The organism is Frigoribacterium faeni (assembly GCF_007988805.1).
GTDB classification, from domain to species: domain Bacteria; phylum Actinomycetota; class Actinomycetes; order Actinomycetales; family Microbacteriaceae; genus Frigoribacterium; species Frigoribacterium faeni.
This window is the reverse complement of record NZ_BJUV01000010.1, coordinates 56,504-103,789: the sequence shown is the minus strand read 5'-3', so window position 1 is coordinate 103,789 and position 47,286 is coordinate 56,504. Positions and strand designations below refer to the sequence as shown.

At 71.2% G+C, this 47,286-nt stretch carries 43 protein-coding genes and 4 tRNA genes (1 of these 47 running past the window's edge); 29 read left to right on the top strand and 18 right to left on the bottom strand.

From position 1 onward, the window contains the following. Window positions 1-639 (top strand): GntR family transcriptional regulator (locus tag FFA01_RS16105; RefSeq protein WP_208720857.1); only part of this gene is annotated, 639 nt, incomplete at its 5' end. On the opposite strand, the gene FFA01_RS06730 is transcribed toward FFA01_RS16105, so the two are convergent. After that, entirely contained in the window at window positions 633-1,328 is a 696-nt protein-coding gene (locus FFA01_RS06730) for a sugar transferase (protein WP_146854278.1), read from the bottom strand. The genes FFA01_RS16105 and FFA01_RS06730 overlap by 7 nt on opposite strands. Beyond that, window positions 1,325-2,011 (bottom strand): GntR family transcriptional regulator, encoded by a 687-nt coding sequence (locus FFA01_RS06725; RefSeq protein ID WP_167627305.1) that lies wholly within the window; start codon window positions 2,009-2,011, stop codon window positions 1,325-1,327. The genes FFA01_RS06730 and FFA01_RS06725 overlap by 4 nt, the downstream gene beginning before the upstream one ends. A 131-nt stretch (window positions 2,012-2,142) precedes the next feature. On the opposite strand from FFA01_RS06725, the gene FFA01_RS06720 reads away from it, so the two are divergent. Then, complete coding sequence (locus FFA01_RS06720; RefSeq protein ID WP_146854274.1) at window positions 2,143-3,090, top strand: DNA-3-methyladenine glycosylase family protein; 948 nt, start codon at window positions 2,143-2,145, stop codon at window positions 3,088-3,090. Window positions 3,091-3,124: 34 nt separating this feature from the next. Here FFA01_RS06720 and FFA01_RS06715 read toward each other — a convergent pair whose 3' ends face one another. After that, window positions 3,125-3,628: a MarR family winged helix-turn-helix transcriptional regulator gene (locus FFA01_RS06715; RefSeq protein WP_167627304.1), complete on the bottom strand. Its 504-nt coding sequence runs from the start codon at window positions 3,626-3,628 to the stop codon at window positions 3,125-3,127. A 41-nt stretch (window positions 3,629-3,669) separates the two neighbouring features. Between FFA01_RS06715 and FFA01_RS06710 the strand changes: the two genes are divergently transcribed. Beyond that, window positions 3,670-7,197 carry a proline dehydrogenase family protein gene (locus FFA01_RS06710; protein ID WP_146854270.1) on the top strand — a complete coding sequence of 1,176 codons (3,528 nt, stop codon included), beginning with the start codon at window positions 3,670-3,672 and terminating at the stop codon, window positions 7,195-7,197. A gap of 12 nt (window positions 7,198-7,209) precedes the next feature. Here FFA01_RS06710 and FFA01_RS06705 read toward each other — a convergent pair whose 3' ends face one another. Beyond that, a complete protein-coding gene (locus tag FFA01_RS06705) occupies window positions 7,210-7,647 on the bottom strand; it encodes an Lrp/AsnC family transcriptional regulator (RefSeq protein WP_146854268.1) in 438 nt (145 codons plus the stop codon). Between the two features lie 103 nt (window positions 7,648-7,750). Between FFA01_RS06705 and ddaH the strand changes: the two genes are divergently transcribed. Beyond that, window positions 7,751-8,626 (top strand): dimethylargininase, encoded by an 876-nt coding sequence (gene ddaH, locus FFA01_RS06700; protein WP_371859183.1) that lies wholly within the window; start codon window positions 7,751-7,753, stop codon window positions 8,624-8,626. Between the two features lie 37 nt (window positions 8,627-8,663). Here the strand turns inward: ddaH and FFA01_RS06695 are convergent, their stop codons facing one another. From FFA01_RS06695 to FFA01_RS06680, 4 genes are all read right to left on the bottom strand, one after another. Then, window positions 8,664-10,187 (bottom strand): glycosyltransferase family 39 protein, encoded by a 1,524-nt coding sequence (locus FFA01_RS06695; RefSeq protein ID WP_146854264.1) that lies wholly within the window; start codon window positions 10,185-10,187, stop codon window positions 8,664-8,666. 82 nt (window positions 10,188-10,269) lie between these two features. After that, a tRNA-Phe gene (locus FFA01_RS06690) sits at window positions 10,270-10,342 on the bottom strand. Between the two features lie 83 nt (window positions 10,343-10,425). Beyond that, window positions 10,426-10,499: transfer RNA gene (locus tag FFA01_RS06685), tRNA-Asp, on the bottom strand. A 50-nt stretch (window positions 10,500-10,549) separates the two neighbouring features. Then, window positions 10,550-10,622, bottom strand: a tRNA-Glu gene (locus tag FFA01_RS06680). Between the two features lie 259 nt (window positions 10,623-10,881). Here FFA01_RS06680 and FFA01_RS06675 point away from each other — a divergent pair. Beyond that, window positions 10,882-12,192 (top strand): M23 family metallopeptidase, encoded by a 1,311-nt coding sequence (locus FFA01_RS06675; RefSeq protein WP_146854262.1) that lies wholly within the window; start codon window positions 10,882-10,884, stop codon window positions 12,190-12,192. 117 nt (window positions 12,193-12,309) lie between these two features. Here FFA01_RS06675 and FFA01_RS06670 read toward each other — a convergent pair whose 3' ends face one another. Further along, entirely contained in the window at window positions 12,310-12,540 is a 231-nt protein-coding gene (locus FFA01_RS06670) for a hypothetical protein (protein ID WP_146854260.1), read from the bottom strand. Window positions 12,541-12,798: 258 nt separating this feature from the next. Next, window positions 12,799-13,290, bottom strand: a complete 492-nt coding sequence (gene ppa / locus FFA01_RS06665; RefSeq protein ID WP_146854258.1) for an inorganic diphosphatase — start codon at window positions 13,288-13,290, stop codon at window positions 12,799-12,801. Window positions 13,291-13,358: 68 nt separating this feature from the next. On the opposite strand from ppa, the gene tilS reads away from it, so the two are divergent. The 14 genes from tilS to FFA01_RS06595 all read left to right on the top strand — a co-directional run bounded on the left by tilS (window position 13,359) and on the right by FFA01_RS06595 (window position 28,383). Next, on the top strand, window positions 13,359-14,366 hold the full coding sequence (tilS, locus tag FFA01_RS06660; protein ID WP_146854257.1) for a tRNA lysidine(34) synthetase TilS: 1,008 nt from the start codon (window positions 13,359-13,361) through the stop codon (window positions 14,364-14,366). Window positions 14,367-14,414: 48 nt separating this feature from the next. Beyond that, a complete protein-coding gene (gene hpt / locus FFA01_RS06655; RefSeq protein ID WP_146854256.1) occupies window positions 14,415-14,966 on the top strand; it encodes a hypoxanthine phosphoribosyltransferase in 552 nt (183 codons plus the stop codon). Between the two features lie 200 nt (window positions 14,967-15,166). Further along, window positions 15,167-17,158: an ATP-dependent zinc metalloprotease FtsH gene (gene ftsH / locus FFA01_RS06650; protein ID WP_146854255.1), complete on the top strand. Its 1,992-nt coding sequence runs from the start codon at window positions 15,167-15,169 to the stop codon at window positions 17,156-17,158. Window positions 17,159-18,000: 842 nt separating this feature from the next. Beyond that, window positions 18,001-18,810, top strand: coding sequence for a dihydropteroate synthase (gene folP / locus FFA01_RS06645; RefSeq protein ID WP_146854288.1), 810 nt, complete (start codon window positions 18,001-18,003; stop codon window positions 18,808-18,810). Then, the gene (gene folB / locus FFA01_RS06640; protein ID WP_146854253.1) at window positions 18,807-19,211 is read left to right on the top strand and encodes a dihydroneopterin aldolase; all 405 of its coding nucleotides are present in this window, start codon (window positions 18,807-18,809) and stop codon (window positions 19,209-19,211) included. Before folP ends, folB begins: the two co-directional genes overlap by 4 nt. Then, entirely contained in the window at window positions 19,208-19,834 is a 627-nt protein-coding gene (gene folK / locus FFA01_RS06635; RefSeq protein WP_146854251.1) for a 2-amino-4-hydroxy-6-hydroxymethyldihydropteridine diphosphokinase, read from the top strand. The genes folB and folK overlap by 4 nt, the downstream gene beginning before the upstream one ends. Further along, window positions 19,831-20,304, top strand: coding sequence for a DUF3180 domain-containing protein (locus FFA01_RS06630; RefSeq protein ID WP_146854249.1), 474 nt, complete (start codon window positions 19,831-19,833; stop codon window positions 20,302-20,304). The genes folK and FFA01_RS06630 overlap by 4 nt, the downstream gene beginning before the upstream one ends. A gap of 44 nt (window positions 20,305-20,348) precedes the next feature. Further along, window positions 20,349-20,828: a PH domain-containing protein gene (locus FFA01_RS06625; protein ID WP_146854247.1), complete on the top strand. Its 480-nt coding sequence runs from the start codon at window positions 20,349-20,351 to the stop codon at window positions 20,826-20,828. Continuing rightward, complete coding sequence (locus tag FFA01_RS06620; RefSeq protein ID WP_146854245.1) at window positions 20,825-22,750, top strand: PH domain-containing protein; 1,926 nt, start codon at window positions 20,825-20,827, stop codon at window positions 22,748-22,750. Before FFA01_RS06625 ends, FFA01_RS06620 begins: the two co-directional genes overlap by 4 nt. Next, the gene (locus tag FFA01_RS06615; RefSeq protein ID WP_146854243.1) at window positions 22,747-23,508 is read left to right on the top strand and encodes a Rossmann-like and DUF2520 domain-containing protein; all 762 of its coding nucleotides are present in this window, start codon (window positions 22,747-22,749) and stop codon (window positions 23,506-23,508) included. The genes FFA01_RS06620 and FFA01_RS06615 overlap by 4 nt, the downstream gene beginning before the upstream one ends. A gap of 48 nt (window positions 23,509-23,556) precedes the next feature. Next, window positions 23,557-25,089: a lysine--tRNA ligase gene (gene lysS, locus FFA01_RS06610; protein WP_146854241.1), complete on the top strand. Its 1,533-nt coding sequence runs from the start codon at window positions 23,557-23,559 to the stop codon at window positions 25,087-25,089. A 144-nt stretch (window positions 25,090-25,233) separates the two neighbouring features. Further along, a complete protein-coding gene (locus tag FFA01_RS06605; protein WP_146854239.1) occupies window positions 25,234-25,479 on the top strand; it encodes a hypothetical protein in 246 nt (81 codons plus the stop codon). A 480-nt stretch (window positions 25,480-25,959) separates the two neighbouring features. Further along, window positions 25,960-26,997, top strand: coding sequence for a sigma-70 family RNA polymerase sigma factor (locus tag FFA01_RS06600; protein ID WP_146854237.1), 1,038 nt, complete (start codon window positions 25,960-25,962; stop codon window positions 26,995-26,997). A gap of 282 nt (window positions 26,998-27,279) precedes the next feature. Next, window positions 27,280-28,383 carry a hypothetical protein gene (locus FFA01_RS06595; RefSeq protein WP_146854235.1) on the top strand — a complete coding sequence of 368 codons (1,104 nt, stop codon included), beginning with the start codon at window positions 27,280-27,282 and terminating at the stop codon, window positions 28,381-28,383. Window positions 28,384-28,933: 550 nt separating this feature from the next. Here FFA01_RS06595 and FFA01_RS06590 read toward each other — a convergent pair. Beyond that, window positions 28,934-29,932 carry an NAD(+)/NADH kinase gene (locus FFA01_RS06590; protein ID WP_146854233.1) on the bottom strand — a complete coding sequence of 333 codons (999 nt, stop codon included), beginning with the start codon at window positions 29,930-29,932 and terminating at the stop codon, window positions 28,934-28,936. A 183-nt stretch (window positions 29,933-30,115) separates the two neighbouring features. On the opposite strand from FFA01_RS06590, the gene FFA01_RS06585 reads away from it, so the two are divergent. The 4 genes from FFA01_RS06585 to FFA01_RS06570 all read left to right on the top strand — a co-directional run bounded on the left by FFA01_RS06585 (window position 30,116) and on the right by FFA01_RS06570 (window position 34,512). Further along, a complete protein-coding gene (locus FFA01_RS06585) occupies window positions 30,116-32,605 on the top strand; it encodes an ATP-dependent Clp protease ATP-binding subunit (RefSeq protein ID WP_146854231.1) in 2,490 nt (829 codons plus the stop codon). Window positions 32,606-32,766: 161 nt separating this feature from the next. After that, window positions 32,767-33,306, top strand: a complete 540-nt coding sequence (locus FFA01_RS06580; RefSeq protein WP_146854229.1) for an amino-acid N-acetyltransferase — start codon at window positions 32,767-32,769, stop codon at window positions 33,304-33,306. A 63-nt stretch (window positions 33,307-33,369) separates the two neighbouring features. After that, window positions 33,370-34,059 carry a DUF3597 domain-containing protein gene (locus tag FFA01_RS06575; protein ID WP_146854227.1) on the top strand — a complete coding sequence of 230 codons (690 nt, stop codon included), beginning with the start codon at window positions 33,370-33,372 and terminating at the stop codon, window positions 34,057-34,059. A gap of 36 nt (window positions 34,060-34,095) precedes the next feature. Further along, window positions 34,096-34,512: a dehydrogenase gene (locus FFA01_RS06570; protein ID WP_244289728.1), complete on the top strand. Its 417-nt coding sequence runs from the start codon at window positions 34,096-34,098 to the stop codon at window positions 34,510-34,512. Window positions 34,513-34,638: 126 nt separating this feature from the next. On the opposite strand, the gene radA is transcribed toward FFA01_RS06570, so the two are convergent. Together radA and FFA01_RS06560 are read right to left on the bottom strand one after the other, a co-directional pair. Then, window positions 34,639-36,003 (bottom strand): DNA repair protein RadA, encoded by a 1,365-nt coding sequence (gene radA, locus FFA01_RS06565; RefSeq protein ID WP_146854222.1) that lies wholly within the window; start codon window positions 36,001-36,003, stop codon window positions 34,639-34,641. A gap of 142 nt (window positions 36,004-36,145) precedes the next feature. Continuing rightward, window positions 36,146-36,904 (bottom strand): SGNH/GDSL hydrolase family protein, encoded by a 759-nt coding sequence (locus FFA01_RS06560; RefSeq protein ID WP_146854220.1) that lies wholly within the window; start codon window positions 36,902-36,904, stop codon window positions 36,146-36,148. A 56-nt stretch (window positions 36,905-36,960) separates the two neighbouring features. Here FFA01_RS06560 and FFA01_RS06555 point away from each other — a divergent pair. Continuing rightward, window positions 36,961-37,051, top strand: a tRNA-Ser gene (locus FFA01_RS06555). Window positions 37,052-37,592: 541 nt separating this feature from the next. Here FFA01_RS06555 and FFA01_RS06550 read toward each other — a convergent pair. From FFA01_RS06550 to FFA01_RS06540, 3 genes are all read right to left on the bottom strand, one after another. After that, window positions 37,593-38,807: a chymotrypsin family serine protease gene (locus FFA01_RS06550; protein ID WP_146854218.1), complete on the bottom strand. Its 1,215-nt coding sequence runs from the start codon at window positions 38,805-38,807 to the stop codon at window positions 37,593-37,595. A gap of 335 nt (window positions 38,808-39,142) precedes the next feature. Next, window positions 39,143-39,913: a carboxymuconolactone decarboxylase family protein gene (locus FFA01_RS06545; protein ID WP_146854216.1), complete on the bottom strand. Its 771-nt coding sequence runs from the start codon at window positions 39,911-39,913 to the stop codon at window positions 39,143-39,145. Then, window positions 39,910-40,314, bottom strand: a complete 405-nt coding sequence (locus FFA01_RS06540; RefSeq protein ID WP_146854214.1) for a cupin domain-containing protein — start codon at window positions 40,312-40,314, stop codon at window positions 39,910-39,912. Before FFA01_RS06540 ends, FFA01_RS06545 begins: the two co-directional genes overlap by 4 nt. A 164-nt stretch (window positions 40,315-40,478) precedes the next feature. Here FFA01_RS06540 and FFA01_RS06535 point away from each other — a divergent pair, with 164 nt between their 5' ends. Next, a complete protein-coding gene (locus tag FFA01_RS06535; RefSeq protein WP_146854211.1) occupies window positions 40,479-41,495 on the top strand; it encodes an aldo/keto reductase in 1,017 nt (338 codons plus the stop codon). A gap of 95 nt (window positions 41,496-41,590) precedes the next feature. Here FFA01_RS06535 and FFA01_RS06530 read toward each other — a convergent pair whose 3' ends face one another. Both FFA01_RS06530 and FFA01_RS06525 read right to left on the bottom strand, forming a co-directional pair. Beyond that, window positions 41,591-42,352 (bottom strand): SDR family oxidoreductase, encoded by a 762-nt coding sequence (locus FFA01_RS06530; protein ID WP_146854209.1) that lies wholly within the window; start codon window positions 42,350-42,352, stop codon window positions 41,591-41,593. A 43-nt stretch (window positions 42,353-42,395) separates the two neighbouring features. Further along, window positions 42,396-43,847 carry an MFS transporter gene (locus FFA01_RS06525; protein WP_146854207.1) on the bottom strand — a complete coding sequence of 484 codons (1,452 nt, stop codon included), beginning with the start codon at window positions 43,845-43,847 and terminating at the stop codon, window positions 42,396-42,398. A 100-nt stretch (window positions 43,848-43,947) separates the two neighbouring features. On the opposite strand from FFA01_RS06525, the gene FFA01_RS06520 reads away from it, so the two are divergent. The 4 genes from FFA01_RS06520 to FFA01_RS06505 form a co-directional block, all read left to right on the top strand. Next, entirely contained in the window at window positions 43,948-44,832 is an 885-nt protein-coding gene (locus FFA01_RS06520) for an aldo/keto reductase (RefSeq protein WP_146854205.1), read from the top strand. A 105-nt stretch (window positions 44,833-44,937) separates the two neighbouring features. Further along, window positions 44,938-45,930, top strand: a complete 993-nt coding sequence (locus tag FFA01_RS06515; protein WP_146854203.1) for a hypothetical protein — start codon at window positions 44,938-44,940, stop codon at window positions 45,928-45,930. Beyond that, window positions 45,927-46,718, top strand: coding sequence for a hypothetical protein (locus FFA01_RS06510; protein ID WP_146854201.1), 792 nt, complete (start codon window positions 45,927-45,929; stop codon window positions 46,716-46,718). The genes FFA01_RS06515 and FFA01_RS06510 overlap by 4 nt, the downstream gene beginning before the upstream one ends. Before the next feature lie 64 nt (window positions 46,719-46,782). Then, window positions 46,783-47,286 carry the 5' portion of an FAD-dependent monooxygenase gene (locus tag FFA01_RS06505; RefSeq protein ID WP_146854199.1) on the top strand. The gene runs 714 nt beyond the window's last position, so only the first 504 of its 1,218 coding nucleotides appear in the window; its start codon is at window positions 46,783-46,785; the stop codon falls past the right edge of the window.

Sequence of the window (47,286 nt, the reverse complement as noted above, 5' to 3'; positions counted from 1 at the left end):
GGGGATCGGCTGCACGACACCGAGCTCGAGGAGTGGCTCGGGGTCTCGCGCACGCCGATCCGCATGGCGCTGGCGCGGCTCGAGGACCTCTCGCTGATCGAGACGGCCCCGAAGCGCTACACGCGGGTCAGCCACTCGCGCCCCTGGCTCGTCCAGCCGCTGCTCCGGACGCTCTGCTCGCTCTGGGCGCTCGCCCTGGACGATGCGCTCGCCGACGACGAGGTCCGCCGCGCCGCCGCCCGAGCTCTGGGCGCTCCCGGCGACGGGCCCGACCTCGCGTCGACCGTCGCCCCCGAGTCCTCCGCCGAGGAGGCGCGGGTCGTCCCGTCGGGAGCGCCTGCCGTCGTCGAGGCGCTCGTCTCGACGGCCCGCCTGATGACGCGGGCGTCCGTGAATCACCGTCTGCCCGAGCTGACCGCGCGGATCGGCGTCGCGATCAGCTTCCATGCGCGATCCCTGGGGCGCGACCTCGACGACGAGCGTCTGTCGCGGGCGGTCGAGGCGCTCCGGTCCTCGATCGGGTCGGCGGACGTCGAGGCGTCACGACACGCGCTCGCCGACATCGCGGCGTCGCCGCTCGTGCGGGCGGAGACGGCTGCGGCTGCGGCCACGGCCACGGCGCGATCAGACGGTCAATAGGCGCCGACCGGGCGGACGACCGCTCGGACGGTTCGGGCCAGCACGATCGCGTCGGTCGCCGGTGTCCAGTCGTGGACGTACGAGAGGTCGAGGGCGATGCCGTCGTCCCAGTCGAGGTCGGAGCGGCCCCCCACCTGCCAGGGGCCGGTCAGGCCGGGCACGACGAGGAGGCGCTGGCGGGCTCGGTCGCAGTACCCCTCGACCTCGTGGACGAGGGCCGGCCGTGGCCCTACCAGGCTCATGTCGCCGCGGAGGATGTTCCAGAGCTGGGGGAGCTCGTCGAGGGAGTAGCGGCGGAGGAGCCGGCCGACGCTCGTGACGCGGGGGTCGTGGCGCAGCTTGAACAGGGGGCCGGCGGCCTCGTTCGCGAGGCGGAGCTCGGCACGGAGCCGGTCGGCGTCGACGTGCATGCTGCGGAACTTGACCATCGAGAAGGGGCGGCCGTCGAGGCCGACCCGTTCCTGGCGGTAGAACACCGGGCCGCGACTGTCGAGCCGGATCGCCGCGGCGACGAGCACGGCGAGAGGCAGCACCACGATGGTGAGCAGGACGGCGCCGACGAGGTCGATGAGCCTCTTGGTGAGTCGATGCGGGTGGCGGCGGACGGCGGGGATTGTCGTGTCGCCGGCCAGGACACGGGGTCCGGTGGGGCGGCGAGTGGGCCGGGGGCGGAGCGGGGTCGCGGTCATCGCGCCCCTCGTCGGGCGTCGGGGGTCGTGGGGATGTCGGCCACCTCGGCGAGGGCGGGCCCGAGCGAGACGCGACCCAGCAGGGCCGCCGTGGCCTCGCCCGCCTCCGTCCACCGGCGGTCGGCCAGGGCGCTGCGGAGCCGCTCGACCGCGGGTCGGAGGGCGGGGGAGTGCAGGCCCACCGACACGTGGCGGGAGTGGAAGGCGGCGCGATGGTCGAGGGGTTCGGCGGCCTTGCAGGTGAGCGGGTTCTCGGCGCGGGTGAGGAAGGCCGCGCTCTCTCGGATGAGGTCGGCGCAGGTCGCGTCCTCGGAGTCGAGGGTGGCGACGAGGCGCTCGACGATCGGCGTCGTCTCGTCGACCGGCGCCGAGCCTGCGGAGCGGATCGCGTCGGCGTGGAGGACGCCGATCAGCTCGAACGTGTCGAGCAGGTCGGTGGTGGTGACGGAGGCGACCCGCGTGTAGCGATTCGCCTCGATGTCGACGAGGCCGTGCGTGGCGAGACGTGCGAGGGCTTCCTTCACGGGCGTCTTCGAGACGCCGAGCCACGCGGCGATGTCGTCTTCGAAGAGTCGTTCACCGGGCTGCAGCGTGCCGTCGAGAATCGCGGTGAGCAGCGACTCGAACGTCAGGTCACGCAGCAGGCGCCGCGGATGCCGTGTCGGGCGGTCGGGAACTGGCATGCTGCCTCCAAAGTCAGAAAGAAAACATATCATCCGTCATTGTTTTCCGCCACGGCGGAGCCAAGGGGGCGGCCGAGCGGCCGGGCCGGCGAGGGCAGCCGGGCGTCGGTGGCGGCGTCTACCATCGCCTCATGTCCGATCCCGCCCGTCCGATCGTCTCGCGAGACGCTCCGGTCGAGTCGGTCTACCGCCCGGTCGGCCCGGTCGACGTCCGTGCCACGCTCCGGCCCCTCTCGCGCGGCGGCGGGGATCCGACCGTCCGCGTGGTGGGGGCTCGGGTCTGGCGGGCCGTCCGGACGCCGGCGGGCGCCGCGACGCTCTGCCTCACGCCCGGCCCCTCCGGCGTCCACGGCGCGGCGTGGGGCCCCGGCGCCGACTGGCTCGTCGACTCCGTCCCCGAGATGCTCGGCCGAGGCGACGACTGGTCGGGTCTCGACGTCGCCGGCAACGCGTTCCTCCGCGACGCACGCCACCGCCTCCCCGGGCTGCACCTCACCCGCACCAACCAGGTGCTGCAGATGCTCGTGCCCGCCGTGCTCGAGCAGAAGGTCACCAGCCGCGAGGCCTGGCGGGCCTGGCGCTCCCTCGTGGTGCGGTTCGGCGACCCCGCCCCGGGGCCGGCGCCGGAGGGGCTCACCGTTCCTCCGGACGCCGAGGCCTGGCGGCGGGTGCCCAGCTGGGAGTGGCACCGGGCGGGTGTCGGGCCCCAGCGGTCCGACACCGTCATGCGGGTCTGCGCGGTGGCGGCCTCCCTCGAGAGGACGCTGGCCCTGGGTCGGGGCGGTCCCGAGGTCGAGAGGCGTCTGCGGTCCGTGCCCGGCGTCGGGGTGTGGACGGCCGCCGAGACGATGCAGCGGGCCCACGGCGACGCCGACAGCCCGAGCGTCGGCGACTACCACCTGCCCGCGCTCGTCGGGTGGGCGCTGATCGGCCGGCCCGTCGACGACGACGGCATGCTCGAGCTCCTCGAGCCGTGGCGGGGCCACCGCGAACGCGTGATGCGGCTCATCTCGGCGAGCGGCTTCTCGAAGCCGAAGTTCGGTCCGCGGATGACGATCCAGGACCACCGCTTCCACTGAACGGGCCGGGCGCGGTCGGTCCGCGATCCGGTCGTCAGGCCGCGGGGGGCTCCGCCGCCGGGGACGTCGCGACCGGAGCGTCGGGCGAGGCGTCCGAGCCGATGGCCTCGAGCACACGGTGCGAGAACCGCCGGAGGGCGTCGGCGTCCGGACCGAGGACGTCCACGAAGTACTCCTTGATGGCGGCGTTGTGACCTCGGGTCGCGGTCAGCATCGACCGTCGACCGTCGGATGTGAGCTCGACCCAGGTGCCCCGGGCGTCGGAGGCGCAGTCGGACCGGCGCACGAGACCCCGGCGCTCCATCCGCGTGACCTGATGGCTGACCCGGCTCTTCTCCCAGCCGATCTGCTCGGCGATGTCGCGGACCCGGAGGCGGCGGTCGACGCTGCGACCGAGGCCCACCAGGATCTCGTACTCGGCTGCCGAGACGCCCGACTGCGCGTGCAGACGCAGCTCGAGAGCCCGATCGAGACGCCGACGCATCGTGTAGAACGCGTCCCACACGGCCCAGTCGTCGTCGGTCAGTTCGTCGGCCATTCGCCCAGTGTAGAGACGGTGGTCCGGCATATCCTCGGGCCATGTCCGATGTGCGCGCCGCCGACCTCACGCAGCAGACCGTCGAGACCGTCCGTCGGTGGCTCCGGGCGGCGGACGACGTCTCCGTCGACGCCCCGGCCGCCCGGTTCGGGCGTGTCCTCGCCGATCCCGCCGCCCTGGACTTCACCGTCGGATTCGTCGACGGGGTGCTCCTCCCCGACGATCCGGGGGTCGCCGCTCGTCATCTCGACCGTCTCAGCCGGTCGATGCCCGAGTCGCTCCCCTGGCACCTGCGGGCCGCCGTGTCGGCCGGCGGCGGCTTCGGCCCGCTGGCACCGCGCGCGGTCATCCCCGTCGCCAAGCGGGCCTTCCGCCGTCTCGTCGAGCACCTGGTCGTCGACGAGACCCCCGATCGGCTCGGGGCGCATCTCGCGTCGCTGTCGTCGGGCGCCGTCCGACCGAACCTCGCGCCCCTGGGCGCCCCCGTCGTCGGTCCGGCGGGCGCCGACCGCCGACTCGCCCGCGTGCACGCGCTCGTCGCGCGCGACGACGTCCACCACGTGTCGATCTCGCTCGCCGACGTCGCGGCGCCGTTCGCGCCCTGGGCCCTCGACGAGGGCGGCAGCGCCCTGGTCGCGCGCCTGATCCCGCTCTACGAGCTGGCGCGCGCGGGCGACGTGCCGACGCTGATCGACCTCGACATGGGGGGCCACGGAGAACTCGACCTGACCGTCGACGTCTTCACACGCCTCCTCGACCAGCCGACCCTGCGGGGTCTCACCGCCGGGATCACCCTGCAGGCCTATCTGCCGGATGCGCTGTCCTCGCTCGAGCTGCTCACCGACTGGGCCCGGAACCGCGTGGAGACGGGCGGGGCGCCCATCCGGGTGCGTCTGGTCAAGGGGGCGAATCTCGACGCCGAGGCCGTCGACTCGTCCCGCCATGCGAGGGGTCCCGTCACCCTCGCGACGCGGGTCGCGACCGACGCGTCGTTCAAGCGCCTGGTCGATCACGCGCTGCGACCGGCCAACGCCGAGGTCGTGCACGTCGGCATCGCGAGCCACAACCTCTTCGACCTCGCCCACGCCTGGAGCATCGCCGAGCGGCGCGCGGTGACGCATCTCGTCACCGTCGAGACCGTCCACGGTCTGGCCCCGGCCCAGACCGCCGCCGTCGCGGCCGAGGTGGGCGGCCTCGCCCTCTACACGCCCGTGGCGGCGCCCGACGAGTTCGACGTGGTGGTCGGCGGCGTGGTCCGCGGGCTCGGCGGCGCGAGGTCCGTCGGCACGGCCGTCGAGCTCGGCCGCGATGCGGGCCACTTCGAGGGCGAACGTCGGGCCTACCTCCGGTCGGTCGAGCTGGTCGACGACCCCGAGGGCGCAGCCGGCGCTCTCGACGGGCCCGAGCCGGCCCGGCCCGCCGCGACGGGATGGCCGGGGTTCGCGGGTGCTCCCGACGCCGACCCGGCGCACGAGCACGCCCGCTCGTGGGGCCGACGCGTGCTCTCGGCGGCCCGGACCTCCGACCTGGGTCTCGAGCGGATCGACGCGGCCCGGGTGGCCGGGCACGGCCGACTCGAGGAGGTCGTCGCCCGCGCCGTCGAGGCGGGCGTCGCCTGGGGCCGTCGACCGCACTCGCAGCGAGCCGAGCTGCTCGACGCCGTCGCCGAGGCGCTCGACGACCACCGGTCCGAGCTGGTCGAGGTGATGATCAGCGAGACGGGGACGACCCTGACCGACGCCGACCACGACGTCAGCGCGGCGGTCGACGCGGCGCGCTGGCACGCGACCCTCGCGCGCGGTCTGGACGACGTCCTCGGCGCCCGGTACGCGCCTCCTCGGCTGACCGTCGTGGTCCCGCCCGCCGACTCCGCGGTGTCGACGTCGGTCGCCGCGGTGACCGCCGCGCTCGCGGCCGGCAGCGGCGTGCTGCTGCGCCCGGCCGCCGAGACGCACCGCACGGCCGCGGTCCTCGCCGACGTGCTCTGGTCGGCGGGCGCGCCGCGCCCCCTCGTCGCGGTGGCGATCGTCGACGACGCCGACCTCGACCGCGATCTGCTGACGCACCCCGCCGTGGACCGCGTCGTGCTCCACGGGTCGTTCGACACCGCCGCCCGTGTGAAGTCGTCGCGGGGCGACCGCGAGCTGTGGGCCGAGACCCCCGGGGCGAACTCGGTCGTCGTCACCGAGAGCGCCGACCTCGACCGGGCCGCGGCCGACGTCGTCGCCGGGGCGTTCGCCCACTCGGGTCAGGCCCCGTGGTCCGCCCGCACCGTGATCCTGGTGGGGTCCGTCGGCCGGTCCGAGCATCTCCGACGGCAGCTCGTCGATGCGACGGCGAGCCTCCGGGTCGGCTGGCCCGATGTCGCGACCACGGCGCTCGGCCCGCTCGTCGACCCCGCCGAGGGCCCGCTGCTCGACGCGCTGACCACCCTCTCCGACGGCGAGACCTGGTGGGTGGAGCCCGAGCGGATCGACGAGGAGGGACTCCTGTGGCGCCCCGGCGTCCGAGACGGCGTCCGCCCCGGCGGTCCGTTCCGGTCGGACGCGGCCGGTCCCGTGCTCGGCATCGTGCACGTCGAGACGCTCGACGAGGCGATCGACGTGCAGAACGGGCTGGAGTCGTCCTCGACCGCAGCGCTGCACTCGCTCGACGACGACGAGGTCGCGCGCTGGGTCGACCGGGTCGACGTCGGCTCCCTCGTCGTCAACCGTGCGGTCGTCGGGCCGCGAGCCGGGCGGCGGCCGGCGGGCGGCGGGCGACGGCGGTCCACGATCGGTCGGACGGCCGCGTCGGGAGGCGCGAACACGGTGGTGGCCCAGGGCGCCTGGTCGCGGATCGGCCGGACGCCGGAGAAGGACCTCAAGCTCGACGGGGTCTCCGACCGCGTCGTGCGGGTCATCGAGGCGGCTCGCTCGCACCTCTCATTCGACGAGTTCGACCGGATCCGGGCGGCCGCCCGCAGTGACGAGAGCGCCTGGCGGACCACCTTCGGGTCCTCCCGCGAGATCGGCGACCTCGCCGTCGAGCGCGTCGTGCTGCGGCACCGACCGGCGTCCGTGGTGCTGCGAGTGTCCTCCGACGGCGACCAGGTCGATCTCGTCCGGCTCGTGGTGGCGGCCGCCCGGGCCGGGTCCCGCCTCGACATCAGCTCGGCCCGGCCGGTGCCGGCGCCGCTCGCCCTCCTCCTGCGCTCTCCCGCCTCGCCGATCGAGGTCGGCGACCTCGTGGTCGAGAACGACGAGTCGTTCCTGGCCCGGCTCGCCACGGGCCGCCTCCAGGGCGCGGCGCCGGTGGCCGACGCGGTGGTGGATCTCGGGATGGCCCCGAAGGAGACGCCGACGGCCGGGGTCGCTCACTACCGCGAGCTGCGGATCCGCCTGGTCGGCGGAGGGCGGCGCGACGTGTCGGCCGCCACCGGCCACAGCGCCGACGTCGCGGTCTGGACGGGCGAGGTGACCGACGAGGGGCGGGTCGAGCTGCTGCCCTTCGTGCACGAGCAGACCGTCACGATCGCCGCGCATCGCGACGGCCGCCCGGACGCCGCCCTCCGCGACCTCCGGATCTGACGCGGCGTCGGCTCAGGCGGGCTGGCGGCTGATCAGCTTGGACAGCACGATCGCGCTGCGGGTGTGATCGACGTTCGGGGCGTTGCGGACGCGTTCGAGCGCCTCCTCGAGGGAGGGGATGTCGCGACTGCGCATGTGGACGATGGCGTCGGCGCTGCCGGTCACCGTGCCGGCGTCGACCACCTCGGGCACCGTGCTCAGGATGCGCTGCAGCTCCTGCGGCGACACCGTGCCCCGGCAGAAGAGCTCGACGTAGGCCTCGGTGCCCAGTCCGTCGACGGCGGGGTCGACCTGCACCGTGAACCCCTTGATCACGCCGTCGGCGATCAGCCGGTCGACCCGGCGCTTCACCGCCGAGGCGCTGAGGCCCACCGAGGCGCCGATGTCGCCGTAGCCGGCCCGGGCGTTCTGGCGGAGGAGGTCGATGATGCCGTAGTCGAGGTTGTCCACGGCGGGAGTCTACGCCTCTATGTTGCGCCGAAGCCGCCTAGAACGCAGGTTCTTTGCGTCGGGCATCGACCCCGTGCGCGACTCGCGTGTGACACTGGCACTCGTGAGCATCACCAGCGACTCCGTGGACACCGCCGGAGACCCCCAGCCCCAGCCGACCCGCCGAGCGAGCGACCGGACGGTGCTGATGTGCCGCCCCGATCACTTCACCGTCAGCTACAAGATCAATCCGTGGATGGACCCGAAGGCGCCCACCGACACCGCCAAGGCACTCGCCCAGTGGCAGGTGCTCTACGAGACGTATCTGAGCCTAGGACACGACGTCCACCTCATCGATCCCCTCGAGGGGCTGCCCGACATGGTCTACTCCGCGAACGGCGGGTTCGTGCTCGACGGCAAGGCCTACGGCGCCCTCTTCACCTATCCCGAGCGGCAGCCCGAGGGACCCGCGTACATGGACTGGTTCCGCGACGCCGGATTCGAGGTGGCCGAACCCGTCGAGGTGAACGAGGGCGAGGGCGACCTCCTCCTCGTAGGAGACGTCATCCTGGCCGGCACCGGGTTCCGCACGTCGACGCGCTCGCACGAGGAGGTCGCCCGGATCTTCGACCGCGAGGTGGTCGGCCTCACCCTCGTCGACCCCGCGTTCTACCACCTCGACACCGCCATCGCGGTGCTCGACCCCGAGCCCGTCGACGGCCGGCACACGATCGCCTATCTCGAGAGCGCCTTCGACGAGGCGTCGCTCGCGGTGCTGCGCGAGCGGTTCCCCGACGCGATCCTGGTCGACGAGCGGGACGCCTCCATCCTCGGCCTCAACTCGTACAGCGACGGCTACAACGTCGTCATCGCGGCCGCCGCGACGGGCTTCGAGCGTCAGCTGCGCGAGCGGGGCTACAACCCGATCGGCGTCGACCTCTCGGAGCTGCTGCTGGGCGGCGGCGGGGTGAAGTGCTGCACTCTCGACCTGCGACGCTGACGGTCGGGCCGCACCGCGCCTCCTCGGCGGACTCCCGTCAGCCGCGCCCGCCGGGACGCACGAAGAGGTAGACGACGCTGCGACCCGTGCGGTGCTCCTGCGCGAGGTCGTAGCCCAGGCCGCCCAACGTGCGGAGATCCGGGTCGTCGAGCGCGTCGACCTGCAGTCGAGCGATCCATAGCCGGTCGACGTCGGCGAGGCGCTCCTGCAGATCGGCGCGCTGGGTCTCGTCGTCGAGACCGAGGGTGACGTCGGTGAAGCGGCCGTCGGCGAAGCCCGACCGGACGAAGGCGACGTCGTCGAGCTCGTCGAAACGGTCGGGGTAGGCGTACAGCGCCTGCCGCGGGCGGGTCGAGACGGTCCCGGTCGAGTCGAGCACGAACGCGTCGCCGGGCCGGGCCTGCTGTTCGATGTAGCTCGCGATCTGCGACAGGTCGGCGCCTCCGCCCTTGCCGGTCGGCTGACGCTGGATCACCCAGGTCGGCGCCGAGGCGAGCACCAGCAGGACGATCAGCGAGATGCTGACCCACCGGCGCCGGAATCCGGTGATGGCGACCGCCAGCAGCAGGCACATCCCCGGGGCCGCGAACACGACCAGTCGGGCCTGGAAGACGGGCGCGAGCACGAGCCCGACCAGCAGCAGCAGCCCGACGGGCAGCGCCACCCAGAGGGCTCCGAGCAGGACGACGCTGCCGGGGGTCCGTGACCGGTCGCGGAGGCGCGTGCCGAGCAGGATGAGCAGCACCAGCCCGAGCACGGCGTAGGCGATCGAGGTCGCGAACCACGGCTCGACGAGCACCGTCCACCACGTGACGTCGGCTCCCGTCGAGGGGTCGTCGGCCCCGAGGAGCCGGGTGCGTTCGCCGAGCACGGTGCCGATCACGGGCGCCGTGGCCAGCAGGGCCGCCCCGGTCGAGATCGACCAGCCGAGGAGGCGGTGGCGGGCTCCCCGACGACGCCGTTGCGCCGGTGCCAGCGCCAGGAACACCCCGTGCACCGCGACCATGAGGGCGAACGGGACGTAGGTCGCGATGGACGCCGCGAGGGCGAGGCCGTAGGCCAGCCACCACCACCGGCTCTGTCGCCGGGAGGCGACGAGCACGAGGACGGTCACCCAGACGGCGAGAGCGGCGGTGAGCGCGTAGGGGCGCGCCTCGGCCGCCTCCAGCGTGAGGCGGGGCAGGACGGCGTAGATCACGGCGGCGAGCACGGCCGTCGTGCGGTTCGTCAGCATGCGCACCAGCACGAGCAGGCCGGCCGCCCCGAGGCCGGCGACGATCGCGCTGGGCAGCCTCGTGGCGAACTCGCTCTCGCCGAAGAGGCCGATCCAGCCGTGCATGAACACGTAGTAGACGGTGTGGACCGCGTCGCGCTGGCCGACGAACGCGAGCAGGTCGGGCAGGGGCATGCGGGCGGCGGCGAGCGTGGTCGCCTCGTCGCTCCAGTACGACGGGACCCAGCTCGCGACGACGCCGACCACGAGGGCCAGGACTCCGGCGAGGAGAGGGTCGAGCCAGCGGTGGCGCGGATGCGCGACCGCGGGGTCGTGGCCGATGCTCACGCGACCCCGGTGGGTTCGACGCCTGCGAGACCGCTGCCTGCGGGCTTAAAAGAGGCAGGCCCCGCCGGGGCGGGGCCTTGAGTGGCTGGACACGGCATCGATCCGTGGACCTTTCGATTTTCAGTCGAACGCTCTACCAACTGAGCTACCCAGCCGTGGGGGACCGTGGTGAAGACGCTGCCTCGACCTGCTGGCCCACCGGGAGGGACGAGCCCTCCAGGCGAGAAACTCGCCTTTGCGACCCTGACCGGACTTGAACCGGCGACCTCCGCCGTGACAGGGCGGCGCGCTAACCAACTGCGCTACAGGGCCAAACAATTGCTGCTGATACTACCTTGGACTCCGACTCGTTGCCGAACCGGTGACCCCAACGGGATTCGAACCCGTGCTGCCGCCGTGAAAGGGCGGTGTCCTAGGCCACTAAACGATGGGGCCATGTGTTCCGAAGAGCACAGAGCAACCGAGAGACGAGCATACGGACACCGGCCGCTTAATGCAAAACGAGTCGACCTGGTCGATCGCGGGGGCGGTGGCCTGCCGGCGTGGTCCCTGCGGCGCCGACCTCGCGGATCCGAGACGCCACTCCGGCGCGGTTGCCCGACGACGACCTGATCCGCGATTAGTTTCGACCTGCGCTCGAAGGTCTGACCGGCCGGCGGCGGCTCCACCCACTGACGACCGAATCGGACCTTCGATGATCTTCTCCCGCCTCCTCGGCCGCCCGGATCGATCCGGCACGCTCGGTGTGGCGGTTGTCCCGAGGTCGACCAGGGGACGCGTCGTCGCCACGGCCGTCGCGCTGTCGCTGGTCGTCGCCGCGGGTGTCGCCGTCGGCCCGGTCGAACCGGCCCAGGCGGCGAGCTACCCGTCGTGGTCGGACGTCGAGAAGGCGCGCGGGGACGAGGCCGCGAAGGTCGCGGAGATCAAGAAGCTCGAGAAGCTGCTCGACGCGATGACGGCCGACCTCGACCGCAAGAACGAGGACGCCCGCAAGAAGGGCGACATCCTGCAGAAGGCGCAGACCGCCTTCGACGACGCCCAGTTCAAGACGAACCAGCTCAAGGGGCAGGCCGACGCCGCCGCGACCGTGGCCGCCGCCAGCGAGAAGCGCGCCGGCCAGCTCGCCGCGCAGCTCGGTCGGTCCGGCGGCAACAACAACGACATGACCGGCACCCTGATCGCCGACCCGGGCGACGCCGCCGATCTGCTCTACAAGCTCGGCGCGATGAGCAAGCTGACCGAGCAGGCCGACGGCATCTACTCGCGGGCGACGCAGGATCGCAACACGGCCCAGTCGCTCACCGACCAGGCGGAGGTCGCCGAGGAGGCGCTGGGCGAGTTGGCCGCGGAGGCCGAGGCCGCCCTCGCCGTCGCCAACGAGGCCGCTCAGGCCGCCGCCGACTCGCTCGCCGAGCAGCAGGAGAACGGCGCCCGCCTGCAGGCGCAGCTGACCCTGCTGAAGACGAACGCCGACACCACCCAGAAGGAGTTCGAGAAGGGCGAGGCCGAGCGCAAGAAGAAGGAGGCCGAGGCCGCGGCCCGCGCCGCCCGCCTCGGCAGCCCCACGAGCGGCACGCCGGTCGGCGTCACCTCGAGCTTCGGCTGGACGCGGCCCTCGGGCGGCGATATCTCGAGCGGGTTCGGCATGCGCGTGAACCCGGTCACGGGCGCCTACATCCTGCACGCGGGCACCGACCTCGCCGCCGCCTGCGGCACCCCGATCTTCGCCGCCACGGCCGGCACCGTCACCTACGCCGGCTGGTACGGCGGCTACGGCAACTTCGTGCTGATCGACCACGGCAACGGCATCACGACCGGCTACGGCCACCAGCCGAACGGCGGCATCATGGTGAGCGTCGGGCAGCGCGTCGAGCTCGGCCAGCAGATCGGCCACGTCGGCTCGACCGGCAACTCGACCGGCTGCCACCTGCACTTCGAGACCCGCATCAACGGCACGGCCGCCAACCCGGTCGCCTTCATGGCGCAGCGCGGCATCACGCTGTAGTCGCCTGGGGACACTGTCTCCCAGCAGCGCCCCTCGTCAGCTGACTGCGGCTGCACCGAGCTCGCACTGTGACGTCCACCGGTGCAACTGGTCGTCGAGCCCCGCGTATCAGCCTGGTCAGCGAACACCTGGGAGGCGAGAGGCAGAGGTGGAGAGATCCGCCTCCGGCTCAGGGTCGAAGAAGATGGCCAGAGCGCCGGTCATCTGGATCCAGACGAGGACCCCAAGGATGAGTGCGATGCCGACGCAGATGGCGACGACGGTCTTGCTTCGAAACACGACTAGAGCTGCCTTTCGATCAACTGTTATTGCAGACGAAAGGTTTACCTCTGTCTGCACGAAGGTCAAGCTCGTTGATCGGCCTCATCACGATCTCCGCCCTCGTGGTCACCGCGGGTGCTGCGCAAGCTGACGAATCCGTCGACGTCGATCGTGAGAGCAGACGTCGAAGCGGGGACGGGTGGCGGCGTGGCATCCCGGCTTCGATTATCAGAGAGAATCCTGCGGCAGCATGCAACTGGTGACTGCGGTCGGTCGACTTCCAGCATGCTGAAGGGGCCCCGCACGTGATCGTGCGGGGCCCCTTCGACATGCAGCGGGCGGGGGTCAGTGACCCTCGTCCGCGAGCTTCTTGATGCCGGCCTCGACGATGGCCTCGGCCTCGGCGGCGTCGCCCCAGCCCTCGGTCTTGACCCACTTGCCGGGCTCGAGGTCCTTGTAGTGCTCGAAGAAGTGCTCGATCTCCTTGCGGAGGTACTCGGGCACGTCCGACACGTCCTGGATGTGCTCCCAGCGCGGGTCCTTCGCGGGGACGGCGATGACCTTGGCGTCGCTGCCGCCGTCGTCGGTCATGTTGAAGACGCCCACCGGGCGGACCTTGACGCCCACGCCGGGGAACAGCGGGTAGTCGAGCAGCACGAGCACGTCGACGGGGTCGCCGTCGAGCCCGAGGGTGTTCTCGAAGAACCCGTAGTCGGTGGGGTAGACGAAGCCGGTGAAGAGCACGCGGTCGAGGTAGACGCGACCGGTCTCGTGGTCGACCTCGTACTTGTTGCGGCTTCCCTTGGGGATCTCGATCACGGCGTCGTACGCGGCCATGGGTGCTCCTGGTTCAGTCGGTGGGGCGAGCCGACCGGACCGGTCGACGGCTTCGCTAACGTTACAAGATGCCCGCCGACGACCGCCCGACCCGCCCGCGCCTGACCCCGGCCATGGCCGACCTGCGTCGTGCCGTCCGCGCCTCGCTCGAGGGGCTCGCCCCCGACTCCCTCGTCCTCGTCGCGCTGAGCGGCGGCGCCGACTCGCTCGCGCTCGCCGCGGCCACCGCCTTCGAGGCGCCGCGAGCCGGGCTGCGGGCCGGTGCCGTGATCGTCGACCACGCCCTGCAGGACGGTTCGGCCGAGGTCGCCGCCACGGCCGCCGCCGCGGCGACCGGGCTCGGTCTGTCGCCCGTCGAGGTCCGTCGCGTCGAGGTCGGCGCCGACGGCGGACCCGAGGCGGCAGCCAGGGAGGCGCGCTACCGGGCGCTCGCGGACGTCGCCTCCGCGACCGGTGCCGCCGCCGTCCTCCTCGGACACACGCTCGACGATCAGGCGGAGACCGTGCTGCTGGGGTTGGCGCGCGGGAGCGGACCGGTCAGCCTGCACGGCATGGACGCCGTCGCGGGGCTGTGGCGCCGACCGCTGCTGGGGGTGCGCCGGGAGACGACCCGCGCCTCCTGCGCCGACCTCGGCCTCGAGCCGTGGGACGACCCGCACAACGACGACGGCGCGTACGCGCGGGTGCGGGTGCGGCACGCGGTGCTCCCCGTGCTCGAACGCGAGCTCGGCCCGGGGGTCGCCGAGGCGCTGGTGCGGACGGCGGCGCAGCTGCGCGAGGACGCCGAGGCCCTCGACCACTTCGCCGAGGAGCAGGCCGAGGAGGTCGCCGACCACGCCGAGGCGGGCATCTCGCTCGACGTGCGGTCGCTGGCCGCGAACCCGGCCGCCCTCCGGCAGCGACTCATCCGACTGGCCGTCGCGAGCGAGTTCGCCGTGACGCTCAGCCGCGCCCAGACCCTCGAGGTCGCGCGCCTCGTCACCGACTGGCACGGCCAGGGACCGGTGTCTCTGCCGGGCATTACAGTTGTACGCACCGGAGGCGCGCTGCACTTCGCGGCGACCGGCGCCTCCTGAGACCCCACCACCACCCCCTCCCACGACCCTCTGGAGCACGACCCCGCCATGGAACTCAGCGACATCGAGAGCGACCTCACCTCCGTCCTCTACACGGAGGAGCAGATCCACGCGAAGATCGCCGAGGTCGCCCGCCAGGTCGAGGTCGACTACGAGGGTCGGGACCCGCTGCTGGTCGGGGTGCTCAAGGGCGCGGTCATGGTCATGGCCGACTTCTCGCGCGAGCTCAAGATGAGCGCCGCGATGGACTGGATGGCCGTCTCGTCGTACGGCTCGGGCACGAAGTCGTCGGGCGTCGTCCGGATCCTCAAGGACCTCGACACCGACCTGCACGGTCGTGACGTCATCATCGTCGAGGACATCATCGACTCCGGGCTGACCCTCTCGTGGCTGCTCGACAACCTCCGGACGCGCGGCGCCGCGTCCGTCGAGATCTTCGCCCTGCTGCGCAAGCCCGAGGCCGCCAAGGTGCAGGTCGACGTGAAGTACGTCGGCTTCGAGATCCCCAACGACTTCGTGGTCGGCTACGGCCTCGACTTCGACGAGCGCTACCGGAACCTCCGCGGGGTCGGGGTCCTGGCGCCGCACGTCTACAGCTGAGGTCCGCGCCGGAGCCCCGGTCGCAGGCTCTCCGGGCGCCGGCGCGGGCGCCCGCATCGGGGTCGCGGAGACGCCGGTGCGTGCGGACAGAGATCGTGCATTAGGCCCACGGCGAACACCCATCCGGCCCAAAGGCGGCCCGATGTACCCTTTTGCTCACGTCTCCCTGCAGAAAGGTGTCGGGCTCCGCCCGTACTGACATGGACTTCAAGAAACTCTTCCGCGGCCCGATCATCTACATCCTGATCGCCGTGATCGGCATCGGCATCGGATGGAGCGTCATCAGCTCCTCCAGCACGACGCAGGTGTCGACCCAGAAGGGCCTCGCCTCCATCAGTGCCGGCGACGTCAAATCGGCCACCATCTTCAGCAACGAGCAGCGCGTCGACCTCGTCCTGAAGGACGGCGACAAGCAGGAGCAGTTCTACTACGCGACGCCGCGCGGCGAAGAGGTCGTCACGGCGATCACCGACGCCGACCTCGAGAACTTCGACGACACCGTCACCCAGAGCAACTGGTTCGTGTCCCTGCTCGGCATCCTGCTGCCGTTCCTCATCATCGGCGTGATCTTCTGGTTCCTCCTGTCGTCCATGCAGGGTGGCGGCAGCAAGGTCATGCAGTTCGGCAAGTCGAAGGCGAAGCTCGCCTCGAAGGAGACGCCGCAGGTGATGTTCACCGACGTGGCCGGGGCCGACGAGGCGATCGAGGAGCTCGAGGAGATCAAGGAGTTCCTGAAGGAGCCCGCGAAGTTCCAGGCCGTCGGCGCCCGCATCCCCAAGGGCGTGCTGCTCTACGGCCCTCCCGGCACCGGTAAGACCCTGCTCGCCCGCGCCGTCGCCGGCGAGGCCGGCGTGCCCTTCTTCTCGATCTCGGGCTCGGACTTCGTCGAGATGTTCGTCGGCGTCGGCGCCAGCCGCGTCCGCGACCTCTTCGAGCAGGCCAAGCAGAACTCGCCCGCGATCATCTTCGTCGACGAGATCGACGCCGTCGGACGTCACCGCGGCGCCGGAGTCGGCGGCGGCAACGACGAGCGCGAGCAGACCCTCAACCAGCTGCTGGTCGAGATGGACGGCTTCGACGTCAAGACCAACGTCATCCTCATCGCCGCGACCAACCGTCCCGACGTGCTCGACCCCGCCCTGCTGCGCCCGGGCCGGTTCGACCGCCAGATCGGCGTCGACGCGCCCGGTCTCGACGGCCGCAAGCAGATCCTCGAGGTGCACGGCAAGGGCAAGCCCCTGGCGGCCTCGGTCAACCTCGAGGTCCTGGCCCGCAAGACGCCCGGCTTCACGGGTGCGGACCTGGCCAACGTGCTCAACGAGGCCGCGCTGCTCACGGCTCGCTCGAACGCCCAGCTGATCGACAACCGCGCCCTCGACGAGGCCGTCGACCGCGTCATGGCCGGCCCGCAGCGCCGCAGCCGCATCATGAACGACCACGAGAAGCTCATCACCGCCTACCACGAGGGCGGTCACGCCCTGGCGGCAGCGGCGATGCGGCACACCGACCCGGTCACCAAGATCACGATCCTGCCCCGCGGCCGTGCGCTCGGCTACACGATGGTCCTTCCGCTCGAAGACAAGTACAGCGTCACGCGCAACGAGCTGCTCGACCAGCTCACGTACGCGATGGGCGGCCGCGTCGCCGAGGAGCTCGTGTTCCACGACCCGACCACCGGCGCCTCGAACGACATCGAGAAGGCCACCGGCACGGCTCGCAAGATGGTCACCGAGTACGGCATGAGCAACAAGGTCGGATCGGTCAAGCTCGGTCAGGGTTCGGGCGAGCAGTTCATGGGCCGAGACATGGGCCAGCGGGACTACTCCGAGAACATCGCCGAGACGGTCGACGCCGAGGTGCGCGTGCTGCTCGAACAGGCCCACGACGAGGCCTGGGCCGTCATCAACGACAACCGCGACATCCTCGACCACCTCGCCGCCGAGCTCCTCGAGAAGGAGACCCTCGACCACGACGAGCTGGCCGAGATCTTCAAGGACGTCAAGAAGCTCCCCGAACGCCCGCAGTGGCTCTCGAGCGACAAGCGGCCCGTCTCCGACCGCCCGGCGATCCCCATGCCGAGCAAGTCGCCGGTCGACGCCGAGGCCGTCGACGGCGGTGTGGGCTCCGAGCCCGAGACGAAGCCGACCCGTCAGCGGCCGCCGCGCACGACCCCCGGCATCGCCACCGCGTAGCCGTCGACCAGGGGCGACCACGCCGGGCTCGAACGGGCGCGGCGTGGTCGCTACCCTGGGAGGCGACCACGCCCGAACCCCGTGGCCCCGATCGGAGGAACCGACTCGTGACCGACACGCCGAGCGGCGCCCACAGGGCGCCGGACGAGCCGTCCGCGGGTCGCGCCTGGAAGCGGCCGCGCGGCCGCGAACGCTATCCCGATCCGGTCATTCTCGACGCGCCTCCCGCCAGCGCCCCGGCCGCCGGCAGCGAGCGGCGCCTCGTGCTCTCGCTCGGAGAACGCGCCGCGGTGCGACCCCCGGCCCAGCTGCCCCCGGTCACGCACACGCCCGCCACCCGCACACCCGGTGGACCCGTGACCGCCACGGCCACGGAGGCCCCGGCGGCTGCGGCGCCCACGTCGGCCCCGGCCGCCGCCTCTGCGACCACTGCCGCTCCCGCTCCCGATCCGGTGATCCCCGCGACGGTGAGCGAACCGCGCGAGGTGCGCCGCGCCTCCGGACGCCGCCTCATCGCCGGAGGGCGATTCGACGGCCCGATCGACGACCGCGAGCAGGCGGCCCACCGCACCCGGGTCGGGTCGCATGCCGCCCCGACGCTGGTCGTGCCTCCGGTGCGCGGCGCCGACGAGCGGCCCACGTCGTCGGCCGCCGCCGCGCCTGTCGCCGTCACGCCTTCCGCCGCCGCGCCTGCCGCCGCGCCTGTCGCCGTCACGCCTTCCGCCGCCGCGACTGCCGCCGTCACGCCGCGCGAACCCGACGTGGCCACCCGCGCGATCTCCGTGGTCCGGCCCGGTGCCGACCGGGCGGCGGCTCCCCGGTCCCGGACCGGGACCCTCGTGATGGGGATCCTCAACGTCACCCCCGACTCGTTCAGCGACGGCGGACGCTACGTCGCCGTGGACGACGCCCTGACGCACGCCCGCGACCTCGTCGCGGCCGGAGCCGATGTGATCGACGTCGGCGGCGAGTCCACCCGGCCGGGCGCCGACCGGGTCGATCCGATCGACGAGCAGCGACGCGTCCTGCCGGTGATCCGCCAACTCGCGTCGGAGGGCGTCCGCGTCAGCATCGACACGATGAACGCCGCGACGGCCTACGCGGCGGTCGAGGCCGGCGCCGACATCGTCAACGACGTCTCGGGCGGGCTGGCCGACCGCTTCATGGCTCAGGTCGTCGCCGACACCGGCCGGACGTTCGTCGCCATGCACTGGCGCGGGCACCTCGACGGCACCGACCGGTCGCAGTACGACGACGTGGCCGCTCAGGTCAGGGACGAGCTCCGCCAGCGCGTCGCCGAGCTCGTCGTGCAGGGCGTCGACCCCGACCGGCTCGTGCTCGACCCCGGCGTCGGGTTCTCGAAGGACGCCGCCGAGAACTGGCAGGTGCTCGCGAGCCTGCACGAGCTCGCCCGCCTCGGCATGCCGCTGCTGGTCGGGGCCTCGCGCAAGAGGTTCCTCGGCGAGCTGCTGCCGCAGGGCGCCACGGCCGAAGACCGCGACCCCGCGACCGCCGTGATCAGCGTGCTCGCCGCCCAGGCCGGGGTGTGGGCCGTCCGGGTGCACGACGTCGCCTCCACCCGCGCCGCACTCGACGTCTGGCAGGCCTGGCAGCAGGGCGCCGCCCCGACCCGCTCCGCGAGGCACGCATGAGCTCCGACCGCCCTGCTCCGTCTCCGCTGGTGGCCCGCGGACTCGACGTGCTGCGGCTCAGCGGGGTCCGGGCGACCGGGCACCACGGCGTCTTCGACCACGAGCGCCGCGACGGCCAGGAGTTCGTCGTCGACGCCGTCGTGCACCTCGACACGACCGCCGCGGCCGCCGCCGACGAGCTCGACCGGACGGTCCACTACGGCGTCCTCGCCGAGCAGATCGTCGCGGCCGTCGAGAACGACCCGGTCGACCTCATCGAGACCCTCGCCGAGAGGCTGGCGGGCGTCGTGCTGGCGTTCCCCGCCGCGGCCCGGGCCGAGATCACCGTCCACAAGCCCGGCGCCCCGATCACCGTGCCGTTCGGCGACGTGTCCATCACCATCGTGCGAGAGCGCGCGTGAACGACACGACCCGTCGCGCCGTCATCGCCCTCGGGTCGAACCTGGGCGCCCGAGGCGAGCTGCTCCGGGACGCCGTCGCAGCCCTCGCCGCGACCCCCGGCATCATCGTCGTGGACGCCTCGACCCCGGTGTCGTCGGTCGCGCTGACCCTCGACGGGCTCGACGAGACCCGCCCCGAGTACCTCAACGCGGTGGCGATCGTCGACACCGTGCTCGACCCGCTCGACCTGCTCGACGCCCTGCACCGGATCGAGTCCGAGCACGGTCGTACGCGCGAGGTCCGCTGGGGCGACCGCACCCTCGACCTCGACATCGTGCTGCTCGGCGACCTCGAGCTCGACACCGACCGGCTGACCGTGCCGCACCCCCGCGCCGCCGAGAGGTCGTTCGTGCTCGAGCCCTGGGCGCAGATCGACCCGGAGGCGCGGCTCGGCCGGCAGGGGAGGGTCGCCGACCTCATCGCGCGGCTCCCCGACCGGACGCGGCCCGTACCGGGCGCGACGCGGCTGTTCGAGCCGACCCGCGCCTCCTCGGGTCCGAGCGCCGGCGACGCCGCCGCGCCCGCCGCGCCCGCCGCGCTCGCTGCGCCTGACGACCGACGCGACGACGGAGGACCCTCGTGAAGCACACCCGCCCCGCCACCCTGATCGGGCTCGGCGTCGTCGCGCTCGCCGTGGGCTTCGTGCTCGACTCGATCCTCGTGGCGAACGGCCAGGCGGCGATCGTGCCGCCCGTGCCCCTGGGCCTCGTGCTGCTCGCCATCGGCGGCATCGTCGTCAGCATGGCCGTGCCGGTCCGCAAGGTCGCCCGCGGCACCAGCACCGAGCGCATCGATCCGTACTACGCGACCCGGGTGCTGCTGCTGGCCAAGGCGAGCAGCCTGTCGGGCGCCCTCTTCGGCGGAGCGGCGGGCGGCGTGCTCCTGTTCATGCTGACCCGGGGCGTGAGCGTGGCGCTAGGCTCGCTCGTGCCCACGATCATCGCCGTCGTGGGGGGCCTCGCCCTCCTCGCCGCGGGGATCGTCGCCGAGCGCATGTGCACGGTGCCGCCGGGTGACGACGACGACGGCGGGCCCGGGGCGCAACCGGTCTGACCGCAGCTGCCGCCTCGCCCGCGACGACCGGAGGAACCGCCGACATGGATCGACTCGACATCGCCGACGCCGACTGGACGGGCGTCTCGCCGCGGTACGTCTGGCCCGAGCTGATCGGCTGGATCGTCACGGGGCTCGTCGCCGCCGGCGCGACCATGCTCTTCTGGTTCTTCGAGCAGTGGTGGGCGTACGCCCTGACCGCCGCGGTGGTCGTCGCGTTCGCCCTCGTGGCCGCCTTCACGCCGCGTCGCGTGCGGTCGATCCGGTACCAGCTGCGTGAGGACGACCTGCTGCTGCGCAAGGGCGTCATGTTCGTGCGGTTCGTCGCCGTGCCGTACGGGCGCATGCAGCTGATCGACATCAACCGCGGCCCCGTCGTGCGAGCTCTCGGGCTCAGCGACCTCAAGTTCGTCACCGCCGCCGCCTCGTCGGGGGTGACCATCCCCGGGGTCCCGGCCGCCGACGCCGACGCCCTGCGCGACCGCCTGGTCGGCCTGGCCGAATCGCGCCGGGCGGGCCTGTGAGCGACCTCCCGCCTCGCCCCGTCGTCGCCGAGCTCACCGACGGCGAGTGGCACCGGCTGCACCCCGCGACCCCGCTGCTCAAGGGCGGCATCGCGCTGGTCGTCGTGCTCGGCATCATCCTCAACAACGCGCGCGACTTCGTCGTCGGGTTCTTCCTGCCCGGCGGCGACGGCGGCCCTCGGGGCGACGTGCCCGACGAGGGCGATCCGTTCGGCTACGTGTGGGAGCACGGGTGGCTGGGGCTGATCCTGCTCGCCGTCGTCGTGGTCATCGCCGCGCTGGTCGGCCTGTTCTGGCTCTCCTGGCGGATGAACACCTTCAGGGTGACGGAGGAGATCGTCGAGGTGCGCAGCGGCATCGTCTTCCGCACGAACCGCCGCGCGCGGCTCGACCGGATCCAGGGCATCAACATCCAGCGGCCGCTGCTGGCGCGTGTGTTCGGCGCGGCCCGTCTCGAGGTGAACCAGGCGGGCAACGACGCGAACGTCTCGCTGGCGTATCTCCGGGGCGCCGCGGCCGACGACCTCCGACGCGAGATCCTGCGACGCGCCTCCGGGGCCCAGCGTCCCGAGACCGCGAGCCGAGGAGGCGCGGCTCACGCCGGTCACGACGCCCCCGGCACGCACGAGGGCGCGGTCCGCACCGGACTGGGCGGGATCGTCGACCAGCGGGCCCACGAGTTCCTGGCGCCCGAGCTCGATCCCGCCGAGGCGGGCCCCGAGTCCGTGGTCCGGCTCGACACGGGACGGCTGATCGGCTCGGTGCTGCTGAGCGGCTACACGCTGATCATCGTCGCGGCTGCGATCGCCGTCGCGATCAGCATCGCCGTCACCGGCGAGTACTTCCTGCTCTTCGCCCTCCTGCCCGCCCTGCTCGGTTCGGGCGGGTTCTTCGTCAACCGGATCTCGAAGTCGCTGAGGTTCAGCATCGCCTCGACGCGGGACGGCATCCGGCTCGGCTACGGGCTGTTCTCGACGACGAACGAGACCCTGCCGCCCGGTCGCATCCACTCGGTCAAGGTGAGCCAGCCCCTGCTGTGGCGGCCCTTCGGCTGGTGGGAGATCTCGATCAACCGGGCGTCGCGGTCGAGCACCAACGGCGCCGACGGCCAGAGCAACACCAGCCTGCTGCCGGTGGGCGACATCACCGACGTGCGGCGGGTGCTCGAGTTCGTGCTGCCCGAGCTCGTCGGCGTCGCCGCCGCCGACGGAGGAGCCGAGGAGGCGCCGGCCCGGTCGACGGAGCCCGTCGCCTCGGACCCGGCGGGCGCCGCGCAGGAGTTCCGCGAGGCGGCCGGCGAGCACGCCGCGCGCACGGTGTCGATCGTCGAGGAGGGGCTCACGTCGCGGGGTGCCGAGGGCGGCTTCACGGTCTCGCCCCGACGCGCGGCCGTGCTGCGCTGGTTCTCGTGGCGACGCAACGGGTTCCGCTCGGCGCCGGGAGCCGTCCTGCTGCGCACCGGGGCCGTCTGGCGTCGACTCGTGATCGTGCCGCTTCCGCGCATGCAGAGCGTCTCCCTGCAGCAGGGCCCCCTGCTCCGGCGGCTCCGCCTCGCATCGGTGGGCCTGCACACCGTTCACGGTCCGATCACCGCCGAGATCGGCGCGCTCGACGAACGCGACGCCCTCGAGTTCTTCCAGACCGCGGCCCGTGACGCGGTGGGCGCGGCCCGCGCCGACCGCACGCACCGCTGGCTCGAGGCCGTCGAGGCCGTCGAGGCCGTCGAGAGCGGCGAGGACGAGTCGAGCGCGCCTGCCGTGCCCGAGTCGAGCGCGCCCGCCGCGTTCGAGCCGGGCGCGCCTGCCGCACCTGCCGCGCCTGCCGCGCCTGCCGCGTCCGAGTCGGCCGCGCCTGCCGCGTCCGAACATGCCACACCCCGCGAGATCCCCACCCGCCCCGAGAACCAGGAGCCCCCGGCATGAGCCCGCAACGCAGTGGACGCCTCGGCGTCGGGATCGTCGGCGCCGGCCGCGTCGGGCCCATCCTCGGGGCGGCGCTGGCCGCCGCCGGGCACGCGGTCGTCGGGATCTCGGCGGTCTCCGAGCGCAGCCGGGACCGGGCCGAGGCCATCCTGCCGGGCGTGCCCGTGCTGAGCGTGCAGGAGGTCGTCGAGCGCAGCGAGCTCGTGCTGCTCGCCGTGCCCGACGACCAGCTGGCCGACCTGGTGCAGGGACTCGCGGCGACCGGCGGCTGGCAGCCCGGGCAGCTCGTCGTCCACACGTCGCCGGTGCACGGACTCGAGGTGCTGCGCCCGGCGCTCGCCGCGGGGGTCATCCCGCTCGCGATCCACCCGGCCCTGACCTTCACCGGCACCACGATCGACCTCGTGCGACTGCGCGACGCCTACTGCGCGGTGACGGCGCCCGTCGCCGTCCAGCCGATCGGCCAGGCGCTCGTCGTCGAGATGGGCGCCGAACCCGTGCTGGTCGCCGACGCCGACCGGCCCCGCTACGCCGAGGCGGTCGCGACGGCCACCGAGTTCTCGGCCGCGATCGTCACCCAGTCGGTGGGGCTGCTCGCCGAGCTCGGCATGCCCGAGCCGGGTCGTCTCATCGCCCCGCTGGTCCGATCGGCCATGGACCGCGCCCTCGGCATCGCCGAGGGTTCGGTCGGCCCCGGTACCATCGACGTGGCCTCGTTCGACGACGGGTCGTCCGCGTTCGGTGACCCGCGCGCCTGACGGCCCCGTGCCTCCCACCTTCCTTCTTCTCGCTGGAGCAGCTGACACATGACCGCCTCGCCCGACCACACCACCTCGCCCGACGCCGCATCGACCGACGGCGACGCCGAGGCGGCGCGCGAGGCGTCCGAGCAGAAGCAGGTCCGGCTCGCGAAGCGCCGGCGGCTGCTCGACTCCGGTCGCGAGGCGTACCCCGTCGGCGTGCCCGTCACCGACACGATCGGCGCCGTGCGCGCCCGGTACGCCGAGCTCGAGACCGACAGCCGGTCGGGTGACGTCGTCGGTCTCGCCGGTCGCATCGTCCACGCCCGCAACACGGGCAAGCTCTGCTTCGCCGCCCTGCAGGCCGGCGACGGTTCCCGGATCCAGGCCATGGTCTCGCTCGCCGAGGTGGGCGAGCAGTCGCTCTCCGACTGGAAGGAGCTCGTCGACCTGGGCGACCACGTCTTCGTCACGGGCGAGGTCATCTCGTCGCGTCGCGGCGAGCTGTCGATCATGGTCACCGACTGGACGATCGCGTCGAAGGCGATCCTGCCGCTGCCCAACCTGCACGGCGAGCTCAGCGAGGAGACCCGGGTCCGTCAGCGCTACCTGGACCTGATCGTGCGCGACCAGGCCCGCCTCACCGTGCGTGCCCGTGCCGCCGCCGTGTCGTCGCTGCGCCGCACCTTCGACTCGTACGAGTACCTCGAGGTCGAGACGCCGATGCTGCAGACGATGCACGGCGGTGCGGCCGCCCGGCCGTTCCAGACCCACAGCAACGCGTTCGACACCGAGCTCTACCTGCGCATCGCGCCCGAGCTCTTCTTGAAGCGCGCCGTGGTCGGCGGCATCGACCGCGTCTTCGAGATCAACCGCAACTTCCGCAACGAGGGCGCCGACTCGACGCACTCGCCCGAGTTCGCGATGGTCGAGGCGTACCAGGCGTACGGCGACTACGACCAGATGGCCCGCCTCACGCAGGAGCTGGTGCAGAACGCCGCGATGGCGGTGGCCGGCTCTCACCTGGTCACCCTCGCCGACGGCACCGAGTACGACCTCGGCGGCGAATGGCGGAGGCTGCCCATGTACGAGTCGCTCAGCGAAGCCGCCGGGCGGACCATCACGCCCGAGACGAGCGTCGCCGACCTGCAGGAGCTCGCCGAGTCGGTCGACCTGGTCGTGCCGCACGAGACGCACGGCAAGCTGGTCGAGGAACTGTGGGAGCACTTCGTCAAGGGCACGCTCGACCGTCCCACGTTCGTGACCGACTTCCCCGTCGACACCAGCCCGCTTGTGCGCAGTCACCGCTCGAAGCCGGGTGTGGTGGAGAAATGGGATCTCTACGTGCGGGGATTCGAGCTCGCGACCGCGTACTCCGAGCTCGTCGATCCCGTCGTGCAGCGGGAGCGCTTCGTCGAGCAGGCCGCCCTGGGCGCCCGCGGAGACGTCGAGGCCATGCGTCTCGACGAGGACTTCCTCACGGCGCTCGAGCACGGCATGCCGCCGAGCGGCGGCATGGGCATGGGCATCGACCGCCTGCTGATGGCGATCACCGGCCTCGGCATCCGCGAGACGATCCTCTTCCCGCTGGTCAAGTAGCGGCCTGTCGGGCGCCGGTCCGCCGGGCGCCGGTCCGTCGGCGGGTGACCCCACCAGCCCGAGGAGGCGCGGGTCGTCGGAGCCGCGCAGGGCGCCTCCCCGGTTCGGTGCCGATTCCCGGCTCGGAGCGCTTACCCTTGTCGCGTGCCTGAATCGTACGTAGGAGCCTTGATCTTCTCGATCACGCCGACCATCGTGGTCGGCCTCATCTTCTGGTTCGTCGTGCGGTCCCTCATCCGCGCCGACCGGACAGAGCGCTCCGCGTACGCCAAGATCGACGCCGAGGAGCGCGCCAAGGTCGAGGCCGCCGACCGCGAGGCCGAGCGCCAGGCCGCCGACCGTCGCGGACCGGACCACCTCGACGGCGACCGTCGCGCGGCCACGTCGTAGCGCCTCCTCGGCTCCCTTCTGGTGCCTTCTCGAATGCCCGCCCGACTCGTCCGGCGGGCATTCGGCATTGTCCCCCTGTCCGCGAACCGAACGGAACGCGGACGTCCGGCCAAGAAAAGATGAACGGTTTCGCGCGAAATGTGCTTGTCGACCGGTCGTCCCCCAGGGTGTCTCGGTGAGTGGCCCGCCATCCCCTCCGATCCCCGTGTTTGCAACGATCCGGGTGTGAACGCGCTGGGGGCTGTACCCCGTCGCGGGAGCCGAGGGGGTCTACACCCGCACCGGGGTGTCCGTCAAAGTCGGCTGTCCTTCGTACCCCGAATCGCTCGAAACCCTGGATGCGCCCTCCGAGAAAGCTTGTGAAGAGCCTGAATGACATCGGAGTGAAACTGGAGTCGCGCCAGACTTCAAGTACGCCGAAGAGCTTCACGAACTATTCGACACGGACTAGAAGTCAGCACTCGAAGCAGGGAGAAAACGATGACGAACACCTCCGTCACCATGCGCAACACGAGCAGCGAGACCACGACCGTCACTGCAGACGATGCCGAGGTCGAAGTTCTGTCACAGGTACGCGGTGCCTCGACCGACCAGGTCGGCGACTACCTCCGCCACATCGGCCGCATGCCGCTGCTGGACGCCGCTGAAGAGACCGAGATCGCCCGCCGCATCGAGGTCGGCCTGTTCGCCGGCGAGAAGCTCAAGGAACTCCAGGCCGCCGACGCGATCAAGAAGGTCCGCACCAAGGCCCACGCCGAGATGCTCCGCGACCTCCGTTGGCTGCAGCACGACGGCGAGCGTGCCAAGGACCGCATGATCACGGCGAACCTCCGCCTGGTCGTCAGCATCGCCAAGCGCTACACGCAGCGCGGCCTCCCCTTCATGGACGTCATCCAGGAGGGCAACCTCGGCCTGGTGCGCGCCGTCGAGAAGTTCGACTACACGCAGGGCTACAAGTTCTCGACCTACGCCACGTGGTGGATCCGTCAGGCGATCGCCCGCGGCCTCGCCGACAAGGCGCGCGCCATCCGCATCCCCGTGCACACGGTGGAGCGCATCAACCGCATCTCGCGTGCCGAGCGCGACCTCACCGTCGACCTGGGCCGCGCGCCCACCGTCGACGAGGTCGCCGAAGAGGTCGCCATGGAGGTCGCCGACCTCGTCGAGCTGAAGTCGCGTTCGCACGAGCCGGTCTCGATCCACACCGTCGTCGGCGACGCCGAGGACAGCGAGCTCGGCGACTTCATCGAGGACGAAGAGACCCCGTCGCCCACCGCCGCGACCGAGAACGCGCTGCTGAACCGCGACATGCACGCCCTCGTCGCGACGCTGCCCGAAGACGAGGCGCGCGTGATCCGCATGCGCTTCGGCCTCGACGACGACCAGCCGATGACCCTCGACGAGATCTCGAAGCGCGTCCACTCGTCGCGTCAGGCCGTCTCGCGCGTCGAGAGCCGCGCCCGCCTGCGCATGTTCGCCAAGGCCGTCAGCCAGGACCTGCAGCTGTACCTGCAGTAGGTCTGCGCCGCAGTACGTGAGGGCCGCCGCCCGGGTTCGCTCGGGGGGCGGCCCTTCGTCGTGCGCGCTTTCGCGCTCGCGCTCGCGCGCTCGTCGCGCTCGTAGCTCGCGCTCGAGTGGTCAGAAGATGCTCTTCCGGCGCGCGCGAAGAGCATCTTCCGACCACTCGATCGTCCACAGGGGGAGTCGGCGAGTCCTCCCCGGCCAGGGCGTAGGCGAGTCCATCCACAATCCGACGAGCCGAGGAGGCGCGGGTCGACCTCTCGAGGCGAGGGTCGTCCCATGCCCCGCATCCCGCTACCCCGCCCGCTCGCCGAACGACCCTTCTCCTGTGCCGAGGGGATCACCTCGGGCGTCGGGGTCGGCCGGCTGAGGGGTGCCGACCTGGCGGCTCCTCATCGGGGTGTGCGCGTCGCATCCGGCGGCGGTGCACTCGCGCCTGCCCGTGGTGACGGGACGTCCTCGACGTTCGACGCCGGCACGGTGCGGGGCCGAGCAGAGGCTCTGCGGCCGGTGATGGTCGACGGCTGGCGCTTCTCGCACGTCACCGCTCTGGGGTTGTGGGGGCTGCCCGTCCCCTCGCGAGTCGACATCGGAGCCGAGCCGCTGCACGTCAGCACCCTCGTCGGTCGGGGCCCGCGCCGCCCCGGCGTCGTGGGCCACCGAGCCTCGCCGTCCAGCCCGCCCGCACCCGCCGCCGAGCTCCTGCCGGCGGCGAGCGTGCAGGCCGTCGCGCTCGCGTCGACGCCCGAGCTCGCGGTGAAGCCCGCCGCGCCGCTACCGCTGACGGCGGCAGGGCCGCTGTCGTCGGGCCCGCACCGCGTCTCGGGGATCGTCGTGCTGGAGGGGCTGCCGGTGGAGGATCCTCTGTCGGCGTGGGTCCGCTCGGGTGGTCTGCTCACCCTCGACGAGCTCATCCGCGTCGGTGACGCCCTGGCCGGTTCGTGGTCTCCTCACAGGGCTGCGCGGGAGCGGCCTCTCAGTGAGCTCGTCGACGCGATCGCGGAGGCGGGCGCGGTTCGGGGCATCGCGAGGGTGCGCGAGGCGATGGCATCGGTGCGGGCAGGGGTCGAGTCTCCGCGGGAGACCGACATGCGTCTGCTGCTGACCCGAGCCGGCCTGCCCGAGCCCGAGATCAACCGACGAACGTACGACGCTCGCGGGCGCTACCTCGGCAAGCCCGACCTCCGCTTCCGGTGGTGCAAGGTCGCCGTGGAGTACGAGGGTGACGAGCACCGACGGGATCGTCGTCGGTTCCGGAGCGACATCCTCCGCCGCGAGCGGTTCGCGGACGCGGGCTGGCGCACGGTCCGGTGCACGGTTGACGACCTGCGCGGGCGTCGCGCCCTCGAGTTCGTGGCCCGGGTCGAGCGCTGTCTCTCGTGACCCTCGGCGCTCGTCGCTCGTCGCTCGGCCCTCGATGCTCGATGCTCGACCCTCGGCGCTCGATGCTCGACTTCCGGCGTGCGATCGACTCTCGCGGCCTTCGGGCCTCGTCGAGTGGTCAGAAGATGCTCTTCCCGAGCGCACGAAGAGCATCTTCTGACCAGTCGATCGTCCACGCGACGCGGCGCAATGCGATGCTCGACGCGAGCGGGAGCGGGAGCGCGGGGCACGCTCAACGTTCGTCGCTCGATCGACTCTCGCGGCCTTCGGGCCTCGTCGAGTGGTCGGAAGATGCTCTTCCCGAGCGCACGAAGAGCATCTTCTGACCAGTCGATCGTCGACGCGACGCGACGCGACGCGAACGGGAGGGGCGCGCTCGGGGCTCGGCGCTCAAGGTTCGTCGCTCGATCGACTCTCGCGGCCTTCGGGCCTCGTCGAGTGGTCGGAAGATGCTCTTCCCGAGCGCACGAAGAGCATCTTCTGACCAGTCGATCGTCCACGCGACGCGACGCGACGCGACGCCACGCCACGCGAGCGCGAGCGAGGCGCGTCAGCGCACGGGGCTGATCCCGGTGACGGCGGTGTCGTCGTCGTGCGCGATGCCGGCGATGCCGTGGGCGCGCTCGGCGCGTTCGCGGAAGCGCGCTCGGACGTCGCTCGGCACGAGCTCGAGCAGCTGGTCCTCGCGCAGCGGCAGGTCGAGCAGGCTGAGCTTGAGGCGCCCCTTGCGGCCGTGCCGATCGGCATCGAGTCGGATGACCTGACCGGCGTCGCGACGCAGGGTCAGCGCGACCACGCACCCGGCGCTGACGTCGCCGACGACGCGCCCGTCGACCTCGAGGGCGGCCGAGTGCGTGCCGTCGCCGATCTCGAAACGGAGCAGCTCGCTCGGGCCGAGCACCACCGAGCGGTCGATGCCCGACATGGGCGCCACCGGGGTGACGACGACGGCCGCGACGGCCGGCGACAGGATCGGCCCGCCGGCGGCGTAGTTGTAGGCCGTGGAGCCCGCGGGGGTCGAGGCGACGATGGCGTCGGCCTTGTAGAAGCCGTAGGGGGTGTCGTCGAGCACGAGGTCGGCGGTGACGACGCCCTCGCCCGGGCGGCGGGCCACCGACGCGTCGTTGAAGGCGAGGTAGGTGTTCTCGAAGCCCGACGAGGTGTGCGTGACCTCGAGCGCGTGGTGCGCCTCGAGCGAGAACTCCTTCTCGCCGATGCGGTCGAGCGCCTCGGGCAGGTCGCGCGGCTCGACCTCGACCAGGAACCCGACGTTGCCGTAGTTGACGCCCAGCACCGGGACGGGCCGCTCGGCCACGAGGCGCATCGCGCCGAGCATGGTGCCGTCGCCGCCGAGCGCGACGACGACCGTGACGCGATCGCGGAACGTGCGCTCGTCGACCAGCTCGACGCCCTCGCCGACCCGGGCCGCGTCGGCCGTCATGGCGAGCAGGTGCGCCTGCGACCGGGTCGTCCAGCCACGGAGGATCTCGACGCTGTCGAGGACCGACTTGGTGGGGTGCGGGACGAGCCCGACGGTGAAGGTGCCCATGGACGCGAGGCTATCCGCTACCCCTGTCAGCCCGCCCCGGCACCGCTCTATGCCCCCAGCGAACAGGGGCTGATTAAGCAGGCCCGCGTGGTTACTCTCTGTGTAAACCGGTGCCACCCCCTGCGGGCACCGATTGCGTATCGGTGGCGACACTCCCACCCCGTCACCAAGGGAGCAAAGAAGATGTTCGAGAGATTCACCGACCGTGCCCGTCGCGTCGTCGTCCTCGCCCAAGAAGAGGCGAAGATGCTCAACCACAACTACATCGGTACCGAGCACATCCTGCTCGGCCTCATCCACGAGGGCGAAGGCGTCGCCGCCAAGGCCCTCGAGTCTCTGGGCATCTCGCTCGACGCCGTGCGCGAGCAGGTCCAGGACATCATCGGCCAGGGCCAGCAGCAGCCCACCGGTCACATCCCCTTCACGCCCCGTGCGAAGAAGGTCCTCGAGCTGAGCCTGCGCGAAGCGCTGCAGCTCGGCCACAACTACATCGGCACCGAGCACATCCTGCTCGGCCTCATCCGCGAGGGTGAAGGAGTCGCCGCCCAGGTGCTCGTGAAGCTCGGCGCCGACCTGAACAGGGTCCGCCAGCAGGTCATCCAGCTCCTCTCCGGCTATCAGGGCAAGGAGGCGGTGGCCGTGGGTGGCGAAGCAACTCAGGGTGCGCAGGGCGGCAGCCAGGTGCTCGACCAGTTCGGTCGGAACCTGACGCAGGCGGCGCGCGACAACAAGCTCGACCCGGTCATCGGCCGTGAGAAGGAGATGGAGCGGGTCATGCAGATCCTCTCCCGCCGGTCGAAGAACAACCCCGTGCTGATCGGCGAGCCCGGCGTCGGCAAGACCGCGGTCGTCGAGGGCCTGGCCCAGGCCATCGTCAAGGGCGAGGTCCCCGAGACCCTGAAGGACAAGCAGCTCTACTCGCTCGACCTCGGCTCGCTCATCGCCGGGAGCCGCTACCGCGGTGACTTCGAGGAGCGCCTGAAGAAGGTCACCAAGGAGATCCGCACCCGCGGCGACATCATCGTCTTCATCGACGAGATCCACACCCTCGTCGGTGCGGGTGCCGCCGAGGGCGCCATCGACGCCGCGTCGATCCTCAAGCCGCTGCTCGCCCGAGGCGAGCTGCAGACCATCGGCGCGACCACGCTCGACGAGTACCGCAAGCACTTCGAGAAGGACGCCGCGCTCGAGCGCCGCTTCCAGCCCGTGCAGGTGCACGAGCCCTCGCTGCCCCACGCGATCAACATCCTCAAGGGGCTGCGCGACAAGTACGAGGCGTTCCACAAGGTCTCGATCACCGACGGCGCCATCGTCGCGGCGGCGAACCTCGCCGACCGCTACGTGAGCGACCGCTTCCTCCCCGACAAGGCGATCGACCTGATCGACGAGGCCGGCGCCCGCCTGCGTCTGTCGATCCTGTCCGCACCGCCTGAGCTGCGCGAGTTCGACGAGCGCATCGCCGGCGTCCGCGGCCAGAAGGAGGGCGCGATCGAGGACCAGGACTTCGAGAAGGCCGCCTCGCTGCGCGACGAGGAGAAGAAGCTGCTCGGCGAGCGTCTCCGCCTCGAGAAGCAGTGGCGTTCAGGCGAGGCCGGAGCCGGCGGGACCGTCGACGAGGGCATCATCGCCGAGGTGCTCGCACAGGCCACCGGCATCCCCGTCTTCAAGCTCACCGAGGAGGAGACCTCGCGTCTCGTCTTCATGGAGAAGGCCCTGCACCAGCGCGTCATCGGTCAGGAGGAGGCCATCGCGGCCCTCTCGAAGACCATCCGCCGCACGCGGGCCGGTCTGAAGGACCCGAACCGCCCCTCCGGATCCTTCATCTTCGCCGGGCCCACGGGTGTCGGCAAGACCGAGCTGGCCAAGGCGCTCGCCGAGTTCCTGTTCGACGACGAGGGCGCGCTCATCTCGCTCGACATGTCGGAGTACGGCGAGAAGCACACCGTCTCGCGTCTGTTCGGCGCCCCTCCCGGGTTCGTCGGATTCGAGGAGGGCGGCCAGCTGACCGAAAAGGTCCGCCGCAAGCCGTTCTCCGTGGTGCTGTTCGACGAGATCGAGAAGGCCCACCCCGATATCTTCAACTCGCTGCTGCAGGTGCTCGAGGAGGGTCGTCTGACCGACGGTCAGGGTCGCGTCGTCGACTTCAAGAACACGGTCATCATCATGACGACCAACCTCGGTTCGAAGGGCATCGCCGGCGGCCCGGTGGGCTTCCAGATCGAGGGCGACACCGCCACCGGTTACGACCGCATGCGCGCCAAGGTCAACGAGGAGCTCAAGAAGCACTTCAAGCCCGAGTTCCTCAACCGCGTCGACGACACCATCGTCTTCCCGCAGCTGAGCCAGCCCGAGCTGCTGCAGATCGTCGATCTGTTCGTGAAGCGCCTCTCGGACCGCCTGCTCGACCGCGACATGACGGCCGTCCTGACGCTGCCCGCCAAGGAGCAGCTCATCAAGATCGGCTTCGACCCGTCACTCGGTGCTCGTCCGCTGCGTCGTGCGATCCAGCACGAGGTGGAGGACCGCCTGTCGGAGCGCATCCTGACCGGCGACCTGACCGCGGGCGACCACGTCTCGATCGACTACGTCGACGGCGTGTTCACCTTCGAGACGTCGCGCCAGCCCGGCCGCGACGAGGTCCTCGTCGGCGACGTCCCCGAGATCGAGGGCTGATCGACCGGATCCACACCGAGGAGGCGCGAGTCGCCTCCCCAGCCCAGGGCGGCCTTCCACGAGAAGGCCGCCCTTCGGCGTACCGGGCGGACCTCGCGACCGCATCGGTAGGGTTGATGGCGACCCGCGCCTCCTCGGGTCCTCGTCACGACAGGAGCTCCATGGCAGACGCGGCCGACCGGCACGGCATCACGGTGCGGAACGCGGTGGTCAGCGACGTGCCGCACATCCAGCGGCTCTGCGAGCCGTTCGTGCAGAAGCGGATCCTGCTCGGCAAGGACCTCGTCACGCTCTACGGCGACGTGCAGGAGTTCCAGATCGCCGTCGGTCCCGACGGCACGCCCATCGGCTGCGGCGCGCTGCACGTCATGTGGGACGACCTGGCCGAGGTGCGCACGCTCGCCCTCGACGCCGCATGGATCCGCAAGGGAGTGGGCCACCGCCTCCTCGAGGCCCTCGAAGACGCCGCCCGCCGGCTCGAGATCGGGCGGCTGTTCTGCCTCACCTTCGAGGTCGACTTCTTCGAGAAGCACGGGTACCTCAACGTCGGCGACGAGGGGCTCGTGCCTCCCGACGTCTACGGCGAGCTCGTCCGCTCCACCGACGAGGGCGTGGCCGAGTTCCTCGACCTGGCCCGGGTGAAGCCGAACACCCTCGGCAACTCGCGCATGCTCAAGGCGCTGCCGGCCGTCCTCGGCTGATTCTCAGCGCACACGCCGCTCCCGTGCCGGGCAGGCGGGGTGACCGGGCCTTAACCTGTGCGCATGTCGACGTTCAAGAATCCGACCGGGCCGCAGCCGCCCTCGGTGTACTGGCGTCGACGCGCGGTCCTGGCCCTCGGGCTCATCGCCGTGATCGTGATCATCGTGCTGATCGTCGTGCGTCCCGGTTCGGGCAGCGGCGAGGCCGCGACGGCGCCGACGTCGAGTGCTCCGGCCGCCGACGGAGCAGCCTCGCCGAGCGCCGAGCCCGCTCCGGCGTCGACCGAGACCGCCCCGGCTGCGGACGCCACGAACGAGCCCGCCGACGACGCGGCCGCCGCGGCCGGTCCGACCTGCGCGGCGGGCGACATCGAGCTGAAGCCGATCCTCGACAAGTCGAGCTACGCGTCGACCGAGCTGCCCCAGATCGCGATGTCGATCACGAACACCGGCGGCGCCGACTGCGTGATCGACCTGGGCTCGAACCAGCAGAAGCTCGTCGTGTCGAGCGGCGAGGAGCAGTACTGGTCGTCGAAGGACTGCCAGGTCAACGGCACCGACCAGGACGTCACCCTCACCGCGGGTCAGACCCTCGAGACCCCCGCGATCGCGTGGGACCGCACCCGGTCGTCGACCGACACGTGCGACAGCGAGTCGCGCGAGCCCGTGCCGGCCGGGGGAGCCACCTACCGTCTGACCGTCTCCGTCGGCGACATCACGTCGACCGACACCGCCCCCATGATCCTGAACTGAGCGATGACCGAAGCTGCTTCCCCCCGTTCCGAGGCGTTGGAGCTGGCCCTGGCCAGCCAGGACGTCGCCGCCGTCGCGTTCGCGCTGCGCCATGACGTGGTCGTCGTGCCGAAGCTGGTGGCCGGCGCCGAGGGTGCTCAGGGTGCTGACGCCGGTGCCGCCGGTGACGCTGCTGACGCCGGTGACGGTGAGGCGTTCGGCGCGGCCGAGCAGGTGCGGGTGTTCGGACGGGAGAACACCGACAAGCGGATCCTGCTGCTGTTCTCGTCGGACGACGCGTATGCGGCGATGGTGCCGAACGACACGAACCGTCAGGTGATGCTGTACGACTCGTCGGCGTTGCGGGCGTTCCTGGAGGTGCACCTGGACGTGCTCGAGCAGGTGTTCTTCGACATCGCGGGGCCGCACACGATGGCGGCGACGCCGGAGGATCTGCTCAAGGCGCTGCGGTAGCGAGTACGCGTGTAGCGGTCGCGGCTGCGGCTGTCGCTGTGGTTCGAGCGGATCGACGCTGCTCCGGGGGCTGCCGCACCGTGGGCCGCACGTGCCCGCGGAGGCGTCGTGGTGCTCTGCTCCGTCTCAGAACGCGGCGTCGAGTTCGCGATCGCGGGGGCTGCTGGCGATCCTGAAGGCGCGGCGGAGGGCCTCGCGGAGGTGCGTGGCTTCGGAGTCGACGAGATGGCTGAACCCGAGGCGGCGGGCTTCGGAGGCGCGCTGCTTGGCGGAGGAGACGGGGCGGATCTCGCCGGCGAGGCTGATCTCGCCGACGGCGGCCATGGTGTGCGGGAACGAGACGTCGCGGCTGGCGCTGGCGAGGGCGAGCGCGATGGCGAGGTCGGCGCCGGGTTCGGTGAGCTTGATGCCGCCGACGGTGGAGACGTAGACGTCGGCGTCGCCGAGCTTGATGCCGGCGCGGCGTTCGAGCACGGCGAGCAGCATGGCGACGCGGGACGAGTCGACGCCGTTGACGACGCGTCGGGGCTGCGGTGCGGAGCTGGCGACGATGAGCGCCTGGACCTCGACGGGGAGGGCGCGGCGGCCTTCCATGGCGACGGTGATGCAGGTGCCGCTGACGGGTGCGCCGGTGCGAGACATGAAGAGGCCGCTGGGATCGGCGACCTCGGCGATGCCGTCGCCGGTCATCTCGAAGCAGCCGACCTCGTCGGTGGGGCCGAAGCGGTTCTTGTGGGCGCGGATGAAGCGGAGGGCGGTCTGCCGGTCGCCTTCGAACTGGCAGACGACGTCGACGAGGTGCTCGAGGAGGCGCGGGCCGGCGATCGTGCCGTCTTTCGTCACGTGCCCCACCAGCAGCACGGGCAGGTTGCGGTCTTTGCTGACGCGGATGAGGGTGGAGGCGACCTCGCGCACCTGCGAGGTGCCGCCCGAGATGCCGTCGATGGTCGACGACGAGACGGTCTGCACCGAGTCGACGATGACGAGCTGCGGGTCGACCTGGTCGATCTGGCCGAGGATGACGGCGAGGTCGACCTCGGCGGCGAGGTAGAGGTTGGGGTGCAGGGCGTTGGTGCGCTCGGCGCGGAGGCGCACCTGCGAGGCGCTCTCTTCAGCGGTGACGTAGAGCACGCGGGCGCCGGTGGCGGCGGCCCGGGAGGCGACCTCGAGCAGCAGGGTCGACTTGCCGACGCCGGGCTCGCCGCTCAGCAGGATGGCCGCGCCGGGGACGATGCCGCCGCCGAGCACGCGGTCGAACTCGCCGATGCCGCTCGGCCAGGAGGCGACGCTGGTCGCCTCGACCTCCGTGATGGGGCGGGCGACGCGATCGGCGCCGACGCTGACGGCCGCGGTGCCGCGGGCGCTGACCAGGGTCGAGGTGACGTCGACGACCGTTCCCCAGCGCTGGCATTCACCGCAGCGGCCGGCCCACTTGAGCGATGTCCACCCGCATTCGGTGCAGCGGAAGGGTGGGGATGCGGGGCGTGCCATGCGGACAGCCTAGGTGGGGCCACCGACAGTGACCGCGCCTCCTCGGCGGGCTGTGGAGGGCGTCGAGGAGGAACCTCGGTGTGAGCAGAGCACCTCGCCAGGAGGGGTGTTCTGCTCATGCGGAGGTTCGGACGGCGGCAGGTCAGGTGCGGTCGGCGGCGAGCTGGGTGAGGCGGGCCGTGACGGCCGGTTCGAAGGCCGAGGCCCAGACGCGGTAGCCGCGGTCGTTGGGGTGGAAGAGGTCTCCGGCGGAGTTGCGGAAGGTGCGGACGAGGCCCTGGCGGCGGGTCGTGTCGTAGAGCGGGGCGACGATGAGGCCGAGCTCCCCGGCGACGCGGCGGACGATGGCGTTGGCCTCGGCGACCTTGCGCTCGCGGTCGGGCAGCCACATGGCGGGCAGGTCGGCGACGATGGCGTGGCTCGGGAGGGCGCTGTAGATGGCGCGGATGTTCTTCTCGAACGACTCGGCCGTGAAGTCGATGATGTCGTTGGCGCCGATGGCGACCGTGACGATGTCGGGTTCATAGTCGGCGAGCTTGGGCACCTGGTCCTTACGGCAGAGCCAGGTGGTCGACCCGCTGACGCTGAGGTTGACCATGCGGAGCGACGAGTGGGTGGCGTGCCGGATGGCGGCCGAGAGTCGGCCGACGTAGCTGCGGGCGGGGTTCGAGGCGCCGATGCCCTGGGCGGCCGAGTCGCCGAGGGCGACGTAGAGCAGGGCGCCCTTCTTGTCGACGCGAGCGCGCCACCAGGCCGAGTGGACCGGCAGCTTCGAGTTGAGGTCGCTCGCGGCGGCGCGCTGCTGCCCGGCGAAGTGCCGGTAGAGCGCGAAGACACCGCCGGCGCCGGCGAGGGTCGTGCCGACGCCCGATAGGAAGGCGAGAGTGGTGCGGGAGGGCATGCCGCGAATGTACGCCGATTTCGACACAGCCCTCGTCGTGTATTACACTCGCTCTCGGTACCGTGTCCGAGCGGCCGAAGGATCATGTCTCGAAAACATGTGTGGGGGTTAACTCCACCGTGGGTTCAAATCCCACCGGTACCGCCATAGGCTGATCCAGCCTTTTAGGCGGTTCGCTTCCAGTCTCTTGGAAGCGAGCCGCCTTTATTCATGCGTGTTTGAGGGCATTTTTCGTGTGCCCCTCGCGGCGGTTTTGGTTCAAACGCAACTGACGTCTGCGTGGCGCACTCCGCGTCACTAGGGGCCGTCGGACGTATGCTCCCCAGTTGCACGCATGTTGCCGTTCGGCCGGCTCAGCCGACGATGGCGGTTCAGTCAGGCTGCTGGGCGATTGTCTCTCTGCCTTACTCCACGCCGCAGCCGATGCGCCGATCTTCGGAACCGGCTCACGTAGGCGTATGGCGTAGCTACTGGGTCACGGCATGCGGGACTGCAAGCTGATGCCAGTCCGAGTCGAGGGTAAGCAAAATGCGTGCCGCCGACGGTGAGTCGGCGGCACGCATGGACTGGTTAGCTATGGTCGAGATGTGAAACGACTCGGTTGGCGCATATTCGGCTGGGTTGCGCTGGGCCTCGTGCTCCTCGTAGTCGTCGGTTTCTTGCTTCGGAGCTTCAGCGCTGTTGCCGCCTAGGAGCCCGGCTGGCTGACCAGGATCCCGTAGTTGGGGTTGTCGGCGAAGAACGAGCTGACTGGGGCGAGGATCACCTGGAAGCTGCACAGTCGTCCGTCTTGTTCGGCCGTGCAGACGGTGCTGTTTCCGAAGATGCCGCTGATGATCCCGGAGGCGTAGATGCCGGCAGTAGCCCCTGAGGAGGTCGCGAACGCGGGTCCGCCTGAGTCGCCTTGGCCGGCTGCCGGCACACGGCTTTCCTGGTTCGTATAGACCTGTCCGGTGTAGCAGACAAGGTCCGCCGGGTAGCAGATGCTTTGGTTCATGCTCGTGACGATGTTGCGGCAGACGAGACCGCTACGGGCCCCTGAGATGCAGTAGGAGTCTCCGAGAATGGGTCGCACGGCCCCATTGACGTAGCTGGCTGCACTGCTGCCGTTGGGCCCGGTGTAGACGACTCCTTGGAACGAAGATCCACTGAGCCGTTGAATGTCAGCACCGAGCGCCTTCGTGTCGCGCATCGTGCCAAGGAACGGGCTGTCGCTGTAGTTGCCCGTGCGCCATGTCGTGCCTGCGGCGCCACAGTGGTGCGCGGTGATCATCTCGGTCTGCAGGGTCGACCCGTTCATCGTTCCGACGCCGAACCCGGTCGTGCACGACATGACGCGACCAGGGGTGGTGGGCCTCGACATCTTCGCGCCGCCCCAATGGGGCGGCTGAGGGTCGTAGTCGCGGCTGGTGCTGACAGGTGCCGGAGCGACTTCGATCTCCACGGGAACGCCATCGATTTCGTCAGGAAGAGCCTGTCTCGCGTTGGGGGACCCTGATGACTCGTCAAGAGTGATGGAGAGCCCAGACGAGTCCCTGTTGGGTCCTGCCGACACGATGGTCCGACCAGCAACGGAGGTTCCCGACGAGGCGAGGGCCCACGCCATGTCCGAAAGCTCGGCACGGTCGTAATCATTCTCGACGAAAACGACGTCCACGGTGGAGACCGCTTCGGTGATGGCGCCCATGGTCTCTTGATCGACTGGCTCGTTGAGATGAAGGACCAGGTGACGTTCCGACTCGAGCCACTCCGAGGCGTTGAACGCCGAGCCCAGAGCTTCCTCCGCTCGAGCTATCTCCCCATACGCTTCGGCCGGAATGCCCGTGCCGTTCTCAGGAAGTGGCACGCTCGAAACGGACTTAGACGGAATGCCATCGGAGATGGCCGGAATTCCTGTGTCCACGAGGGGCCTCCCGGTGTCGGACGGCTCACTCGCGAGGGCCGGCGAGCCGAAGGCCATAAGCAGACCTGCCCCCAAAGCTGTGATGGCTATCCCGCTGATGTTCCGTGATGCAGTTCTCATGTCTCCCCGTTCCGAACGTGATTGTTCGGTCATGCTCGCAGACCGGTCGGTCTGTTAGAAGACTTGTCATTCAGTCGTTACATGACGAGGCAAGCGACGGTCCATGCGGTGGGGGCCGAACCCGCTTTCGTCGCACGAGTTCGGGACCGTAGCGACGACAGGAAGGAGGCGCGGCGTCGGTCGGACCGGCACCGCGCCTCCTTCGTCGCTCCGGGTCACTCGGGTGGGGCGACCTCGTTCACGGCGGCGAGGCCGTTGAGCGTCCTCGGGTACCCGACGAACGGCAGCAGCACGGTGAGGACGTCGAGCAGCTGAGCCCGGGTGCTCCCGACGTTCAGGTTCGCCTTCACGTGGCCCTCGACCTGCCCGTCGGCGCCTCCCAGGGCGACCAGGATCGAGAACGTCAGCAGCTCCCGCTGCTTCACGTCGAGGCCATCGCGCGTGTAGTAGTCGCCGAAGCAGTTCCCCGACAGGAACTCCTGGAACCGCCGGGCGTCTGCGGGAGCGTTCGCGTACATGCCGTCGACGGCGTCGGCCCCGACGATCTCCTTCTGCTTCGCCAGACCGGCGATGCCGCGCGTCTCGGGCGTGGTCGTCGACCGGCCGTCCAGCGGCAGAGCGACGCCCCGGTCGGTGAGCACCTCGTTGGTCGCGTGGAGGAAGTCGACGACCCGGGCGACGCCGACGTAGGCGGTCGCCTGGTAGACGATCTCCTTGACCTGGACGGGCGTCACGCCGTCGTCGAGAGCCGCTCCGAGCATCACCCGGAATTCGGTCACGGCGCCGACCGCGATGACGGCACCGAGCCGGTACATCGACCGTTCAGGCCGGGAGAGGTCGCCGGTGACGGCCCGCAGGGTCTCGTCGAAGGCGAAGTCGTCGAAGAAGGCGACGAACTCCGGGTCGGTGCGGGCCAGATCTGACGTGCGACCGAGGAAGAGGGCGTCGTGTCCGGCCCGGTCGGCCTCGCTCGCCGCGGGACTCACGCGCGGCCCTCGAGGTCGGCGTCGGAGACGTGCTCGAGCCACGTGGTCGTCGTGGCCGGGTCGTCGCCTGCCTCGATCATGGCGATGTGCTCCATGAAGCCGTCGCCGCCCGCGGCGTGGAAGTGCTCCTCGCCAGGGGGCGTGTAGATCGTCTGCCCGGGGTGGACCTCGTGGATGTTCCCGGCACGGTCGCCGAACCGGGCGACGCCGGAGGTGACCCGGAGGTACTGGCCGCGAGCGTGGGAGTGCCACGCCGTGCGCGCTCCGGGAGCGAAGCGGACCAGCGCGACGGTCATGCGCTGGTCGTCGGTGTGCGGGACGGCCATGGCGTCCAGCCACACGTCTCCGGCGAACTGCTCCGGCGGGTTCTTCACCGTCGGCCTGGTGGGTTCGATCTGCATGTCGTCCTCCTCGTCTCGGCGGCTGTCACGAGGCGCGATGGTCGCCCCGTCGTGAGCCGCGCCTCGACGCTACGACGCGGTTCCCGGGTCTGAGAGGTCCCACCAGTACCCGTGAGCTCCGGCGGCCGGGGCGCAGCATGGGAGGAACGACACAAGGAGGAACGATGGAACACCGTCTGCTCGGCCGCACGGGAGTGCAGGTCAGCCCGCTCGCCCTCGGCACCATGATGTTCGGCCCCTGGGGCAACGACGACGAGGACGACTCCGTCCGCATCATCAACCGCGCCCTGGACGCCGGGATCAACTTCGTCGACACCGCCGACGTCTACTCCGCCGGCCGCTCGGAGGAGATCGTCGGCAAGGCGATCCAAGGCCGCCGCGACGACGTCGTGCTCGCCACGAAGTTCTTCATGCCCATGGGCGAGGGCGTCAACCGCTCCGGTGGATCGCGACGCTGGATCGTCCGTGAGGTCGAGGAGTCGCTCCGCCGCCTCGGCACCGACCGCATCGACCTCTACCAGGTGCACCGCCCCAGCCCGACGACCGACGTCGAGGAGACCCTCGGCGCCCTCACCGACCTGGTCCGCCAGGGCAAGGTCCTCTACGTCGGCTCGTCGTCGTACGCGGCCAGCGAGATCGTGGAGGCGCAGGTCGTCTCCCGAGACCGCCACCTCGAGCGCTTCGTCACCGAGCAGCCGCCGTACTCGATGCTCGTCCGCGGCATCGAGTCCGACGTGCTCCCCACCACGCAGCGGTACGGCATGGGGACGCTGACCTACAGCCCGCTCGCGGGCGGCTGGCTCTCGGGGAAGTGGCGCGACGGCAAGGTGCCGACCCCCGCCTCCTCGGCTCGCCCCGGCGCCCGCTTCGACATGACGACGGCGGCCAACGGGCAGAAGCTCGAGGCGCTCGCCGCGTTGACCGACCTCGCCGACGAGGCGGGGCTGACGATGATCGAGCTGGCCATCGGGTTCGTCATCCGCCACCCCGGTGTGACCTCGGCGATCATCGGGCCGCGCACGATGGAGCAGCTCGAGTCGCAGCTCCCCGCGGCCGACGTCGTGCTCACCGACGACGTGCTCGATCGCATCGACGAGATCGTCGCCCCCGGCGTCACGCTGAACCCGGACGACGACAGCTACGGCACGACCGAGCTCGCGGTCGGCGCCCGCCGGCGCTGAGGGCGCCAGCCCGCGACCGACGACGGCCGCCGCCCTCCCGGGTGGCGGCCGTCGTCGTGGATCCGGCGATCAGTGCGCGGCAGTCGTCCCGGGCGTCAGGAGCGCCCGAGGTCGCGGAGGTCGGCCTGCACGGACGTCGGCTCGGCGTCGACGGGCAGGTTCTGCTGGTCGCGGACGCCGTCGAGGCTCTCGTCGCGGTCGAGGGTCGCGAAGACGGGCTCGAGGTCCGTCTGCGCGGCGCCGCGCTCGGCGACGAGCTCGAAGGTGGTGTGGTCGGCGGCGTCGCTGGTGAGGCTGTCGACGAGGACGCGGGCGATCTGCGTGCGGGCGATGACACCGTCCGAGGAGTCGCCGGCGTGACGGGTGTCTCCCTGCAGCAACACGTTCTGCAGCTGGTCGTCGTCGTTGTAGTCGAACCAGCCGGGCCGCACGATCGTGTAGGCGTTGCCACTGGCACGCACGAGGCGTTCGCTGCGACGCTTCCAGTCGTGCGTCGTGGCCCGGCGGGTGACGCCGATCGCGGTCATGAGCGCGATGCGGACAGGACGGCCGTCGAGGGCTCGGAGCACGTTCGCGACGGCTCCGTAGTCGACGGCTTCGGCGTCGGAGCTGCCGTAGGCGGCGCCCTGGGTGAAGACGACCGCGTCGACGCCGTCGAGGGCGCGGCGGAGATCGTCGACGCTCGTCAGGGAGCCGACCACGGTCTCGGCCGACGGGTCGAGGCGGGAGGCGCGGGAGGCGTCGCGGACCAGGGCGCGGGTGGCGTGGCCCTGGCGGACGGCTTCGGCGACGACGTGGCGGCCGACGCTGCCGGTCGCGCCGACGGCGAGGACGGTGAGGGGAGTGGTGGTGGGCATGGGTTCCTCTGTTCTCGGGAGTGGGTTCGTGTGATGCGGGTGGTCAGGCCCGGCCGTCGTGTCCGCGCCGCTGGGCGAGGTCGCCGGGGAGGACCACGAGGACGACGACGAGGAACGCGATCGCGATCATCACGCTCGACCCGGTCAGGGCCACCTCGACCCGCCGGCTGAGGACCCCGACGGGGTCTGCTCCACCCGCGGCGGCGGCCGCGCTCGTGCCGACGGCGACGAGGACGGCGAGGCCGAGCGAGCTGCCGAGCTGGTGGAAGGTGTTGAGCAGACCCGATGCGGCGTCGGCACCGGAGATGCCGACGAGCGCGTAGCTCGTCAACGGTGCGAAGGCGAGCCCCTGGCCCAGGCCGATCAGCACCATCGGCAGGGCGACGCCGGTGACGAACGAATCGCCCTGGTCGACACGGCTGAGCCACAGCATGCCGGCGAAGGTGACGGCGACGCCGGCCCCGAGCACGACGACGGAAGGGAGGCGGTCGAGGAGGCGCGGGACCGAGAGCGCGACGGCGAAGTTCACGATCGTCATGGGCAGGAACCCGAGGCCGGCCTGCAGCGGGCTCCAGCCGAACACCTCCTGCAGGAACTGCGTGGTGAAGAAGAAGAACCCCATCATCGCGCCGAGGTACAGGAACCGGATCGCGTACGCACCGGACCGGGCACGGCTCGCGAACAGTCGCAGCGGCATGATCGGCTGCTCGACGCGGCCCTCGTTCACGACCAGCGCGACGAGCAGCAGCACGCCGACGGCGAGGGAGACGAGCGTCCGCGGTGACGCCCAGCCGACTTCGGAGGAGCTGATGATGCCGAAGATGAGGGCGCCGACGCCCAGTGTGGCGGTGACCGCGCCGACGACGTCGAAGCGGCCGCGGGCCCGGGGCAGCTCGACGAGGTACCGGACGGCGAGGACGATCATCACGGCGCCGATGGGCAGATTGAGGAAGAACCCGGCCCGCCAGGAGATGAGGTCGGCCAGGACGCCGCCGACGACCATGCCGGCGCTCGCACCGATGCCGGCGACGGCGGCGTAGAGCGCGACGGCGCGGCTGCGCTCCCGGCCTTCGGGGAACGTCGCGGTGAGGAGCGACAGCGACAACGGGGCGAGGATCGCCGCGCCCACACCCTGCAGGGCGCGAGCGGCGACCATGACGTCACCGGAGGGGGCTGCGCCGACGAGGAGGGACGCGACCGAGAAGACGACGAGGCCGATGATGAACAGGCGGCGACGGCCGACGATGTCGCCGGCCCGGGCCCCGAGCAGGAGGAGCCCGCCGAAGACGAGCGTGTAGGCGTCCTGCACCCAGGTCAGGCCCGTGGGGGAGAAGTCCATGGTGGCCTGGATCGACGGCAGCCCGGTGAAGATGATCGAGTTGTCGAGGATGATCATGAAGTACGTGACCAGGATGATCGCCAGGATCGCGGTCCGGTGCACCACCGGAGTGGTGGGGGTCGTGCCGGTGCGGGGTGCGTCCTCGAGATCGGTCATGGTCCGATCCTGTGCTCGCGGCGGTCGGCGCGGGAGTTGCTGCCGTGACCGGTACTCTCAGAACCCCTCAGGGGGCGTGGTGCGGTCGTAGGTTCGGACCATGGACTTCATCACCTTGAACAACGGCGTCCGCATGCCCGCTCTCGGGCTCGGCGTCTTCCAGAGCTCGGCCGACGAGACCGCGGCGGCCGTCGAGGCGGCGCTCCGCACCGGCTACCGCCACATCGACACCGCGGCCGCCTACATGAACGAACGCCAGGTGGGCGAGGGCATCCGCGCCTCGGGCGTCGACCGCGACGAGGTCTTCATCGAGACCAAGGTCTGGATCAGCCAGTACGGCTACGGCGAGACCCTGCACGCCTTCGATGTCAGCACCGGCAAGCTCGGCGTCGAGACCCTCGACCTGCTGATCCTGCACCAGCCCGCACCGTGGCAGTTCGACGTCACCCTCGAGGCGTACCGCGCCCTGGAGACGCTGCTGGCCGACGGCCGCGTCCGTTCGATCGGCGTCAGCAACTTCACGCCCACGCACCTCGCCCGCCTGGCCGAGGGCAGCTCGGTCGTGCCGGCCGTCAACCAGATCGAGCTGCACCCCTACTTCGCCCAGAAGGAGAACGAGGCCGCCGACACCGCCCAGGGCACCGTCACGCAGGCCTGGTCGCCGATCGGCGGCATCACCTTCTACCCGGGCTGGAGCGACGGGACGTCGAAGAACCCGCTCAGCGACCCGGTCATCGCCGGGATCGGTGCCGAGCACGGCAAGAGCAACGCGCAGGTCATGCTGCGTTGGCACCTCCAGCAGGGGCGCAGCGCGATCCCGAAGTCGGTCAAGCCCGAGCGCATCGCGGAGAACATCGACGTCTTCGACTTCGAGCTGTCGGCCGAGCAGCTCGCCGCGATCGACGCCCTCGACCTCGGAGCCCGCGGCGGCCCCGACCCCGACGCGGTCCGGCCTCCCGGCCAGTTCACGATCCCCGAGAGCTGATCCTCGACGCGCTCGGGGGCGATGGGTGTCCAGTGCTCTCGTCATCACCGAAAGGTATTTACAAGTTTGATCGCTTTTCCGTGAGTTAACTTGTAAAGTATCGCCATGAGCCCCACGATGGCGGACGGCATGACCCTCCTCGACGACCTCGGCATCGGTGCCAGCTACCCCACCAGGGGTGGAGTCGACGTCACGACGGGAGAGCGCGTGTGGCGACTGCGACCCCTCGTCCTCGATGCCCCACCGACGCCGAGCCGCGTCCAGCGCGATCTCGACGCCGTGAAGCGGAAGGGCGACTGCGCCGGTGTGCTCTACGTCGTCGATCACGCCAGTGCATCTCTCGCCGCCCGAGCCCTCGCCGACCCCCTGGTGGCGGTGGTGGCGACGGGAGAGCGTCGCGCGATCGTCGGCGGGGGACAGCGCCTTTACGAAGCGGCTGCGACGCCGGCCAGTCCGACGAGGCGCGGCGGCCGAGTGGCATGGGGGCGCATGGCGGTCGGTCGGGCGCTGCTCAGGACCGCCGAGCCGCGCGGCCAGGCGACCCTCGCGAAGGAAGCCGGGGTGACCCAGCAGGTCGTCCAGCAGTCACTTCGAGCGCTCGCCCCGCACGGAGTCGGCGGCGGCCGCGGCTCCTGGACTGTCACTGACCCGAGCGGCCTCTGGGATCGCCTCGTCGCCGAGTACCCCGGCATGCGCGGCCTCCGGCGCCCCTGGACCGCTGTCGCATCTCCCCGCGAGCAGGTCGAACGCGCCCAGGCTGTCGCGGGGGATACGGAGACGCTGCTGTCCGGCGACGTGGCCGCCGACGAGTCGGCGCCCTGGCGCCGGAGTCGACTGGCCGTGCTCTACGCCCCCTCGGACCTCGACCTCTCCGCCCGATTCGCTCCGACCGGTCCAGGCGCGATCCCGACGCTGGAGGTCGTCGTCTCCGACGATCCCACGGTCTTCGCCACGGCTGCCGCGTGGGCCGATGGCCCCCCGAGGCTGACCGACCCGATCATCACCGCGTGGGAGGTGGCCCGCTCAGCAGGCCCGGATGCTCGGGACGCGATATCGCGCCTCAAGGAGCGCGCTCTCTTCCATTGGGGCGACGCGTGATCCGGCGTACCTGCGTCATCCCCAGCGTCTCGAATGCCGACGACATGGCCTTCGAGTCGCTCGCAGACGCTGTTCGTGCGACCGCGGACAGGGCCGACGCCCGGATGGTCGGCGGGCACATGGCCGGACTGCTCCTCGCTGCGTTTCCTGTGGGTGACCTGGTGCCCCGGAGGACGGGTGACGCTGATGCGGGCATCAGCGCGGAGATCGCAGGGACGGAGGTCGTCCACGAGCGGCTGATGGCCGCCGGCTACAAGCCGGAACGCGGGAACCGTCTCGTGCGGGGGGATCGAGCCATCGACCTGCTCGTCCCCAGCCTGGATGGCCGGTTCCGACCCCTGATCGTCGGAGGGCGTGCCTACGATGCGACCCCGGGACTCGCCCTGGCGCTCAGTGGCGAGCCGATCGTCATCGACGTGACAGTGGTCTACACCGATGGGCGGGAGGATCGCTTCGATGTCTCCGTGCCCACCGTCGAGGCTGCCGTGATCCTGAAGGCCAATGCGACGGCGAACAGGTCGGAGCCGAAGGACGTCACCGATCTGCACCACCTGCTCTCCATCAGGAACCAGTACGGGGACACGGACACGGGTGGCTGGCGGCTCGACGACGAACCCCTGGCGGGAAGCCGACTCGACGCGGCGCGACTCCTGCACCGGCTTGCCGATGGGGCGCGGAAGGGCCGCCTCTTCATCGAGGCGGAGGTGCCGCCCTCCGGCTTCACCGCCCTGGTGCGGGAGTGGGTCACCGCGCCTGTCCTGTCGCGACCACCTCTGCATTCACTGTGAAGTGACTTCACAGTGAAGTGATCTCGATACAGTGGCCGGACGGCACCACCGACGGAAGGCCCCCATGCCCACCACCCCGAACTCTGCTCCGCGCGTCCTCGTCACCGGGGCGAGCATCGCCGGCCCCGCCCTCGCCTGGGGTCTCGCGAGATCCGGCTTCGACGTCGTCCTGCTCGAGCGCTCCGCCGAGCCGCGCGAGACGGGCCAGAACATCGACGTGCGCGGTCTCGGTCGCGAGATCCTCGTCCGGATGGGCGTCGAGGAGACCGTCCTCGCCAACCTCACCGGCGAGGAGGGCACCCGCTTCGTCGACGAGACCGGCCGCGCCTACGCCGTGTTCCCCAAGGAGGAGGGACAGGACGGCCCGACCGCCGAGGTCGAGATCCTGCGCGGTCGCCTCGCGGGCATCCTCGTCGACATCGTCCCCGCCGAGGTGGAACGCCGTTACGGCGACTTCGTCACCGGGGTCGACCAGGACGCCACCGGCATCGACGTCACGTTCGACAGCGGTGCCGAGGAGCGCTTCGACCTGCTCCTGGTGGCCGAGGGGCGCAGCTCACGCACCCGG

Excerpts from the sequence above, each read along its gene's own strand:
- hpt (WP_146854256.1), top strand. The coding sequence starts at position 14,415 with ATGGAACTCAGCGACATCGAGAGCGACCTCACCTCCGTCCTCTACACG.
- folB (WP_146854253.1), top strand. The coding sequence starts at position 18,807 with ATGAGCTCCGACCGCCCTGCTCCGTCTCCGCTGGTGGCCCGCGGACTC.
- FFA01_RS06575 (WP_146854227.1), top strand. The coding sequence starts at position 33,370 with ATGTCGACGTTCAAGAATCCGACCGGGCCGCAGCCGCCCTCGGTGTAC.
- FFA01_RS06560 (WP_146854220.1), bottom strand. The coding sequence starts at position 36,904 with ATGCCCTCCCGCACCACTCTCGCCTTCCTATCGGGCGTCGGCACGACC.
- FFA01_RS06515 (WP_146854203.1), top strand. The coding sequence starts at position 44,938 with ATGAGCCCCACGATGGCGGACGGCATGACCCTCCTCGACGACCTCGGC.
- folP (WP_146854288.1), top strand. The coding sequence starts at position 18,001 with ATGGGGATCCTCAACGTCACCCCCGACTCGTTCAGCGACGGCGGACGC.
- FFA01_RS06675 (WP_146854262.1), top strand. The coding sequence starts at position 10,882 with ATGATCTTCTCCCGCCTCCTCGGCCGCCCGGATCGATCCGGCACGCTC.
- FFA01_RS06530 (WP_146854209.1), bottom strand. The coding sequence starts at position 42,352 with ATGCCCACCACCACTCCCCTCACCGTCCTCGCCGTCGGCGCGACCGGC.
- ftsH (WP_146854255.1), top strand. The coding sequence starts at position 15,167 with ATGGACTTCAAGAAACTCTTCCGCGGCCCGATCATCTACATCCTGATC.
- lysS (WP_146854241.1), top strand. The coding sequence starts at position 23,557 with ATGACCGCCTCGCCCGACCACACCACCTCGCCCGACGCCGCATCGACC.
- FFA01_RS06520 (WP_146854205.1), top strand. The coding sequence starts at position 43,948 with ATGGACTTCATCACCTTGAACAACGGCGTCCGCATGCCCGCTCTCGGG.
- FFA01_RS06625 (WP_146854247.1), top strand. The coding sequence starts at position 20,349 with ATGGATCGACTCGACATCGCCGACGCCGACTGGACGGGCGTCTCGCCG.
- tilS (WP_146854257.1), top strand. The coding sequence starts at position 13,359 with ATGCCCGCCGACGACCGCCCGACCCGCCCGCGCCTGACCCCGGCCATG.
- FFA01_RS06585 (WP_146854231.1), top strand. The coding sequence starts at position 30,116 with ATGTTCGAGAGATTCACCGACCGTGCCCGTCGCGTCGTCGTCCTCGCC.
- radA (WP_146854222.1), bottom strand. The coding sequence starts at position 36,003 with ATGGCACGCCCCGCATCCCCACCCTTCCGCTGCACCGAATGCGGGTGG.
- FFA01_RS06730 (WP_146854278.1), bottom strand. The coding sequence starts at position 1,328 with ATGACCGCGACCCCGCTCCGCCCCCGGCCCACTCGCCGCCCCACCGGA.
- FFA01_RS06595 (WP_146854235.1), top strand. The coding sequence starts at position 27,280 with ATGCCCCGCATCCCGCTACCCCGCCCGCTCGCCGAACGACCCTTCTCC.
- FFA01_RS06580 (WP_146854229.1), top strand. The coding sequence starts at position 32,767 with ATGGCAGACGCGGCCGACCGGCACGGCATCACGGTGCGGAACGCGGTG.
- FFA01_RS06615 (WP_146854243.1), top strand. The coding sequence starts at position 22,747 with ATGAGCCCGCAACGCAGTGGACGCCTCGGCGTCGGGATCGTCGGCGCC.
- FFA01_RS06525 (WP_146854207.1), bottom strand. The coding sequence starts at position 43,847 with ATGACCGATCTCGAGGACGCACCCCGCACCGGCACGACCCCCACCACT.
- FFA01_RS06540 (WP_146854214.1), bottom strand. The coding sequence starts at position 40,314 with ATGCAGATCGAACCCACCAGGCCGACGGTGAAGAACCCGCCGGAGCAG.
- FFA01_RS06535 (WP_146854211.1), top strand. The coding sequence starts at position 40,479 with ATGGAACACCGTCTGCTCGGCCGCACGGGAGTGCAGGTCAGCCCGCTC.
- FFA01_RS06600 (WP_146854237.1), top strand. The coding sequence starts at position 25,960 with ATGACGAACACCTCCGTCACCATGCGCAACACGAGCAGCGAGACCACG.
- FFA01_RS06710 (WP_146854270.1), top strand. The coding sequence starts at position 3,670 with ATGTCCGATGTGCGCGCCGCCGACCTCACGCAGCAGACCGTCGAGACC.
- FFA01_RS06720 (WP_146854274.1), top strand. The coding sequence starts at position 2,143 with ATGTCCGATCCCGCCCGTCCGATCGTCTCGCGAGACGCTCCGGTCGAG.
- FFA01_RS06715 (WP_167627304.1), bottom strand. The coding sequence starts at position 3,628 with ATGGCCGACGAACTGACCGACGACGACTGGGCCGTGTGGGACGCGTTC.
- ppa (WP_146854258.1), bottom strand. The coding sequence starts at position 13,290 with ATGGCCGCGTACGACGCCGTGATCGAGATCCCCAAGGGAAGCCGCAAC.
- FFA01_RS06725 (WP_167627305.1), bottom strand. The coding sequence starts at position 2,011 with ATGCCAGTTCCCGACCGCCCGACACGGCATCCGCGGCGCCTGCTGCGT.
- FFA01_RS06590 (WP_146854233.1), bottom strand. The coding sequence starts at position 29,932 with ATGGGCACCTTCACCGTCGGGCTCGTCCCGCACCCCACCAAGTCGGTC.